At 28.7% G+C, this 57,671-nt stretch carries 55 protein-coding genes and 1 tRNA gene (1 of these 56 only partly in view); 24 read left to right on the plus strand and 32 right to left on the minus strand.

Annotated features, from left to right (window positions below; genetic code table 11):
- The first annotated feature begins 42 nt into the window (after positions 1-42).
- A complete protein-coding gene (locus LXD69_RS00255; protein ID WP_246916548.1) occupies positions 43-2,454 on the plus strand; it encodes an alpha/beta hydrolase family protein in 2,412 nt (803 codons plus the stop codon).
- A gap of 25 nt (positions 2,455-2,479) precedes the next feature.
- Here the strand turns inward: LXD69_RS00255 and LXD69_RS00260 are convergent, their stop codons facing one another.
- The 3 genes from LXD69_RS00260 to LXD69_RS00270 all read right to left on the minus strand — a co-directional run bounded on the left by LXD69_RS00260 (position 2,480) and on the right by LXD69_RS00270 (position 4,704).
- Positions 2,480-3,412: an ABC transporter ATP-binding protein gene (locus LXD69_RS00260; protein ID WP_246916550.1), complete on the minus strand. Its 933-nt coding sequence runs from the start codon at positions 3,410-3,412 to the stop codon at positions 2,480-2,482.
- Between the two features lie 105 nt (positions 3,413-3,517).
- Positions 3,518-4,213 (minus strand): OmpA family protein, encoded by a 696-nt coding sequence (locus LXD69_RS00265; RefSeq protein WP_045972584.1) that lies wholly within the window; start codon positions 4,211-4,213, stop codon positions 3,518-3,520.
- Positions 4,214-4,224: 11 nt separating this feature from the next.
- Positions 4,225-4,704, minus strand: a complete 480-nt coding sequence (locus LXD69_RS00270; protein ID WP_045972586.1) for a lipocalin family protein — start codon at positions 4,702-4,704, stop codon at positions 4,225-4,227.
- A 180-nt stretch (positions 4,705-4,884) separates the two neighbouring features.
- Here LXD69_RS00270 and htpG point away from each other — a divergent pair, with 180 nt between their 5' ends.
- Together htpG and LXD69_RS00280 are read left to right on the plus strand one after the other, a co-directional pair.
- Complete coding sequence (htpG, locus tag LXD69_RS00275) at positions 4,885-6,771, plus strand: molecular chaperone HtpG (RefSeq protein WP_246916552.1); 1,887 nt, start codon at positions 4,885-4,887, stop codon at positions 6,769-6,771.
- 263 nt (positions 6,772-7,034) lie between these two features.
- Positions 7,035-7,889, plus strand: coding sequence for a M12 family metallopeptidase (locus tag LXD69_RS00280; protein ID WP_246916554.1), 855 nt, complete (start codon positions 7,035-7,037; stop codon positions 7,887-7,889).
- 83 nt (positions 7,890-7,972) lie between these two features.
- Here the strand turns inward: LXD69_RS00280 and LXD69_RS00285 are convergent, their stop codons facing one another.
- Positions 7,973-10,105 carry an outer membrane beta-barrel family protein gene (locus LXD69_RS00285; protein WP_246916556.1) on the minus strand — a complete coding sequence of 711 codons (2,133 nt, stop codon included), beginning with the start codon at positions 10,103-10,105 and terminating at the stop codon, positions 7,973-7,975.
- 83 nt (positions 10,106-10,188) lie between these two features.
- On the opposite strand from LXD69_RS00285, the gene LXD69_RS00290 reads away from it, so the two are divergent.
- From LXD69_RS00290 to LXD69_RS00305, 4 genes are read left to right on the plus strand one after another with little or no spacing between them, the layout of a single operon-like run.
- Positions 10,189-11,001, plus strand: a complete 813-nt coding sequence (locus LXD69_RS00290) for an alpha/beta hydrolase (RefSeq protein ID WP_246916558.1) — start codon at positions 10,189-10,191, stop codon at positions 10,999-11,001.
- Between the two features lie 10 nt (positions 11,002-11,011).
- Positions 11,012-11,944: a TolB-like translocation protein gene (locus LXD69_RS00295; protein ID WP_246916560.1), complete on the plus strand. Its 933-nt coding sequence runs from the start codon at positions 11,012-11,014 to the stop codon at positions 11,942-11,944.
- Positions 11,945-12,439: a GNAT family N-acetyltransferase gene (locus LXD69_RS00300; protein WP_246916562.1), complete on the plus strand. Its 495-nt coding sequence runs from the start codon at positions 11,945-11,947 to the stop codon at positions 12,437-12,439.
- Positions 12,440-12,481: 42 nt separating this feature from the next.
- Positions 12,482-12,874: a DUF2721 domain-containing protein gene (locus tag LXD69_RS00305; RefSeq protein ID WP_045972598.1), complete on the plus strand. Its 393-nt coding sequence runs from the start codon at positions 12,482-12,484 to the stop codon at positions 12,872-12,874.
- Positions 12,875-12,876: 2 nt separating this feature from the next.
- Here LXD69_RS00305 and LXD69_RS00310 read toward each other — a convergent pair whose 3' ends face one another.
- Entirely contained in the window at positions 12,877-15,099 is a 2,223-nt protein-coding gene (locus LXD69_RS00310; RefSeq protein ID WP_246916564.1) for an ATP-binding protein, read from the minus strand.
- 139 nt (positions 15,100-15,238) lie between these two features.
- Positions 15,239-15,835: a murein L,D-transpeptidase catalytic domain-containing protein gene (locus LXD69_RS00315; protein ID WP_246916566.1), complete on the minus strand. Its 597-nt coding sequence runs from the start codon at positions 15,833-15,835 to the stop codon at positions 15,239-15,241.
- Positions 15,836-15,984: 149 nt separating this feature from the next.
- Here LXD69_RS00315 and LXD69_RS00320 point away from each other — a divergent pair, with 149 nt between their 5' ends.
- From LXD69_RS00320 to LXD69_RS00355, 8 genes are all read left to right on the plus strand, one after another.
- The gene (locus LXD69_RS00320; RefSeq protein WP_045972604.1) at positions 15,985-16,884 is read left to right on the plus strand and encodes a DMT family transporter; all 900 of its coding nucleotides are present in this window, start codon (positions 15,985-15,987) and stop codon (positions 16,882-16,884) included.
- 45 nt (positions 16,885-16,929) lie between these two features.
- Positions 16,930-17,286 (plus strand): DoxX family protein, encoded by a 357-nt coding sequence (locus LXD69_RS00325; RefSeq protein WP_045972606.1) that lies wholly within the window; start codon positions 16,930-16,932, stop codon positions 17,284-17,286.
- 25 nt (positions 17,287-17,311) lie between these two features.
- The gene (gene aqpZ / locus LXD69_RS00330) at positions 17,312-18,013 is read left to right on the plus strand and encodes an aquaporin Z (RefSeq protein ID WP_045972608.1); all 702 of its coding nucleotides are present in this window, start codon (positions 17,312-17,314) and stop codon (positions 18,011-18,013) included.
- 60 nt (positions 18,014-18,073) lie between these two features.
- Positions 18,074-18,676, plus strand: coding sequence for an alpha-ketoglutarate-dependent dioxygenase AlkB family protein (locus LXD69_RS00335; protein ID WP_246916568.1), 603 nt, complete (start codon positions 18,074-18,076; stop codon positions 18,674-18,676).
- 140 nt (positions 18,677-18,816) lie between these two features.
- Complete coding sequence (locus LXD69_RS00340; RefSeq protein WP_045972613.1) at positions 18,817-19,098, plus strand: DUF2805 domain-containing protein; 282 nt, start codon at positions 18,817-18,819, stop codon at positions 19,096-19,098.
- A 96-nt stretch (positions 19,099-19,194) separates the two neighbouring features.
- Positions 19,195-21,051, plus strand: a complete 1,857-nt coding sequence (locus tag LXD69_RS00345; protein WP_045972615.1) for a M61 family metallopeptidase — start codon at positions 19,195-19,197, stop codon at positions 21,049-21,051.
- 88 nt (positions 21,052-21,139) lie between these two features.
- Positions 21,140-22,441, plus strand: coding sequence for a DUF819 family protein (locus LXD69_RS00350; protein ID WP_246916570.1), 1,302 nt, complete (start codon positions 21,140-21,142; stop codon positions 22,439-22,441).
- Positions 22,442-22,464: 23 nt separating this feature from the next.
- Positions 22,465-23,181 (plus strand): DUF4369 domain-containing protein, encoded by a 717-nt coding sequence (locus LXD69_RS00355; protein WP_246916572.1) that lies wholly within the window; start codon positions 22,465-22,467, stop codon positions 23,179-23,181.
- Between the two features lie 285 nt (positions 23,182-23,466).
- Here the strand turns inward: LXD69_RS00355 and LXD69_RS00360 are convergent.
- The 6 genes from LXD69_RS00360 to idi all read right to left on the minus strand — a co-directional run bounded on the left by LXD69_RS00360 (position 23,467) and on the right by idi (position 26,360).
- A tRNA-Thr gene (locus LXD69_RS00360) sits at positions 23,467-23,540 on the minus strand.
- 75 nt (positions 23,541-23,615) lie between these two features.
- Positions 23,616-23,885 (minus strand): hypothetical protein, encoded by a 270-nt coding sequence (locus LXD69_RS00365; RefSeq protein WP_045972621.1) that lies wholly within the window; start codon positions 23,883-23,885, stop codon positions 23,616-23,618.
- A gap of 57 nt (positions 23,886-23,942) precedes the next feature.
- Entirely contained in the window at positions 23,943-24,908 is a 966-nt protein-coding gene (locus LXD69_RS00370) for a type I phosphomannose isomerase catalytic subunit (RefSeq protein WP_246916574.1), read from the minus strand.
- A gap of 35 nt (positions 24,909-24,943) precedes the next feature.
- Positions 24,944-25,396, minus strand: a complete 453-nt coding sequence (locus LXD69_RS00375; RefSeq protein WP_246916576.1) for a peroxiredoxin — start codon at positions 25,394-25,396, stop codon at positions 24,944-24,946.
- 1 nt (position 25,397) lies between these two features.
- Positions 25,398-25,808, minus strand: a complete 411-nt coding sequence (locus LXD69_RS00380; RefSeq protein WP_045972627.1) for a 6-pyruvoyl trahydropterin synthase family protein — start codon at positions 25,806-25,808, stop codon at positions 25,398-25,400.
- A gap of 24 nt (positions 25,809-25,832) precedes the next feature.
- Positions 25,833-26,360 carry an isopentenyl-diphosphate Delta-isomerase gene (idi, locus tag LXD69_RS00385; protein WP_045972831.1) on the minus strand — a complete coding sequence of 176 codons (528 nt, stop codon included), beginning with the start codon at positions 26,358-26,360 and terminating at the stop codon, positions 25,833-25,835.
- A gap of 318 nt (positions 26,361-26,678) precedes the next feature.
- Here idi and LXD69_RS00390 point away from each other — a divergent pair, with 318 nt between their 5' ends.
- On the plus strand, positions 26,679-27,125 hold the full coding sequence (locus LXD69_RS00390; protein ID WP_045972629.1) for a cold-shock protein: 447 nt from the start codon (positions 26,679-26,681) through the stop codon (positions 27,123-27,125).
- Positions 27,126-27,178: 53 nt separating this feature from the next.
- Here LXD69_RS00390 and LXD69_RS00395 read toward each other — a convergent pair whose 3' ends face one another.
- Both LXD69_RS00395 and LXD69_RS00400 read right to left on the minus strand, forming a co-directional pair.
- The gene (locus tag LXD69_RS00395) at positions 27,179-28,735 is read right to left on the minus strand and encodes an NAD(P)/FAD-dependent oxidoreductase (RefSeq protein WP_246916578.1); all 1,557 of its coding nucleotides are present in this window, start codon (positions 28,733-28,735) and stop codon (positions 27,179-27,181) included.
- Between the two features lie 47 nt (positions 28,736-28,782).
- Positions 28,783-29,829 carry a DUF2891 domain-containing protein gene (locus LXD69_RS00400; RefSeq protein ID WP_246916580.1) on the minus strand — a complete coding sequence of 349 codons (1,047 nt, stop codon included), beginning with the start codon at positions 29,827-29,829 and terminating at the stop codon, positions 28,783-28,785.
- Between the two features lie 84 nt (positions 29,830-29,913).
- Between LXD69_RS00400 and LXD69_RS00405 the strand changes: the two genes are divergently transcribed.
- A complete protein-coding gene (locus LXD69_RS00405; RefSeq protein ID WP_246916582.1) occupies positions 29,914-30,150 on the plus strand; it encodes a hypothetical protein in 237 nt (78 codons plus the stop codon).
- Here the strand turns inward: LXD69_RS00405 and LXD69_RS00410 are convergent.
- On the minus strand, positions 30,147-31,013 hold the full coding sequence (locus tag LXD69_RS00410; RefSeq protein ID WP_246916584.1) for an AraC family transcriptional regulator: 867 nt from the start codon (positions 31,011-31,013) through the stop codon (positions 30,147-30,149). The two genes, LXD69_RS00405 and LXD69_RS00410, sit on opposite strands and share 4 nt — an antisense overlap.
- Positions 31,014-31,103: 90 nt before the next feature.
- Between LXD69_RS00410 and LXD69_RS00415 the strand changes: the two genes are divergently transcribed.
- Positions 31,104-31,466: a DUF983 domain-containing protein gene (locus LXD69_RS00415; RefSeq protein WP_045972639.1), complete on the plus strand. Its 363-nt coding sequence runs from the start codon at positions 31,104-31,106 to the stop codon at positions 31,464-31,466.
- Positions 31,467-31,524: 58 nt separating this feature from the next.
- On the opposite strand, the gene recQ is transcribed toward LXD69_RS00415, so the two are convergent.
- Entirely contained in the window at positions 31,525-33,720 is a 2,196-nt protein-coding gene (recQ, locus tag LXD69_RS00420) for a DNA helicase RecQ (protein WP_045972641.1), read from the minus strand.
- 86 nt (positions 33,721-33,806) lie between these two features.
- On the opposite strand from recQ, the gene LXD69_RS00425 reads away from it, so the two are divergent.
- The 4 genes from LXD69_RS00425 (at position 33,807) to lptB (ending at position 36,903) form a co-directional block, all read left to right on the plus strand.
- A complete protein-coding gene (locus LXD69_RS00425) occupies positions 33,807-34,772 on the plus strand; it encodes a KpsF/GutQ family sugar-phosphate isomerase (protein ID WP_045972835.1) in 966 nt (321 codons plus the stop codon).
- Positions 34,772-35,599 (plus strand): twin-arginine translocase subunit TatC, encoded by an 828-nt coding sequence (gene tatC, locus LXD69_RS00430; RefSeq protein WP_045972643.1) that lies wholly within the window; start codon positions 34,772-34,774, stop codon positions 35,597-35,599. Before LXD69_RS00425 ends, tatC begins: the two co-directional genes overlap by 1 nt.
- A gap of 3 nt (positions 35,600-35,602) precedes the next feature.
- Positions 35,603-35,953, plus strand: coding sequence for a carboxymuconolactone decarboxylase family protein (locus LXD69_RS00435; RefSeq protein ID WP_045972645.1), 351 nt, complete (start codon positions 35,603-35,605; stop codon positions 35,951-35,953).
- Between the two features lie 152 nt (positions 35,954-36,105).
- On the plus strand, positions 36,106-36,903 hold the full coding sequence (gene lptB, locus LXD69_RS00440) for an LPS export ABC transporter ATP-binding protein (protein ID WP_045972647.1): 798 nt from the start codon (positions 36,106-36,108) through the stop codon (positions 36,901-36,903).
- A gap of 450 nt (positions 36,904-37,353) precedes the next feature.
- On the opposite strand, the gene LXD69_RS00445 is transcribed toward lptB, so the two are convergent.
- From LXD69_RS00445 to LXD69_RS00500, 12 genes are all read right to left on the minus strand, one after another.
- On the minus strand, positions 37,354-38,262 hold the full coding sequence (locus LXD69_RS00445) for a T9SS type A sorting domain-containing protein (protein ID WP_246916586.1): 909 nt from the start codon (positions 38,260-38,262) through the stop codon (positions 37,354-37,356).
- 984 nt (positions 38,263-39,246) lie between these two features.
- Positions 39,247-40,260, minus strand: a complete 1,014-nt coding sequence (locus LXD69_RS00450; RefSeq protein ID WP_246916588.1) for an NAD-dependent epimerase/dehydratase family protein — start codon at positions 40,258-40,260, stop codon at positions 39,247-39,249.
- A 62-nt stretch (positions 40,261-40,322) separates the two neighbouring features.
- The gene (locus LXD69_RS00455) at positions 40,323-40,898 is read right to left on the minus strand and encodes a Crp/Fnr family transcriptional regulator (protein WP_246916590.1); all 576 of its coding nucleotides are present in this window, start codon (positions 40,896-40,898) and stop codon (positions 40,323-40,325) included.
- Between the two features lie 564 nt (positions 40,899-41,462).
- Positions 41,463-43,445 (minus strand): T9SS type A sorting domain-containing protein, encoded by a 1,983-nt coding sequence (locus tag LXD69_RS00460; RefSeq protein WP_246916592.1) that lies wholly within the window; start codon positions 43,443-43,445, stop codon positions 41,463-41,465.
- A gap of 51 nt (positions 43,446-43,496) precedes the next feature.
- Positions 43,497-44,618, minus strand: coding sequence for a hypothetical protein (locus tag LXD69_RS00465; RefSeq protein ID WP_246916594.1), 1,122 nt, complete (start codon positions 44,616-44,618; stop codon positions 43,497-43,499).
- 23 nt (positions 44,619-44,641) lie between these two features.
- Positions 44,642-45,172: a hypothetical protein gene (locus LXD69_RS00470; RefSeq protein WP_246916596.1), complete on the minus strand. Its 531-nt coding sequence runs from the start codon at positions 45,170-45,172 to the stop codon at positions 44,642-44,644.
- A 94-nt stretch (positions 45,173-45,266) separates the two neighbouring features.
- On the minus strand, positions 45,267-45,716 hold the full coding sequence (locus LXD69_RS00475; protein ID WP_045972653.1) for a sterol desaturase family protein: 450 nt from the start codon (positions 45,714-45,716) through the stop codon (positions 45,267-45,269).
- A complete protein-coding gene (locus tag LXD69_RS00480) occupies positions 45,716-46,555 on the minus strand; it encodes a phytoene/squalene synthase family protein (protein WP_246916598.1) in 840 nt (279 codons plus the stop codon). The genes LXD69_RS00475 and LXD69_RS00480 overlap by 1 nt, the downstream gene beginning before the upstream one ends.
- The gene (locus LXD69_RS00485) at positions 46,555-48,018 is read right to left on the minus strand and encodes a phytoene desaturase family protein (RefSeq protein WP_246916600.1); all 1,464 of its coding nucleotides are present in this window, start codon (positions 48,016-48,018) and stop codon (positions 46,555-46,557) included. Before LXD69_RS00485 ends, LXD69_RS00480 begins: the two co-directional genes overlap by 1 nt.
- 28 nt (positions 48,019-48,046) lie before the next feature.
- Positions 48,047-48,946, minus strand: a complete 900-nt coding sequence (locus tag LXD69_RS00490; RefSeq protein ID WP_246916602.1) for a MerR family transcriptional regulator — start codon at positions 48,944-48,946, stop codon at positions 48,047-48,049.
- Between the two features lie 44 nt (positions 48,947-48,990).
- Positions 48,991-49,857, minus strand: a complete 867-nt coding sequence (locus LXD69_RS00495) for a glycoside hydrolase family 25 protein (RefSeq protein WP_317236305.1) — start codon at positions 49,855-49,857, stop codon at positions 48,991-48,993.
- Between the two features lie 4 nt (positions 49,858-49,861).
- Entirely contained in the window at positions 49,862-50,599 is a 738-nt protein-coding gene (locus tag LXD69_RS00500; RefSeq protein WP_246916604.1) for a CDP-alcohol phosphatidyltransferase family protein, read from the minus strand.
- Between the two features lie 202 nt (positions 50,600-50,801).
- On the opposite strand from LXD69_RS00500, the gene LXD69_RS00505 reads away from it, so the two are divergent.
- Together LXD69_RS00505 and LXD69_RS00510 are read left to right on the plus strand one after the other, a co-directional pair.
- Positions 50,802-51,872: a putative type IX sorting system protein PorV2 gene (locus LXD69_RS00505; protein ID WP_246916605.1), complete on the plus strand. Its 1,071-nt coding sequence runs from the start codon at positions 50,802-50,804 to the stop codon at positions 51,870-51,872.
- Between the two features lie 6 nt (positions 51,873-51,878).
- Positions 51,879-52,991 (plus strand): lipoprotein N-acyltransferase Lnb domain-containing protein, encoded by a 1,113-nt coding sequence (locus LXD69_RS00510; RefSeq protein ID WP_246916607.1) that lies wholly within the window; start codon positions 51,879-51,881, stop codon positions 52,989-52,991.
- A gap of 4 nt (positions 52,992-52,995) precedes the next feature.
- Here LXD69_RS00510 and LXD69_RS00515 read toward each other — a convergent pair whose 3' ends face one another.
- The 4 genes from LXD69_RS00515 to LXD69_RS00530 all read right to left on the minus strand — a co-directional run.
- Positions 52,996-54,381 (minus strand): sugar transferase, encoded by a 1,386-nt coding sequence (locus LXD69_RS00515; protein WP_045972664.1) that lies wholly within the window; start codon positions 54,379-54,381, stop codon positions 52,996-52,998.
- Positions 54,382-54,450: 69 nt separating this feature from the next.
- Entirely contained in the window at positions 54,451-55,464 is a 1,014-nt protein-coding gene (locus LXD69_RS00520) for a glycosyltransferase family 4 protein (protein WP_246916609.1), read from the minus strand.
- Positions 55,433-56,797 (minus strand): O-antigen ligase family protein, encoded by a 1,365-nt coding sequence (locus LXD69_RS00525; protein ID WP_246916611.1) that lies wholly within the window; start codon positions 56,795-56,797, stop codon positions 55,433-55,435. The genes LXD69_RS00520 and LXD69_RS00525 overlap by 32 nt, the downstream gene beginning before the upstream one ends.
- On the minus strand, positions 56,788-57,671 hold the 3' portion of the coding sequence (locus LXD69_RS00530; protein ID WP_246916613.1) for a glycosyltransferase. The gene runs 208 nt beyond the window's last position; only the last 884 of its 1,092 coding nucleotides appear in the window; its start codon lies off the right edge, out of view — the gene reads right to left on this strand; the stop codon is at positions 56,788-56,790. Before LXD69_RS00530 ends, LXD69_RS00525 begins: the two co-directional genes overlap by 10 nt.

Raw genomic sequence — 57,671 nt, forward strand, 5'->3', positions numbered from 1 at the left:
ATTCTATATTTTTGGTAACCAAATAATTTATTACGTCCAAAAATGAAAAAAATTTTTACTTGTCTGGCATTATTTTTTTTGAGTATTGGTTTACATGCTCAGGAAAATTTAGATTACCAAAAACCTCCTAAAGAAATTTTAGATTTAGCTGATTATGAAAGAGCTCCTAGTGTTTCTATGGATACCAAAAAGGAATACATGCTCTTAAGCTATAGAAATACTTACAAAAACCTTGATGATTTAAATCAGGAAGAAATGCGTTTAGGTGGTTTACGTATTAATCCTATCACTAATATTTCTAGTACTGTAACGTATTTAAATAACTTAAAGGTTAGAAAAATTAACGCTAAAAATGAGATTCAAGTTGCTGGATTACCCAAAAACCCTAAAATAAGTAATATTTCATGGTCTCCAAATGAACAGTATATTTCATTTACAAATACTACAAAATCTGGTGTTGAGTTATGGTATTTAGAGTTAGCAACTGCAAAAGCTACTAAATTAACTGATGATAACTTAAATGCAAATTTAGGCAATCCTGTTAGCTGGTTTAAAGATAGTCAGTCATTATTGATTAAAACATTACCTAGCAAAAGAGCTCCATTAATTGATGATAAAAAAGACATTCCTACTGGACCAACTGTTTCTGAAAGCGAAGGAAAAGTTTCTCAAAATAGAACCTATCAAGATCTATTAAAAAACAAAACTGATGAAGCTAATTTTGAATCTTTAGTAACGTCAGAGCTTTATACTGTTACCCTAAGCGGAAGTAAAAAAATATTCAAAGAAGCTGCTATATATGCAGGCGAAACTTTTTCTCCAGATGGTAATTATGTTATGATTACAACTCTTGAAAAACCGTTTTCATATATTGTGCCATTAAATCGTTTTCCACAATCAACTATTATATATGATGCTACTGGAAAAGAGGTTAAAAAAGTCAATGAGGTTCCATTAAACGAGATAATGCCAAAAGGGTTTATGTCTACAAGAACTGGTAAAAGAAATATGTCTTGGAGAAATGATGCACCTGCTACATTATATTTTGTAGAAGCGTTAGATGGTGGAGATCAAGCAAATGAAGTTCCGTTTAGAGATGAAGTTTTTTTATGGGAAGCACCTTTTAATTCATCACCAAAATCATTAGTAAAAACAAAACAACGTTTTGCTGGTATTCGTTGGGGAAATGCAACAACTGCCATTTTAATGGACAGATGGTATGATACTCGAAACATGAAAACGTATCTAATAGATCCATCAGTAGAAGGCGCTAATCCTAAAATAATTTGGGATAGAAACTATCAAGATCAATATAATGATCCAGGGAATTTTGAAATGAAGAAAAACGACTTAGGAAGTTATGTTTTAGCTATTGAAAAGGGTAAAATGTACTTATTAGGTGATGGTTTTACAAAAGAAGGTCAATTTCCTTTCATTGATGAATTAGACATTAAAACTTTAAAAACAAAACGTTTATATGAGTCTAAATTAGAAAATAAAAAAGAAGATTTATTGTCTATCGAAGACTTGAAAAAAGGAGAGGTTTTAGTTATGATTCAATCTAAAAATGAATATCCTAACTATTATTTTAGAAATTTAAAAACTAAAAAATTAACTGCAATAACTTCATTTGAAAATCCATTTGAAAATTTAAACAATGTTTACAAAGAAGTAATTACCTATAAAAGAAGTGATGGTGTTACTTTGTCTGGAACTTTATATTTACCTGTTGGTTATGATAGAGTGAAAAAAGATAAAAAATTACCTTTATTAATTTGGGCATATCCTAGAGAATTCAAAGACAAAAATAGTGCTGGCCAAACTACTCAAAACCCAAATGAATTTACTTTCCCTTATTATGGTTCATTCGTTTATTGGGTTACAAGAGGTTATGCTGTTTTAGATGATGCTTCATTCCCTATTATTGGTGAAGGTACTACGGAACCAAATGATACTTTTATTCCTCAATTAGTTGATAATGCTAAAGCAGCAATTGATGCTGTTGATAATTTAGGCTATATTAATAGAAGTAAAGTTGGTGTAGGTGGTCACTCTTATGGAGCGTTTATGACTGCTAATTTACTAACACATTCTAATTTATTTGCTTGTGGAATTGCAAGAAGTGGTGCTTACAATAGAACTTTAACTCCTTTTGGATTCCAAAGTGAACAAAGAAATTATTGGGATGTTCCTGAAATTTATAATACAATGTCTCCATTTATGAATGCTTCAAAAATGAAAACGCCATTATTATTAGTTCATGGAGAAGCTGATAATAACCCTGGTACATTTACATTACAAACAGAACGCTATTTCCAAGCTTTAAAAGGATTAGGTGCTCCTGTAAGAATGGTACTTTTACCAAAAGAAAGTCATGGTTATGTAGCAGAAGAAAACATTCTTCATCTATTATGGGAACAAGATCAATTCTTGGAAAAACATTTAAAGAACTAATTTTTTATATAAGAAAGACCTGTTATTACAGGTCTTTCTTTATTTTTATACCAACCTTATTTCGTGATTGTATAGCATGCTTACTTTCAAAAAAGATAATTTGATTATTAAAGCTGGCTTCTATTAAATAGTGACTTCCTCTAAAATAAGACTGTCTAACTTCAACTTTAAAATCTTCGTTATCAAAGACAACTTCTAATTGATAAGGATACAAAAAATGCACTTTATTTTCTATTTGAATCTGATTGACTTCTCCAAATAAAGAAGCAACATAAAAAGAATTTGGATTATTGTATATTGAATTTGTTTTTCCTTTTTCTAGAATTTGACCATTTTTCATTACTATTACCTCATCACTAAATGATAATACATCCTGAACGTCATGTGTTGCAACGATACATGTAATATTTTTTGCCTTTAAATACCTAAACATTCTTCTTCTTAAACTATTTTTTCTAAAATTGTCTATATGACTAAAGGGTTCATCTAGCAATAAAAGTTCTGGTTCTTTTGCTAAAACTTTTGCTATTGCTACACGTTGCATTTGTCCACCACTTAGAAAATTAGCTTTCACATTTGCAAATTCTGTCATTTCAACAACTTCTAATAGTTCTTGTATTCTCTGTTTTTTTTCTTCTGGAAAAAAGTTAGACAAATATTTCCCTACATTTTCAGTAACCGTTATATAAGGCATTAAATCAAAATCTTGTGCCAAGTATTTCATATACGGCATTCCTGGAACAAGATGGTGTTTTGGTCCTAAAACTTGATTATTATTCCATTGAATTTCTCCTTTATCTAAATCATACAATCCATATATTAGCTTTAAAAGTGTACTTTTTCCACAACCACTCTCTCCTATTAACGCTAAATTTTCACCTTTATTCAAAGTGAAATTTATTTCTTTTACCGTAATTGTTTTATCGTATGAGAAATTTATATTAGAAACTATAAGCATTATTCTAGATTAAAAAAATTAAACCAAATAGATACTATTTGGTTATTAAACGTTAAAAAAAAGACTGTATACTATACAGCCTTTTTCTATACAGAAAATACATTTTTATTTTCCTGCTTCTTTTTGAGCGTCTTCAATCATTTTTTCATTTGCTACAATTGCAAATTCAACGCGTCTGTTTTTACTTCTTCCTGCATCTGTTTCATTATCAGCTATTGGATCTGCTTCTCCCATTCCAACTGTAACAAAGCGACCTGATACAAGCCCTTTTCCTACTAAATATGACTTTACTGCTGCTGCTCTTTGATTTGATAAATTTAAATTAAACTCATCTGCTCCTTTGCTATCAGTATATCCATATATTTTAATATCTGTATCTGGATAATCGTTAAATACTGGAACTAGCTTATCTAAATTTTGTTTAGCTTTAGCTGTTAAAGTTGCTTTACTAAACTCAAAATTAACTGAGTTTTCACCTAAAACTAAGTGAATTCCTTCTCCTACTCTTTCTACTTCAGCACCTGGCAATGCTTCTTCAATCTGCCTTGCTTGTTTATCCATTTTATTTCCAATGGCTCCACCAGCAACTCCACCAACAACTCCACCGATAACTGCTCCTAATGCTCCATTACCACCTTTGCCTATATTATTTCCTAAAATTCCTCCAATTAATGCTCCTCCAACAGCTCCGATAGCTGCTCCTCTTTGTGTTTTATTAGTATTTTTTACTGCTTTACAACTACTTAAGGTTATCATTAGAAAAAAGGACATAACCATTAAACCTGAAATTATCTTTTTCATATTATTAAGTCTTAATTATTTCTTACAAATTGATACACTACTTTTGTGCTATTTCCTCCAACATTAACATAATCTACCAATTCGAAAGATGTTTCTGTTATATTGTTTACTGTTAACACATATCCTTGGTTCACATTTTTAGCTTTTGCGCCTTCTAAAAATTTCATGACAAGTTTTCCTTCTTTATTTATATACCATGTAATTGGACTACTATATCCACTACATCCATTTTTTGTCAATTTCATTTCTCCTTTATTATTATTAGAAATAAAATTCCATTCGCTTCCAACAAAACACTGAGAATCTTCAATATTAAACGAAGTTACTTTAATGTATTCTGAGCTTGGATATGTAACAGATGTTATTACCCAATTTCCTTTTAATGCTACTTCTTTTTTCATGTCTAGTTTTGTTCCCGTGACTGGAACTGATTTTGATTTACAACCAAAAATTACGAAGCTTAGAAATAATAAGATTATACTTTTTTTCATATCGTTTTTATTTTATTTTACAAAGTTACTGGATTTTGCAATTACTTTATTTCATAATATTGTGAATCTTTTATATAATTTAAAGGTGAATAAAAAACGTCAATTTGTCAGTTTTGAAACATTGGTACTTGTTTTGACATTAAGTAAAAAAATGTATAACCAAAAAAATAGTTTTAAAATATGTCAAGTGGAAAAATTAATGTATCAGTAGAAAACATCTTTCCTTTAATTAAAAAGTTTTTATACAGCGATCACGAAATTTTCCTTCGTGAGTTAATCTCAAACGCAACAGATGCTACCTTAAAACTAAAACATTTAACAAGCATAGGTGAAGCATCAGTAGAATATGGTAATCCTAAAATTGAAATAAAGATTGATAAAGAAGGTAAAAAACTTCATATCATTGATCAAGGATTAGGAATGACTAGTGATGAAGTAGAAAAATATATTAATCAAATTGCTTTTTCTGGAGCGGAAGAGTTTTTAGAAAAATATAAAGATTCTGCAAAAGATTCTGGAGTAATTGGTCATTTTGGTTTAGGCTTTTATTCTGCTTTTATGGTAGCTTCAAAAGTTGAAATTATTACTAAATCTTTCAAAGATGAACCAGCTGCTCATTGGACATGTGATGGAAGTCCTGAGTTTACTTTAGTTCCTCATGATAAAACAGAAAGAGGTACGGAAATTGTTTTACATATTGCTGAGGATTCTTTAGATTTCCTTGAAGAAAGTAAAATAAATGGTTTATTATCTAAGTATAATAAGTTTATGCCAATTCCAATTAAGTTTGGAACAAAACAAGAAGCGCTACCAAAGCCAGAAGATGCAGGTGATGACTACAAAACCGAATATAAAGAAGTAGACAATATTATTAATAATCCAAATCCGGCTTGGACAAAGCAACCAGCAGATTTAAAAGAAGAGGATTACAAAAGTTTCTATCGTGAATTGTATCCAATGCAATTTGAAGAGCCTTTATTTAATATTCATTTAAATGTAGATTACCCATTTAACTTAACAGGTATTTTATATTTCCCAAAATTAGCTTCTGATTTACAAATTCAAAAAGACAAAATACAACTTTATCAAAATCAAGTTTTTGTAACAGATAATGTAGAAGGTATTGTTCCTGAATTTTTAACCATGTTAAAAGGTGTTATTGATTCTCCAGATATTCCTTTAAATGTATCTCGTTCTTACTTACAAGCTGATGGAAATGTAAAGAAAATTTCTAACTACATTACACGTAAGGTTTCTGATAAATTAAAATCATTATTTAATGAAAGTCGTGAAGATTTTGAAAAAAAATGGAATGATATTAAGATTGTATTAGAATATGGAATGCTTTCTGAAGCTAAGTTTTATGAAAAAGCTGGAGATTTTGTATTATATCCAACTACGGAAGGTAAATATTACACTTTAGCTGAATTAAAAGAAGCGTTAGCTACAAATCAAACAGATAAAGATGGAAAATTAGTTGTCCTTTATGCTTCAAACAAAGATGCACAACATAGTTACATTGATATTGCAAAAGAAAAAGGATATGAAGTATTATTGTTAGACTCTCCTATTGTTTCTCATTTAATTCAAAAATTAGAATCGGATAATGAGAATTTAACTTTTGCTCGTGTAGATGCAGATCATATAGACAAATTAATATCGAAAGAAGAAACACAAATTTCAAAACTTTCTGATGAGGAAAAAGAAAAACTTAAAGGTGTTTTAGAAACGATTGTTCCTAAAGAAACATACACTGTACAATTAGAGGCAATGGATAGCAAATCAGCTCCATTTATGATTACGCAACCAGAATTCATGAGACGAATGAAAGAAATGAGTCAATCTGGTGGTGGTGGAATGTTTGGAATGGGTAACTTACCTGAAATGTACAACTTAGTTGTAAACACAAACTCTGAATTAGCTACTTCAATTTTAAATACTGAAGCCGAAGATGCAAAAGCAAGTTTAATAAAACAAGCTTTAGATCTTGCTAAGCTTTCACAAGGTTTATTAAAAGGTGAAGAATTAACATCATTTGTAAAACGTAATTTCGAAACCTTGAAATAAGAAGATAGTACAAAGAAAATAGAGAAAACCTGCAAATTTTCATTTGCAGGTTTTTTTTATAAAACAACGTTATAAAATCATATATATTCATAATAGAAAAATAATCTAAAAAAATAAATTAAATAAAAAAATATACTATAAAACATTATTTAATTACACTATTTTAGATAATTTAACATAAAATGAGGTTTTTCTGTAAATGAGTATTGTTTTTAAATTATATTTTTACAGCATCAAACAAATAACTATTTATTATGAAAAAAATGAATTTAAGAAAATTAGCACTACTTGTAATTTTCGCTTTAGGTTTCACAGCGTGTGAAAAAAATGAAGTTAATAATAACTCATTAAATGATAACAATGATTTTACAGATGAAATCTATAATGCAAAATCCACTGGGAATGTGATTGATGCTGTTTATAGAGGAAATCTGGTTCAATTACTAGAAATTGAAGATGATAAATATCTTTATGATGGTGATGTTGTATTAGAAAGAAGTGATTTTTTATTACCAAATGAAACAGCTACTGAAAAAGGAGTATATGGTGGTGGAACATGGCCAAACAGAACTGTAAGATGGAAATATGCTAGTGGTGTTTCTTCAAGTTTAAAAAGCAAATGGGTTTCTGCGAAAAACACGTGGACAAACGAATTAGGATTTACTTTTGTTGAAATTACAGGAACTTCTGGAGATTATATCTTAGTACAACAAAACAACAGTGGATCTGCTTATAGTACAAGTATTGGAAGAAGAGGCGGACAACAAATCATTAGTGTAGACCCTGCTTCTTTTAGTACAGGAAGTGTTATTCACGAAATAGGTCATGCTGTTGGTTTAATTCATGAGCAAAAAAGACCTGATAGAGACACTTATATCACTGTAAATTATTCAAATATTAGACCTAATTGGCGTTCACAATATGATAAATGTTCAGGTTGTACATCTAATGGTACGTTTGATTTTAATTCCATTATGTTATATGGGGCAAGAGCAAGTAGTTCGGTAGTATACAACACTAGTATTCCTGCAATGACAAAGAAAGATGGTTCAACTTGGACTTCACAACGTTCTTATTTATCTACAGGTGATAAAGCAGCAATTAATGCTAAATACTAACAAACAGTAAATACAAACAACACACAAATAAACAAACATGAGAAGAGTCGTTTAGAAGAAATTCTAAACGATTCTTTTTTATGTTAATTTAGAATAGTATCACTATCTTCTTTCTTGTTTTTATTCAACAGATTTGGATCTTCTTTTGCTAGTTTATTCTTAGTTGGGATTTTATAATTCAGTGTAAATCCAAATCTTCTTGTATCTGATTTACTCTGGAGTAATAAATCTGTTCCTGAAGAACCAAATCCTTGTTTATTTGTATTCAATATATCATCAAAATTCAACGAAACTGACAACTTATCATTTAAGAATTTCTTAGAAAATGTAATATCTAAACTATGACTAAAAGATTCTTCTGCTACAAAATAATAGTAATTTCCTCCTGTTGTACTATAATTGTAATTTGTAATAAATTTTACGTCTTTTGGTAAGACTATTTGGGACATCAAATTAATAATCCAAAAGCCTTTTGTATTCAAATTTGGTATTTGGTGCATTTGATACCCTGCATACGCATATAAAAAATTAATTTTATCTGGATTAAAATCAAACTTCATCGTTTCTTTTAGTCCTTTCGTAAACAACATATAAGGGATTGGTAAACCTATATTTATATTATGTATTTTTAATTCTGGAACATTTATAGAAGTATTTGAAACTACATTTCCATTTTCTAAAACTCTATTTATTACCTGATTTTTTGCTCTACTAATGCTGTAACCAATAAAAGCGTAATCGAATGCGCTAATTTTTACTTCATAATTATCAAAAATTGTGGGTTGTAATTGTGGGTTTCCTGAATAATTAATGTTTGGGTTTTGATAATTAGTATTATTTGGATTTAAAGAAGAAGTACTGGGTAATCTTATTTTTTTATTATAGTTTAAATTAAAATAAATTTGCGGTGCAAAGTTATACTGAACGCTTACATTTGGAAAGAAGCGAAATTGATTAAAAGGTGTCAAATCATTTGTATCTGTTTTCCCTTTTATTGCATAATCTTCTGCTCTTCCACCAAGAATAAAGTCGAAATTTTTATAGGATGATTGTAGTTCTAAATAGGTAGCTGCTGTTCTTCTTGTATAATTTAAATTGGTTATTCCTGCTTGCTTTGTTTCAAACAATAAATTATCATACAAAGTACCAATGCTTATTTTCCCTTCATCTAATAATTTAATTTCTTCTGAATAATCAGCTTTAAAATTAAAATAATCTTGCAATGATGAATTTCCCAACACATTTGTATTCATCAATCTTGAATCTAGATTAAAATCATTTTCATTTCTTATAAAATTAAATTTAAAATCTAGTTTTTTATCAATGGCATCAAATCTTTTTTGATAAGTAGCTACTGCATCTTGACGAATATTTTTATTCTTACTAAAATCATTTGTTTGAAAACCTAAACCAGAGCCTAATACATAAGAATCATTATTATTATAATTTACATCGTAGTTAAGTAATAATCTGTCCATTTTAAAATCGATAGTCATTGCCGATTTAGCAAAAGTACTTCTTCCTATTCTATCTGCTTCTGTGTCAGACAATATAATATTTTCATTATTTGTTCTATTCGTAATAGTAGACCAAAGTGCACTTTCTCTATAATTTTGCCCTATGTTTAATTGCCATCCAAAGTATTTGTTTTTTGAACTCAACAGTAAACTATTGTTAAATCGGGTTCTAAACTTGTTATAATTTGTAAAATTAGCTCCAGAAGAATAAGTTGCACTCAAATAACTTTTAGCTTTTCTACTTGTAACAATATTTATAATTGCACCTCCAGAAGTTGCAGGAAATTCGGCTCCAGGTTGAGTTATTACTTCTACTTTTTCAATACTATTTGCAGGCATTCCTTCTAAAAAAGCATTTAAATCGTTAGAAGAAATATTTAAAGGTCTCCCATCTAAAAAAACGTCTAATTGTTTTCCTTGATACATCATTCCTGCTACATCTGAAACGATTAATCCTGGTAACTTTTTTAATCCTTCTAACACAGAACCCGAGTTTAAATGAGCTTGCGATTCGAAATCAAAAATTGTTCTGTCTGGTTTTTGCTCAATGGCTTTTTTCTTTTTTACGAGGATGACTTCTTTTAAATCAACCTCTTTTTCTTTTATCTCTTCTTTTTGTTGAGCGAACATGATAGTTACACCATGAAGTAAAAGAACAAATAATAAAATTACGTTTCTCACAATTGTTAATCTTTTCATAATTAGTATGAAATTCTTACAAATCGTTACATTTCCTACTCAAATAATTTATTATATTTGAAATGAACATTATGAAGTTTAAAATGAAAAGAAAGACAATTTTTATTACATCACTTTTTCTATTTACAATATCATTATTTAGTCAAACAAAAGAATCCTTTTCAATAGGAGAACGCATTTCTCTTAATTCAAAAATACTTTCTCAAGACAGAATATTAAATGTTTTTTTACCCGAAGGATATGAAAAAAATGATTCAATACCATATCCTGTTATTTATCTTTTAGATGGTTCTTCTCACGAAGATTTTATTCATGTTTGTGGGTTAGTTCAGTTTTTCAATTTACAAATGCACATGCCCAAAACAATTGTTGTAGGTATTTCAAATATTGATAGAAAACATGATTTTACATTTCCTACAGAAATTAAAGACTTAAAAAAAGATTTTCCTACAACTGGTGGTTCAGAAAAATTTATCGCTTTTATTGAGAAAGAAGTGCAACCCTATATTGATACGAACTATAAGGTTTCAACTAAAAAATATCTTATTGGTCAATCCCTTGGAGGACTATTAGCTACTGAAATTTTGTTTAAAAAACCAGAATTATTTACGAACTACATCATCACAAGTCCGAGTTTATGGTGGGATGATCAATCCTTATTAAAAGAAGCGTCTACATATTTGAAAAACATAAAAGAAAAAGTTTATGTTTATGTGGCTGTTGGTGAAGAACACAAAATAATGATTAAAGATGCTAAAACATTAGCTGAAGAATTAAAGAAATTTCCAAAAAGCATCAGCATTGACTTTCAGTTTTTTCCAAAAGAAAATCATGCAACTATATTACATAATAGCTTATACTCTGCATTTTTATTAGAATTTCCATATAAAAACTAAAATACAAATAATGTATAAACAATTATTATTCATCAGTATTATAACGCTAAATAGTTTATTTGTTTCTTCTCAAAATGAAGTAAAACCTACTAATGCTTTTGATTTTTTATCAAAATATCAAAATGTAAGAGATATTTCTATTTCTAAAAATCACAATGAGGTTTATTTTACTATTCAAAGTAATGATGAACAAGTTTCGAAAATTGCATTTGTAACGAAGAAGAATAAAAAATGGAGCAAACCAAAATTAGTTTCATTTTCTAGTGCTCATAGAGATATTGAACCTTTTTTGTCTGACGATGGCTTGCGTTTATATTTTTCGTCAAACAGGCCTTTACATGACTCTATTTCGAAAAGTAAGGATTATGATATTTGGTATGTTGAACGAAAAAGCATAAAAGATAATTGGTCAAAAGCTATTAACATTGGAGCTCCTATTAATTCTGAAAAAGACGAATTTTATCCTTCTGTATCGATAAATAAAAACTTATATTTTACTGTTGAAAACTCAAAAACTATTGGAAAAGAAGATATTTTTGTTAGTAAATGGCAAGATAATACTTATTCTGAACCAGAAAACTTAGGCACTAACGTAAATAGTGATGGATATGAATTTAATGCTTTTATTTCTCCTAATGAAGATTTCTTAATCTATTCTTGTTATAAAAGAGATGATGGTTTTGGTAGTGGTGATTTATATATTAGTTATAGAAATGAATCAGGAAATTGGGAAAAAGCAAAAAATCTAGGTAATGAAATTAATTCTCCAGCATTAGATTATTGTCCGTTTTATGATTCTCAAAACAAAATGCTCTATTTTACTAGTAAGAAAAACATTAAATCATCTAATGTGCTATTTAATACAATTGAAGAATTTGAAGAAGAGATTACCAAAACAGAAAATGGAAATAGTAGAATCTACAAATATAATATTCAATTATAAATGAATTTACAACCAGTTCTTTCTAACGAATTAATTACAATCAGGCCTTTAAAAGAGAGCGATTTTAATGCTCTTTTTAGTATAGCTTCAGACAAACTTATTTGGGAACAACACCCGAATAATGATCGATACAAAAAAGATGTCTTTAAAGTTTTTTTTGAAAAAGCATTGGCATCTAATAGTGCTTTTGCTGTAATTGATACTGCTACAGAAAGAATAATTGGTTCATCTCGTTATTACGATTTAGATTCAAAATATAATAACATCTCTATTGGGTTTACTTTTATTTCAAGGGATTATTGGGGAACAAATTATAATAGTAATCTAAAAAAATTGATGATTGATTATGCTTTTCAATTTGTAAATAGTATTTATTTTCATGTAGGTGCAACAAATTTTAGGTCTCAAAAAGCTGTTTTAAAGTTAGGCGCAATAAAAGTTGAAGAACCAAATAATGAAACAAACTGGTTATATGAATTAAAAAAGATTAAATAAGGCTTAAAAGTTTATAACTTTGTACCATTCAAAAACTATAAGATGAATTTATCTATTGAAACTCCTGCTCTTCTTTTTTCTGCTACTTCTTTAATTTTATTAGCTTATACAAATCGTTTTTTAACAATTGCACAAATTATTAGAAGTTTAAAGAAAACATACGATGAGGAAGAAAACAAAACAACATTGCTTGAAATTAAAAACCTAAATCTTCGATTAACTTTGATTCGTTATATGCAATTGTCTGGTGTATTATGCTTGTTTCTATCTGTTTTTGCAATGCTTCTTCTTTTTTTAGGTCATTCATTAACTGGCATTTATCTTTTTGGATTATCACTTTTTTGCTTATTAGTTTCTCTTGGTTTGTCTTTTTGGGAAATAAGTATTTCAGTAAGGGCGCTTCGTTTGCATTTAAGTGATTTAAATGTAAAGTAAAATTATAACGAAATATTTCCTAATGTTTCTCTTAATCTATCAATTTCAAATGGTTTCCATAAAAAACCATTAAAATAATTGACTTCATAGTTTTGAGCGGTTAACATTGTATCGGCTGTGAGAGCTAAAATAGGAGTATTATTATTTAAATTAATTGTTGTTTTAATTAATCTTGTTACTTCAAAGCCATTCATTTCTGGTAAATGAATATCCATTAAGATAAAATCGAATTTTTTCTTCTTGACTTTCTTTAGTGCTTTCAAACCATTTTCAACATGATCTGATTCCATTTCCCATTTTGAAAGAATTTTAATTAATAGAGCTGCATTAATTAATGTATCCTCTACAATTAACACTTTTTTCCCTTTTAAATTTATCAAATTTTTAGGACTCATTTCGGAAACTTCATCTGCAAACGCAACTGTATCTGCTTTTAATTTAAAATAAAAAGTTGAGCCTTTACCCAAAGTACTCTTCACTTTTATCTTACTTCCATGAAGTTCTATTATTTTCTTTACAATTGCAAGCCCTAGACCTGTTCCACTATTATTTCTATTTAAAACAGATTTAACTTGGGAAAAACTTTCAAAAATATCTTTCAAATTATTTTTAGAAATTCCTTCTCCTGTGTCTTTAACTTCAAAAATTATTTTATCATGTTTTTTCTTAATCTTAAGTAGTTTTATTGAAAGTTCGATTGCACCTTCATTTGTAAACTTAATTGCATTACTAATTAAATTATTTAATATTTGAACAATTTTTGTTTCGTCTAAATAATATAATCCTCTTTCTTTAATATCGAAATGGAGTATTAATTGCAAGCCTTTATCTTGAGCTTGTTTTTCATAAACGCCTACTACTTTTTGTGCTAAATCAAATAGGTTAACAGGTGTTTTTTCTAGTTTTGATCTTTGTGAGTCTAATTTTGTAAAGTCTAATACATCATTTACAATTTTAATTAAATTTGATGAAGCAAATTGTAAACTTTGGAGTAACACTTCACCTTCTTCACTCATTTCATCTTTCAATAATGTAATTATAGATGTTATAGCATTTAAAGGTGTTCTTATTTCATGACTCATAATAGATAGAAATTCTTGACGCATTTTAACTTCTTGAATTTCAATATTATTCTTTTGCTCTAATATTTCTTCTTTTTCTTTTTGAAGTTTTACTTCATTTTTTAAAACTTCAATTCTAGACATCATTCCATAATTCTCAATAACTTTAAATGTTTGAGCATTCATTACCAAATCTTTCTCTTTTTGATAACGTTCTAAAAATTCTAAAGACAAAGAATATTCTTTTTTTGATTTATAAATTAGAGAGACGAGCTTGTTTAGTTTTATACTACACATTACTAAATTAAGTTCATTGGCAATTTTCAAACCTACAAAAGCATTTTCCAATGCTAATGCCAACTTTCCCATTTTGTAATATAGTTCTCCTAACTTAGTATAAGTCATGGCTAATCCTGTTTTTTCTCCCATCTCATTATGAATACTTAGCGCTTTAAAATAAAAAGACTCTGCATTCTCATACTCATTTAACCAAAAATAAACTTTTCCTTTTCCATATAAAGCATATGCCATTCCTCTTACATCATTAGTTTTCTCTTTCAATTGGATAGATTTATTAATAAATGCCATAGCAAATTTTAATTTCCCCTTTTTTACTAGAATTCCAGAAATGGCATTATACGCGTTAGATTCTAAATTAAAATCGCATACTTTTTTGGCATTTTTTACTGCACTATTATACAATCGTAATGCACTAATGTAATCACCAATATAATCGTAAATAGTACCTAATGATTTTTCTGTCCTAGATTGATTATAGTAATCATCATTTCTTTTATAAATTTTCAAAGCATCTATAAAAGTAATGAAGCCTAAGTGATATAAATTTGTTTTATAATAAACACCTGCCAAACTATATTTAGCATCTGCTATCCCTTTTTTATCATTTAAATCGGTGAAAATTCTTATGGCCTCATTAGAAAAAAAAGTAGCTTTTTCCATTTCGCCTATAACCATATTATATAATGCTAACTGGCTATAACTTTTTGCTTGCAAAGATTTATTATTTACAAGAATACTATTATTTAATGCATCCTGTGCTAATATAATACTTTGCGAAAGATTATTTATCCGAAGAGTATGTGCTTTCTCAAGCAATAAAAGTATTTTACTTTCTTTTTTGCTTCCTTTTATCAGGTTTAACATTCAAGTGAATTTGGGAGCATAAATATAAGAGAAAAATAATAAAAATATATTTTTCATGCATTATTTTCATTTATCTTACAAATAAAAGCAATAATAAATCAAATATTACAAACTTTATATCACATATCTCCAAAACTAATTATTCAATGATCCAAAGTAAAACAGGTTTATTACTTTTTTGTAATTGGACATCTAATTTTTTCATAAATTCATTAGATACTGCTGGACAACCCCAACTTAAAGGACTATATTTAGGATATATTTCTTCATTTTTAACTGCATCCCAAGAGTGTAAAACTACTACTCTTTTTTCTGCACTTTTATTTGATGGTTCTAAACCATGTAGCCAATACTTAACATTAATTCCCCAACTACTATAATCTCTCTTTCCTATCTTATACTTTCCTTTTGATGAACAATGGCTATTTTCTTTATCACTAAATACAACTTTTTTCCATTTATCAGGATTTTCTTGAAATTGATCACAACTTCCATGAGTAACTATATTTTTGTCTACGATTTTATTAGTTTTAAAGTCATAAATAAAAAAGCGATTTTTCCCTGAATGAACACTTAAATCCACTAAATAATAATAATCTTGATTAAATTTATTTTTTATAGAATAAGCAAGAGCTTCTTGATGATACTTTGTATAATCTCTAAAAACTTCTCTTTCTACATCTTTATTATTACAACATAAAAAACCAATAAACAATAGGCAAATAATATTTCTCATCTGAAAACTCTAAATTTATAAGCCATAATATTAAAACAAAATTTAATCTATTTGTGTTAAATAAACTTTAAATAAAGAATGATTTTAAAATAAACCACAAAAAAACAATTCATTTTCGCTTATCTTTGCGCCCCTTAAAAATGAAGTACATGTCAAAGAATGAAATAATTAAAGGAGTATTTTTAGTAGGTTTAGGAGCAACTAGTTATGGAATGCTTGCTACTTTTGTAAAACTTGCCTATTTAGATGTTGAAAAATTCACAACAGCAGAAGTAACTACTTCACAATTTATATATGGTATAACAGGTATGTTACTTATAAATTTATATCAAAAAATAAAAAATAAAGGAACAGTCGTAAAAGCAAGTAAAAAAAACATATTTAACTTAATGCTAGCAGGAACTTCCTTAGGAATGACTAGTGTTTTTTATTATTTATCAGTAAAATATATTGATGTATCTATAGCAATTGTATTATTAATGCAAACTGTATGGATGGGAGTTTTAATAGAATGGTTTTTAGACAAAAAAGCACCTTCAAAACAAAAAACGATAGCTGTAATAATTGTTTTAATTGGAACATTATTAGCTACTAACTTACTTTTCAGTGAAGTAGAACTAAACTGGATTGGTATTTTTTGGGGTATGCTAGCTGCTATGTCATTTACAACTACAATGTTTACAGCAAATAAAGTTGCTTTAGGAATTTCATCAGCTCAACGTAGTCTCTTTATGCTACTAGGTGGTGGTATTATTGTGTTTTTCTTTAGCATCTACACTCAAACAGAACCATTTAATTTTGCGATTTTTGGAAAATATGGTATTTTCTTAGCCTTATTTGGTACTATAATTCCTCCAATATTAATGACCGCTGGTTTTCCAAAAACAGGACTAGGATTAGGGAGTATTGTTTCCTCTTTAGAATTACCTGTTTCAGTATTAATGGCTTACTTTTTATTGAATGAAACAGTTATTTTCTCTCAATGGATTGGAATACTACTAATTATTCTTGCAATAGTAATCATGAACATAAATTTTAACAAAAAATAGTTCTTTTTATTTATTTTGATTAAATTCGTTATAAATCATAATATAATGGATTTACCTTGGCATCAATATTTAATGGGATTATTATATATTTTAGCTGGTTTAAACCACTTTAGACAGCCTAAATTATATATTAAAATAATCCCTCCATACTTCACAAATCCAAAATTATTAAACCAAATAAGTGGTTTAGCAGAAATTGTTTTAGGAATTGGTATTTGTATTCCTTTAATTTCAAAATATTCTGCCATAGGAATTATTCTACTATTACTTGCTGTTTTTCCAGCAAATCTATATATGTTTCATAATGAAAAAGCTGCTTTAGGTCTACCAAAATGGTTGCGTTTAGCAAGATTGCCTCTCCAAATACTGCTAATTTACTGGTCCTATTATTACATAAATTAGAATTATTAACAAATACTATATAATTATGAAAAAACTTTTAGCAGAATTTTTTGGAACTTATTGGTTGGTTTTTGGAGGTTGTGGTAGTGCATTATTTGCTGCCGGAATTCCTGATTTAGGGATTGGTTTTGCGGGTGTTGCACTCGCCTTTGGTTTAACTGTTTTAACTATGGCATATGCTGTTGGACACATTTCAGGAGGTCATTTTAATCCTGCAGTATCAATAGGACTTTGGGTTGGCGGACGATTTTCTGGCAAAGAATTATTACCCTATATTGTTTCTCAATGTATAGGCGCAATCCTAGCAGCCGGAACCTTATATTTAATACTATCCGGGAATGAAAATTTTGCTATAGATTCTAATCAGGCAGGTGCGTTCGCTTCAAATGGATTTGACTCATTCTCACCTCAAGGTTATTCAATGTTCTCTGCTTTTATTGCAGAATTTGTATTAACATTATTCTTCTTGTTAGTAATTTTAGGAGCAACGGATAAGTTAGCAAATGGAAAATTTGCAGGCCTTGCAATTGGTCTTGCATTAACACTAATTCACTTAATTAGTATTCCTATTACTAATACATCTGTAAACCCTGCTCGCTCATTATCGCAAGCTCTTTTTGTTGGAGGAACACCACTTAGTCAGGTTTGGTTATTTTGGGTTGCACCCATACTAGGAGCAATTGTTGGAGCAGCTATTTACAAAAATCTTTTACAAAAAAATAAATAAAAAAACATTCTAAATTTGAAGAGTAATTTAGTTAGATTACTCTTCAAATATTATCTCCGTATGCTAGATTTATTTCCAGATGAAAAAATCAAATTAGATTTACCTGATGCAACTTTTGAATACTACCCAGCTTTTTTTTCAAAAGAAGAAGCCGATATATTATTTCAAAAGCTACTTCAAAATACTCCTTGGAAACAAGACAATATAACCGTTTTTGGAAAAACACATTTACAGCCAAGATTAACTGCCCTATATGGAAATGAAGGAAAACCATATTCATATTCCAATATTATAATGCATCCTCATACTTGGAACTCTACATTAATATACATAAAGGATAAAATTGAGAACGTAACAAATATAAACTTTACAACTGTTCTGTTAAATTTATATAGAAACGAAAAAGATAGTAATGGTTGGCATTCCGACAACGAAAAAGAATTAGGTAAAAACCCAATAATTGCTTCTATTAGTTTAGGAGAAAATAGAATCTTTCAACTAAAACATATTGAGAAAAAAGATATAAAAATGAACCTCAATTTAAATCATGGTAGCTTATTATTAATGAAAGAAGGTAGTCAAATCTTTTATAAACATCAATTACCCAAAACAACTTCCTCCAAAAACAGTAGAATAAATTTAACTTTTAGAACCATTTTTTAACTATATCTCAAAAAAAAGACCAAATACTCATTAAAAATAAAATATCACAAAAAAAAGACAGATTTTTTAATTTCTAATTTTTTTTTAGTAATATTGAAGTGTATAACATTAACAAAATTATAAGATTAATTTTTCATCTAATGAAAAAAAGCAAGATTTCAGAATTTGACAATCAAACCATAGAAAGAATTGTCAGTATGGCGCAAGAAGAAAAAAAACCTTTTGAAGTGCTAAAAGAAGAATTTGGAATTTCAGAAAAAGATGTTACCGAATTGATGAAAACAAAATTATCGAAAGATAATTTTGAAATTTGGAAGAAAAAAGCAATTGCAAGTAAACCTAAACCTAAACCATTAAAATTCGACCCTTTAGAAGATGATGATTTAGACAGTAAATATTACTTCAAAAATAAATTTGACTAAAATCTACAAAAACCTCACTAGTGAGGTTTTTTTTATATAAAATATGTAACAAATAAAACTTAAACAAGACATATAAAATATCAATAAAAGATTAAAATGAAAAAAATAATTTTATCACTTGCAATAGCAAGTTTTATTTGGAGTTGTAAGACATCTCCTTCTACTTCAAAAAAAGAAGAAGTTGATGTGCTAATTGATTTGGTAAATGTACAAGATGACAAAGTAACTGTTACCATTTCAACACCTACTTTTACAACTGAAACTACAACTTTTAATATCCCAAAAACAGTTCCAGGAACTTATTCTGAAGACGATTATGGTAGATATATAGAAAATGTAAGAGCTTTTGATGCAAGTGGAAATGGTTTAAGAATTACAAAAATCACTGAAAATAGCTATAAAATTGACGAAGCAAACAAGCTTTCCAAAATAACATATTTAGTTAATGACACTTATGATACTGAGAAAGGTGGTGGTTTTGGAGAAAGTGAAGATGTATTTTCTCCAGCAGGAACAAATATTAAAGCAGGAGAGAATTTCATGCTAAACACTCATGGCTTTGTAGGTTATTTTGAAGGAAAAGAATCAATCCCTTACAAACTTACAATTACACATCCTGCAAACTTACAAGGTGTTTCAGCTATGGTTGACACAGATGACAGTCCTGAAAAAGATATTTTCATCTCAAAAAGATATGCAGATTTGGTAGATATGCCTTTAATGTATTCTAAACCAGACATCACTACTTTTATGGTAGATGACATGGAAATTATTATTAGTGTTTATTCGCCAACTGGTAAATATACTGCTGCTGACATTACTCCAAATATGGAAACCATGATGAAAGCTCAAAAACGTTTTCTTGGCCCTATAAACTCTACAAAGAAATACGCAATACTTTTATATCTTTCTGATGTACAATCAAATGATGCTAAAGGTTTTGGAGCTTTAGAACACACCACATCAACAACTGTAGTAATGCCTGAAATGATGGAATTAGAAGCATTACAAGAACAATTAAAAGACGTGGTTTCTCATGAATTTTTTCATATTGTAACACCTTTAAGTGTTCACTCTAATGAAATTCATTATTTTGATTTTATTAATCCTAAAATGTCAGAACATTTATGGATGTATGAAGGTGTAACAGAGTATTTTGCAAACTTATTCCAAGTTAACCAAGGCCTAATAACCGAGAATGAATTCTACGAAAGAATGTCTCAAAAAATAGACCAAGCGAAACGTATGGATGATAAAATGAGTTTTACTAAAATGAGTAAAAACGTTTTAAAAGCACCATATAAAGATCAATACATTAATGTGTATCAAAAAGGAGCATTAATTGCTATGTGTATGGATATCCTTATTAGAGAAAATAGTAATGGACAAAAAGGAATTTTAAACTTAATGCAAGATTTATCACATGAATATGGTAGTAAAAAACCTTTCAAAGATGAAGAATTATTTGGAAAAATAACAGCATTAACATATCCAGCGGTTGGAGAATTCCTTACTAAATATGTAGCTGGTGAAACTCCTATTCCTTACAATGAATTCTTTAACAAAATGGGGGTTACTGAAACAACAATTGAAGTAGCTGGAAATCCATTCTTAAAAGGTCAAATGCCATATATAACAATAGATCAATCTACTAAAGAAATTATTATTATTCCTAGTATAGAACTAAATGATTTCATGAACTCACTAGGCCTAAAAGGAAATGATAGAATTTTAGCTGTAAACGGAGTTAATTACAATCTTGATAATATTTATGACTTAGTTGTTGGTAGTATGAACTGGAAAGATGACGAACCAATAACGGTAAAAATAAAAAGAGACGGAAAAGAACAAGAAATAAAAGGCACTATAAAAATGCCAAAGGAAAAACGTGACGGATACCAATCTACTGATAACAGTAAAAAAGCAGTTAAAGAAGCTTGGTTAAAAGGATAATATTAAAGTATACCTTTAAAAATATAAACCTCAAAGTACTATGTATTTTGAGGTTTTTTTTTATTATTTTGCAGATAAATAATAAACTATGCACAATCCACCCTTTTTTACAGATGACACTATTGTTTTTGGCTTATTAATGCTACTTATAGGTATTGTTTTTTATACTTCATCAAAAGAAACTGGTTTTTGGAAAAATTTCTACACTGTAATTCCAGCACTTTTAATGTGCTATCTATTACCTGCTATATTCAGTTCTCTACATATTATATCTCCTGAATGGACGGAGTTAAACAAAACAGGAGAAGTTATAGAAAAAAAATCACAAGTTTATTTTGTATCAAGTCGATATCTTTTACCTGCTGCTTTAGTTTTAATGACATTAAGTATTGATTTAAAAGCATTATTAAATTTAGGTCCAAAAGCACTAATTGTGTTTATAGCAGGAACCGTCGGAATTATATTAGGTGGACCAATTGCTATTCTAATTGTTTCTATTTTTTCTCCAGAAACAGTTGGAGGAAATGATTTTGACGCTGTTTGGAGAGGCTTATCTACAATTGCAGGAAGTTGGATCGGTGGTGGAGCAAATCAGGCAGCTATGCTAGAAATTTTTAAATACAATCAAGAAAAATATGGAGCTATGGTATTAGTTGATATTGTAGTTGCTAATATTGGTATGGCTGCACTTCTATATGGAATTGGTAAAAAAGAAACCATTAATAAGTGGCTAAAAGCAGATAATTCTTCTATACAAGAACTTCAAGATAAAGTTTCAAATTATCAAGAAAGTGTAAAAAGAAATCCTACATTATCTGATTACATGGTTATTTTAGCAATTGCCTTTACTTCTGTAGGGTTATCACATTGGGGTTCACAAGTAGCTGCTGACTTCTTTAAAAACACTTTTGAATCAGTAAATGATCCTAAAAGTTTTGCATCAACATTTGGAGGAACTTTCTTCTGGATGATTACCATTGCAACAGCTTTAGGAATTATCTTATCCAATACTAAACTAAAAACGTATGAAGGAGCTGGAGCTAGTAAAATAGGTAGTATTTTTATTTATATACTTGTTGCATCTATAGGAATGAAAATGGATCTAAGGTCAGTATTAGATAATCCAGGATTAATTCTAGTAGGAATAATTTGGATGATAATCCATTTTATCATCATATTTGCTGTTGCAAAATTAATAAAAGCACCTTACTTCTTCATTGCAGTTGGAAGTCAAGCAAATGTAGGTGGAGCTGCATCTGCACCTGTTGTAGCCTCAGCGTTTCATCCATCATTAGCTAGTGTAGGAGTTCTTTTGGCAATTTTCGGATATATAGCAGGAACATACGGAGCCATAATGTGTACTTTTTTAATGGAAAAAGTATCACCATAATAAACTAATTAACAAAATAGAAAATGAAAAAATTATTACTTTTAGGAGTAGGATTGTTTGCTTTAGTAGCATGTGAGAAAAAAGAAACTCCAAAAGGAAGCCTACATTTAACAGGAAACATTAAAGGATTAAGTCAAGGAAAATTATACCTTAAAAAAATAGAAGACACTACTTTCGTTACATTAGACAGTATTATTATTAAAGGTAATTCAAACTTTGAAAGTACAGTTAAATTAAAAAGTCCTGAAGTTTTATATTTATTTTTAGATAGAGGGCAAACAAACTCTATAGACAATAGCCTTCCTTTTTTTGCTGAACCTGGTGAAATGAATATTGATGCTAATCTTAAAGAATTTTATGCTTCAGCAAAAGTCACAGGTTCTAAAAATCATGAATTATTAACAGAATTCAATAGTTACAGAACAAAATTTAATGAGCAAAGTTTAAAATTGGTAGAAAAGAAAATCAAAGAAGGGTTTAATTTAAGTGAAAAAACAGCCGATAGTATTAACGATGCATACCAAAAAATTTTAACTAGAAAATATCGATATACTGCAAATTTTGCTGCTACTCATAGTGATTTTGAAATTGCTCCATATTTAGCTTTAACAGAAATAGGAGATATAAATATTGCTTATTTAGATACCATTGCAAAACATTTAACTCCTAAAATTACCAATTCAAAATATGGAAAACTCTTAACAAAACATATTAAAGACAGAAAACAAAACGAAAAATAGATTTATTTTATTTAACAAAACAACAAAGAGCAAATTAAACATTTGCTCTTTGTTGTTTTAACTATATCTGTAAGCTATATGTACTACAAATGACACATTAATATTACAAGAAATATGATCTTCTATTTTTTATAATTTTAAAAAGGCGTCTTTATGAAAACTACAAGACTCTTTAAAAAGTCTAAAGTAAATTCTAATTGATTATTACTTTATAAAAACAACGTTTCTTGTTTTAAAAAGGGCTATAAATAAAAAGACCATCATTTCTGATGGTCTTAAAAATAGAGCCGATGGAGGGACTCGAACCCACGACCTGCTGATTACAAATCAGCTGCTCTAGCCAGCTGAGCTACACCGGCAACTCTATTGCGGTGCAAATATAATCCAGTTTTTTATATTTGCAAAAAAAAATCGCAATTTTTTATCTATTTTTTCTAGTTTAATCCGTTGATTTTTTCAACTATTTGATTAGCAGTAGCTTCGTAATCTTTACGAATTTGAGAAAAATGAGATTTTTTATTTTCAACATCTCTTTGGCTTATTCTTGTTACCAATGCATCATAATTATCATAGATTTCATCAACAATAGCATCTGTAGCTTCTGTTGGTTTTCCTCCATGAGTCATTTCCCATACATAAACGATGTTTACTAAATCTCCTAAAACGTAGTTGATTTCTTTTTTCAAGTTTTTAACGCTTGCCATTTTGTATTTATTTAAAATTTGATGCAAAATTAAGCAATATATTCTAATGATAATGAATTAAATAGAAATTTCTAAAATAGTAGCTTCTCCACTCATATCAACACCTTGAATACTTGCTGGTAATAAAACAGTATCTCCGTTTTTAAAATTATAGTTTTCTTCTTCATAAGAAAGAGTAAAATGGCCTTCTGTACACATTAAAACTGTAAAGGCATCTCTTTTTTTATTCCATGTAACTTCCCCTTTTAACGAAAGAATATTGGTCTTAAAATAATCACAATCTACAACTTTATTTAATTGATTATTATTTAATTCATAATTGACCTTAGCTTGGGTTGTATTATAATTTATAGCATCTAAAGCTAATTCGGTATGCAATTCTCTTTCATTCCCATTTGCATCTACTCTATCCCAATCGTATATTCTATATGTTATATCGCTCGTTTGTTGAATCTCTGCTATAACAATTCCAGCTCCTATTGCATGGATAGTTCCTGTTTCTAAAAAAAACACATCCCCTTTTTTAACAGGCATTTCGTTTAAAATAGAAACAAGTGTTTTATTTTCTAAATGAGCTAAATATTCTTCTTTATTTGAATTTTCTTTAAAACCAACAACCAAACGGGCATTATCATCAGCTTGCATCACGTACCACATTTCTGTTTTTCCAAAAGAATTATGTCTTTTTTTAGCCAATTCGTCATTTGGATGCAATTGAATAGATAAATCTTGTTGCGCATCAATAAACTTAAAAAGTAAAGGAAATTGATTTCCAAATCGATCTAAAACAGATTTTCCTAAAAAGTCTTCAGGGTATAATGCTATAATATCATTTATATTTTTCCCTTCTAAAAAACCACTATTCACCACACTCACATCATTAGGAACTGTTGATATTTCCCAACTTTCACCTGTTATATCCGAATTAATTAATTTATTTAAATATGTTTGAAGTTTTGTTCCTCCCCATATTCTTTCTTTTAAAATAGGATTAAATGTAAGAGGATATAATTTTGTACTCATACTGCGAAAATTATTTAAAATTGGGTTTTCTACAACTATTCTGTCATTTTTTGAATAATCTCTTTTGCTTTTTGAACATGATTTTTAGCTGACATGCTATTAAAGATAAATTGAATAATTCCATTTTTATCCATTACATAAGTAACTCTACCTGGAATTAATCCGAAGAGATTTGAAGGCACTCCAAAAAGCTTTCTGATTTTTTTATCATTATCCGATAATAATAGAAAAGGTAATTTATATTTTTGAGCAAATTTTTCATGAGATTCATTAGAATCTCCACTTATTCCAATAACTTCTGCTCCTAATTCTTTAAACGTTTCATATTCATCCCTAAAACCACATGCCTGAGTAGTACAACCTGGTGTATCATCTTTAGGGTAGAAATAAATCACTAATGGCTTTCCTTTATACTTATCCCAATTAAAGACTGCATTATTATCCTCATTAAAAAAACAAGGTATTTTATCTCCAATTTTTAATGCCATTTTAATTTCCTTTATAGGTTACAAAGTTTCTTGGCGTTTCATATAAAACAATTTCCAAATCTTTATTTTCATCAATAAAAGGTCTTAATTTATTCCAAATTACAATGGCTATATTTTCAGCAGTTGGATTTAAATCTTGAAATTCTATAACATCTAAATTTAAATTTTTATGATCAAAAGTATGTTCTATATGTTCTTTGATTAAATCAGATAAAATTTTAACATCAATTACAAATCCTGTTTCTTGATCTACTTCACCTGTAACACTTACTATTAGTTCATAATTATGCCCATGAAAATTTGGATTATTACATTTACCGAAAATGGCATTGTTTTTCTCTTCAGACCAATCTTTTCTATATAATCTATGAGCAGAATTAAAATGTGCTTTCCTTGAAACAGTTACTCGCATTTTTTATTACTAATATTTTAAAAATTAAACTTTATGATTTTCTAAAAAATGATAAAACTCATCGAATATAATTTTAAACCAAACGGTGTAAACATCTGGATTTACAAGCATATCTTCTTTTACATCTTCAATTTTCATCCATTTCCAGCTTTCTACTTCTTCTTTGTTTATGTTAGGTTCTTCATTATAATGTCCAATCATTACATGATCTAATTCATGCTCCGTTAGACCATTATCAAAAGGCGCTTTATAAATAAAATGAAAAAGTTCTTTTAAGTCAGTAACAAAACCCATTTCTTCCATTAATCGCCTCTTTCCTGCCTGAATATTAGTTTCACTTGGACGTTGATGACTACAACAAGTATTAGTCCACAACAAAGGAGAATGGTATTTATGAGCTGCTCTTTGTTGAAGCATTATTTCGTTATTATCGTTTAAAACAAAAACCGAAAAAGCTCTATGTAACAATGCATGTTCATGAGCCTCAATTTTTTCCATTAACCCAATAGGTTCATCGTTTATATCTACTAAAATTACTTTTTCTTCTTTCATAATCTTATTATAATCTCTCAAAAGTACAAAAAAAGTTTGGCTTCTAATTGTCTTTCCTTTTTTGTATCCCGTTTCTTTAAAAGAAATAGTGGTTATTCCATTTTCATAACATCTTTTTTTCCTTTCAAACAAAATATTGAAAATCAATTTCTTAAATAAGTTATATAAGCTAAAATTATTATTGTATCTTTGCTAAACAGAAATTTAATAAATCCTTCCTTATTTACTCTTAATTACTTCTCGAAGTACTATCTCAACAGAGCAATAACTAGCCTTTTTAAATTTTTTATATTAATCACTTAAAATTAAATTCAGTTAATGGCAAGACCTCAAGAAACGTTTAACAAAAAAGAAAAAGAAAAACTTCGCTTAAAAAAGAAGCAAGAAAAACAACAAAAAAAAGAAGCAAGAAAAGCTAATCCAAAATTAGCTGGTGAAGATTTATATGTTTATGTTGATGAAAATGGACATTTAACAGATACTCCACCAGATCCTTCTAAGAAAATAGTTGTTGATGTTGAAAGCATCGAAATTGGTATACCAAAAAGAGAAGAATCAGAAGAAATAGATACTGAAAGAAAAGGTATTGTTGATTTTTATGACACTTCAAAAGGTTTTGGCTTTATAAAAGAAATTGATTCTGATAATAAGTTTTTCTTCCACGTTAAAGGTTTAATTGATGAAGTAAAAGAAGGCAACAAAGTTACTTATGAACTTGAAAAAGGAATGAAAGGGATGAATGCTGTAAGAGTTAAAAAAATCTAATTTAGATATATACATTATAAAACAAAAGGGATAGCAATGCTATCCCTTTTGTTTTATAATGCATCCTTCACTTTCAAAGCACATTTTTCTCCATCAATTGCAGCAGAAATAATTCCACCTGCATAACCAGCTCCTTCTCCACAAGGATACAATCCTTTAATTTGAAGGTGTTCTAATGTTACAGAATCTCTGGGAATCCTAACTGGTGATGACGTTCTACTTTCTGGAGCATGTAATATTGCATCATTTGTAAAATACCCATTCATAGATTTTCCAAATTGTACAAAACCCTCACGCATTGTTTGAGTTAAAAAACTAGGAAATACTTCTCCTAACTCAACAGCAGTTGTCCCTGGAACATAAGATGTTTTAGGAATATTTGATGATACTTTTTTCTGAGTAAAATCGACCATTTTTTGCGCAGGTACTTTTTGAGTTGAACCTGCTAATTGCCAAGCCTTTTGTTCTATTGCTTTTTGAAATTCCATTCCTGCTAAAGGTCCAAATTTTGCAAAAGGTTTAAAATCTTCTAATTTCAACTCTACAACAATTCCAGAATTTGCTGTTACTTGATCTCTTTTTGAAGGAGACCAACCATTTGTAACCACTTCTCCAGGACTTGTAGCACAAGGAGCTATAACTCCACCAGGACACATACAAAAAGAGTACATTCCTCTTCCAGATACCTGTTTTACAATAGAATATGGTGCTGGCGGTAAAAATTCACCTCTAAAATCACATGAATATTGAATTTTATCAATCAGTTCTTGTGGATGTTCTGCACGAACACCTAATGCAAAAGGTTTTGCCTCTATATGTATTTTCTTTTTATCTAATAATTCAAAAATATCGCGAGCAGAATGTCCTGTTGCTAAAATTAACTTATTTGCATGTATAACACTTCCATCTTGTAAAACAACACCATCAACTTCCTGATTTTTAATTAGGATATCTACTACTTTTGTATCAAATAAAACTTGACCTCCACAAGTTATAATCTTTTCTCTAATATCTTGTATAATTTGTGGCAGTTTGTTAGTTCCAATATGTGGATGTGCTTCAATTAAAATTTCATTCGAAGCTCCAAAACCAACTAATAATTGTAATATTCTATCTACATCACCTCTTTTCTTTGATCTTGTATACAATTTTCCATCAGAATAAGTTCCTGCACCACCTTCTCCAAAACAATAATTCGAATCCTCATTAACTATATGATCTACATTTATTGCTTTTAAATCGCGACGTCTACCTCTTACATCTTTCCCTCTTTCTAATACTATTGGTTTTAAACCTAATTCTATTAATTGTAATGCAGCAAATAAACCTGCTGGACCAGCTCCTACAACTAAAACTTCTTTAGCATTGGTTACAATAGGATAATCTGGTAATTCAATTTTTGATTCAACAAAAGGTTCTCCAACTAGAAAAACATTTGCTTTAATATTTATTTTAATGGCTTTTTGCCTTGCATCAATAGAACGTTTAACTATAACTACTTTTTGAATTTCTTTTGGAGAAACCTGAAATAATTTAGCAACATGATTGGCTAACAAAACTTCGTTAGCTGCTACTTCTGGTGATACTTGAAATTGAAATTCGCGAGGCATCTCTTTTTTTGATTTATTATTTTTGCAAAAGTAATCAATTGATTTTATTATTTTGACTCAAAAGCTCTCAATGCAAAAGAGGCCAACCAATGTTCCCCTTCATAATTTCCATCTACAACAGAAGGTAGTGAAAATTGTAAATGTTCGTCGGCTATTTTTTTTAAATGAAAGAATATTTTAGGATATTGATTACTTAATGTATACAAATTCCAGGCTCTACTAAAGTTTAACCCATCAAGATGTACTAAATGACCATCTGTCCTATCTGAAACTTTTGCCGTTTCCCATTGAAATTTCTTTTTAAACAAGCTTGGTGCAAATTTATTTAACCATGATAAAAATTCTTTTTCAGTCAAAATGCGTTGCATCAAACCTATTTCTTCCATACATGGCGATAAAAAATCAGTTCCACTTGGTTCCCATGTAAACGGACAATTTTCATCTTTCAAATACATTCTTAACGCATTCTCTTTAATTATTTTTTGAAAGTTTAGATTATTTGAATACACAGCATAATCCCATGCATTTGTTAATCCGAAAGCAGTATTTGAATGTGTTCCTACTCTAATTGGATATAATAATTTAGGTAAAAATTCTGAATATCTCTCAATTAATAAATTAGTTAACGGTTTTAAATTTTCGGCTAATGGTTTTGCAAAACTTTCTTCGCTTTGTTCTAATTCTAATTGAAGTTTTAATAACCAATTCCAACCATAAGTACGCTCGAAAGACTTTTCATGAGCTTTATTAAAATACTCCATTTCTTTTACGATATTATCTTCTGATAAATTCACTTCTAGTTTTTGAATTATTTCTTCTTTATTATCTAGACTCTTAAAATTATTAATCAAATAGACCAAACTCCAATGGCCATGAACAGAAGAATGCCAATCGAAACAACCATAAAAAGCAGGATGAAGCTCTTTTGGAGACTGTAACTCTGAATCATTAATTAATAATTGATTCAATTTATTCGGATATTCTTGTTGTAAACATTTTATAGGTAATGTTGCTAAATGATTAGCTTGTTCTAAGGTTAGTTCTTGGGAAAATAGTTGACCAACTATAAAAACAAAGAAGATTGAGTATTTCATTTGATAAAGTTTTTCTCAAATTTAATAAAAAGCTACCTTTGAATATCGGTTTTTTTGAAAAACGATTCAATAAAATTAACACAAATGCGTAAAATAAAATTAATTTGGGATTTTAGAGGTCAAGCTGCTGCTAAAACAGCCGAGCATCATGAAATTCATTTAAAAGAGTACATTGAAATTGAAAAACTTCCTTTAAATATCACTGGTTTTGATATTATTAATGAAATGCATGCTGTTGCATTTATAATAGTTGAAGAACAAAATATGATTGAAGTTAGAGATGCTTTAAAACCTCATCGTGGTGAAGTTTATACTTCCTAATTTGACATTTGCTTAATAAACTCTTTTGGTTTTATACCTTCATGTTTCTTAAATAGTTTTGTGAAATAATTTGGACTTGAAAACCCTAATTCATCTGCAATTTGATTAATTGTAAGTTTTCGTTCTACCATTAATCGCTTACTTTCAAGGATTACACGTTGTGTTATTAACTCTGTAACTGTTTTATTTACTGTTGCTTTTACAATTCTATTAAGATGCTTTAGAGTAATTGCCATTTTATCAGCATAAAAAGAAGGTGATTTTTCAGTTTTAAAATACTTTTCTAAAAGTTCATCAAACTGTTTTAATTTATAATTATAAATTGGTTTTTCCTGATTTGTTTCTGAAGAATATATTCTAGTTATTTCAATATGAATAACATCTAAAAGGTTTAACAACTTATCTCTTTTATATTGTTTATTATTTTTACTTTCATCAATCATTAAATCAAAATAAGGTTGTAAATGTCCTATTTCAGAATCAGATAAAAGAATTTCAGGATTATTTTTGAAAGATTGAAAAAAAGGATAATGTTCTATTCTTTTTTCTTTAAAATGAAGATTAAAAATTTCTTTCGAATAGAAAACAATATATCCATCAATATCAGGAGAAAGCTTCCATGAATGAATTTGCCCTGGTTGCATTAAAAACAAGCTTCCTTTAGTAATATCAAACGTATCAAAATCAATTGTATGCTTTCCTGTTCCATTAGTAAAAAGAACTAAAAGATAGAAATTGTGACGATGCAATTTTTCAATAAAGTGATGTTTTTTTAAATGCTCTGTAAAAGAGTTTACATATAAATTATTGTAAAAAATGTTTTGTTCAAAATTCTCTATTTCATAAACAGGATATTGTTTCATATAACAAATGTCTTTTTTGTACACTTTTTAGCGAATATACAAAACTTAGTAAAATGAATATTGATTTACTTTTGCATAAATTTATATACTATGAAAAATCTTATAATGAACCTTTTTAGCAATAAATGTCCAAATTGTAATAAAGGGAAAGTTTTTAAGAATGGTCTTATCAATTTTGGTTTTGGATTTCCTAAGATGAATGAAAATTGTCCGAATTGTAATTTAAAATTTGAAAAAGAGCCCGGTTTCTTTTTTGGAGCAATGTTTGTAAACTATGCTGTAGGTTGTGCAGAAGCTTTAATTACTTATTTTATTGCAGCTCCTTTTTTTGATAAAACATTTGATTTGCGAATTTTTCCAATAATTGGGATTGTAATTCTTTGTTTATCTATTACAAACATAAAACTATCGCGATTAATTTGGATCTATATTTTTAAAAATTATTCTAAATAAAAAAATTCCCCAATTATTATTTAATTGGGGAATTTTCTAATATGTAATCTTTCCTTATTTAATTAGCAACTTCAGATATAAATTTAATACGCATTAAACGTAGTTCTTCAATATCATATTCACCATCAAATTCTTTTAAGGCATCTTTTATATTATCTGATTCTGAATCCATATAATAATCATGAATTTCTTCTTGTTGATCTTCATCTAGGATATCATCAAGCCAATAGCTTATATTTAATTTAGTTCCTGAATAAACAATTTGTTCCATTTCTTTCAACAAACCATCCATATCTAAACCTTTTGCTTTTGCAATATCATCTAAAGCTAATTTTCTATCTACATTTTGAATAATATAAAGCTTTAATCCTGAATTTGCTCCGGTTGATTTTACTACTAAATCGTCAGGACGAATAATATCATTGTCCTCAACATATCTTGCGATTAATTCAACAAAATCTTTTCCGTATTTTTTCGCTTTTCCTTCACCAACACCGTGAATATTTCCTAATTCGTCAATAGATATGGGATATTTCAACGCCATATCTTCTAGTGATGGATCTTGAAAAACCACAAAAGGAGGAACACCTAATTTCTTAGCTACTTTTTTTCTAAGATCTTTTAGCATAGCCATCAAAGCTTCATCAGTTGTTGCAGATGATTTTGCTGCTGCAACAATGTTTTCGTCTTCTGCTTCACTATATTCATGATCTTCAGACATCATAAAACTTTCTGGCTTTTCAATAAAACCATGTCCTTTGTCTGTCAGCTTAATTATTCCGTATGTTTCAATATCCTTTTTAATGTATCCTGAAACTAAAACTTGTCTAATTAACGCCATCCAAAAACGATCATCAAAAGCTTTCCCTTTGCCAAATAATGGTTGGAGATCTATTTTATGCGCTTTTATTATGGCATTAACTTTACCATTCAATGCTAAAATAATTTCCTTTGCTTTAAACTGTTCTTTTGTATCCCTTATTACTTTTAATAATAGTTCTACTTGTTCTTGTGCCTCTACTTTTTTCTTAGGATTACGAACGTTATCGTCCATATCAGCACCTTCTCCTGTTTCTGAATCAAATTCTTCACCGAAATAGTGTAATAAGTACTTTCTTCTTGACATAGAAGTTTCTGCATAAGCCACCACTTCTTGTAATAAGGCAAAACCTATTTCTTGTTCGGCAACGGGTTTTCCAGACATAAATTTTTCTAGCTTCTCAATATCTTTATAAGAGTAATAAGCTAAACAATGTCCTTCTCCTCCATCTCTTCCGGCTCTTCCTGTTTCTTGATAATAACTTTCTAACGACTTAGGGATATCGTGATGTATTACAAAACGCACATCAGGTTTATCTATTCCCATTCCAAAGGCTATTGTTGCCACTACTACATCTACATCTTCCATCAAAAACATGTCTTGATGTCTCGCTCTTGTTTTAGCATCTAAACCAGCGTGATAAGGAACAGCACTAATACCATTTACTTGTAATAATTGTGCAATTTCTTCAACTTTTTTTCGACTTAAACAATAAATAACACCCGATTTTCCTTTGTGTTGTTTAATAAAACGAATAATATCAGACTCAATATTCTTCGTTTTAGGTTTAATTTCGTAATACAAGTTGGCTCTATTAAAAGAGGCTTTAAATGTGTTTGCATTTGGCATATCTAAGTTTTTTAGAATATCCTCTTGCACTTTTGGTGTAGCAGTTGCAGTTAGGCCAATAATTGGAATGTCACCCAGTTGTTTAATAATATTCCTCAAGTTTCTATACTCAGGTCTAAAATCATGCCCCCATTCAGAGATACAATGTGCTTCGTCAATAGCAACAAAAGATAGTTTTACTCCTTTTAAAAATTGAGTATATTCTTCTTTTGTTAGCGATTCAGGAGCTACATATAATAACTTGGTTAATCCTGAAGTAATATCACTTTTAACTTTGTTTATCTCCGTTTTAGTTAGCGAAGAATTTAGCACATGAGCAATTCCAGATTCTGAACTTAGTCCTCTAATAGCATCAACTTGGTTTTTCATAAGTGCAATTAGTGGAGAAACTACTATTGCTGTCCCTTCTAAAACTAGAGCAGGAAGCTGATAACATAATGATTTTCCACCGCCCGTAGGCATAATTACAAATGTATTATTTCCGTAAATGATACTGTTAACGACTTGTTCTTGAAGTCCTTTGAATTGGTTAAACCCGAAATATTTCTTTAATTCTTTGTGTAAATCAATTTCGTTTGGTTTCATTCTTTATTAATATGATTTTACCTAAATTTGCAATTATAAAGATACAATTTTCTTTAGAAATACAAAACATTAATATATTTTCTACTTTGGACACAACATCGACTATTTTAAACTCGGCAAAGAATACTATTTTAGCAGAAAGCAAAAGCATATCTGAACTTGTAAACTATTTAACTGATGATTTTGCTGAAGCCACAAAAATTATTTTTAATTCAAAAGGAAGATTGGTTGTAACTGGCATTGGTAAGAGTGCTATTATAGCTCAAAAAATTGTTGCAACACTAAATTCAACAGGAACTCCTTCTGTGTTTCTTCATGCTGCGGAAGCTGTTCATGGCGATTTAGGTATGGTATTACCCGAAGATGTTATTATTTGCATTTCAAAAAGTGGCAATAGTCCAGAAATAAAAGTTTTAGTTCCACTTTTAAAACGCTTTGGAAATACTTTAATAGGAATGACCGCAGATACTAATTCATTTTTAGGAAAAGAATCGCATTATATATTACATGCTTTTGTGGAAAACGAAGCTTGTCCTAATAATTTAGCTCCTACAAATAGTACAACAGCTCAATTAGTACTTGGTGATGCATTAGCTGTTGCCTTAATGGAATTACGCCATTTTAAAAGTGAAGATTTTGCAATTTATCATCCTGGTGGCGCTTTAGGCAAAAAACTTTTACTTAAAGTTAAGGATATGCTCGATACTACTCATACTCCGCAAGTTGCACCAGAAGCAAGTATCAAGAAAGTAATTATGGAAATTTCTGAAAAACGTCTTGGAGTAACTGCTGTTTTAGAAAATAAAGCTATAATTGGAATTATTACTGATGGTGATATTAGAAGAATGTTAAACAACAATGATACATTTACTCATTTGGTAGCTAAAGACATTATGACTAAAAATCCTAAACATATCAATTCAAATATTTTAGTCTCTGAGGCTTTAAATATTTTAGAAAACAATGCTATTACACAATTAGTTGTCTCAGATGATGGTATTTATAAAGGTATATTACATTTACATGATATTTTAAAAGAAGGAATTGTATAATGGGTAAGAAAAACATTAGTGAAATGTCATTTTTAGACCATCTTGAAGAACTAAGGTGGTTATTAATAAGAAGTACTCTTGCCATATTAGTTTGTGCTGTTGTTGCTTTTTTCTTTAGTAATTTCATATTTGATGAAATCATTTTTGGACCTAAAAGTCCCGATTTTATTACTTATCGTTTCTTTTGTGATTTATCACAAGATTTTGGATTAGATAAAAGTTTATGTATTACAGAAATTAATCTCCCGATTCAAAATAGAGAAATGGGTGGCCAGTTTTCAATACATTTATGGACTTCTATAACCGTTGGTTTTATATTTTCGTTTCCTTTTATATTGTGGGAAATATGGAAATTTATTAGCCCTGCTTTATATGAAACAGAAAAAAAATACGCTTCAGCATTTATCATAGTTTCTTCATTACTATTTTTTATAGGCGTATTGTTTGGATATTATGTTATTGCTCCATTATCTGTTCAGTTTTTTGCTAGTTACATTGTAAGTGCAGAAATTAATAATTCCATTGATATTACATCATACATTAGCTTGATGAAAACGTCAGCCGTTGCTAGTGGTTTATTATTTGAATTACCTATTATTATTTATTTCTTAACAAAATTAGGATTAGTTACACCTTCTTCTTTAAGAAAATACAGAAAATACACTCTTGTTATTGTTCTTGTTTTATCTGCAATTATTACACCTCCAGATGTAATTAGTCAAATTATTGTTGCAATACCAATAATGATTTTATATGAAATAAGTATTTTAATAAGTGCTGCTGTTATGAAAAAAGAAATTACAACAACCGATTTAAAAAAATATTAAAACATGTCTGATTTAGTAAAAGAATTCAATGATTATCGTGCTAAAATGAATGAAAAATTATTAGCTGATAATAACAAAGTGATTAAAAGAATCTTTAATGTAGACACAAATGCTTACATGGAAGGCGCATTAGACGTTAAAACGAAGGAACTTTTAGGTTTAGTTGCTTCTGCTGTTCTACGTTGTGATGATTGTGTTAAATACCATTTAGAAACATCATATAAGGAAGGCATTACAAAAGAAGAAATGATGGAAGCTATGGGAATTGCTACTCTTGTAGGTGGATCAATTGTAATTCCACATTTAAGAAGAGCCTATGAATTCTGGGAAGCTTTAGAAGAAACAAATAACTAATCGCTAAAAAACATATAAGGGATTCATATCTTCTTTTGAATTAAATCCTTTTCAGCCTAAACTAAATAATTGTTAATTCATTTATTTGTTTAATGGTTTATTTGTTTATTTGTCTAATAATATTAGAATTTATTTATTCTAACAATCTGAACATGAAATTAAGAGCAGAAAATTTAATAAAAACTTACAAAAAAAGAAGTGTTGTAAAAGGGATTTCTGTTGAAGTAAATCAAGGTGAAATCGTAGGTTTACTAGGACCAAATGGAGCTGGAAAAACAACTTCTTTCTACATGATTGTAGGTTTAGTGAAACCAAACAGCGGAAATATTTTTCTTGACGATATGAATATTACTAATTTCCCAATGTACAAACGTGCACAACATGGAATTGGTTATTTGGCTCAAGAAGCATCTGTTTTTAGAAAATTAAGTATTGAAGATAATATTTTAAGTGTTCTTCAATTAACCTCTCTTTCAAAAGCAGAACAAGAAGCAAAAATGGAAGCCTTAATTGATGAGTTTGCATTACAACACATTCGTACAAATAGAGGTGATTTACTTTCAGGAGGTGAAAGAAGACGTACTGAAATAGCAAGAGCGTTAGCTACTGATCCAAAATTCATTTTACTTGATGAGCCTTTTGCTGGTGTCGACCCAGTTGCTGTAGAAGATATTCAACGAATTGTAGCACAATTAAAGAATAAAAATATTGGTATTTTAATTACCGATCACAATGTACAAGAAACATTGGCCATTACTGATAAAACCTATTTAATGTTTGAAGGAGGAATTCTTAAAGCGGGAAAACCAGAAGAATTAGCAGAAGATGAAGTAGTAAGAAGAGTTTATCTAGGTCAGAATTTCGAATTAAGAAAAAAGAAAATCGATTTTGAAGCTCCAAAAACTACAATTATACATGGAAAAGGAGAAGTTTTGAAAAATGAAGAATAAAAAATTATTATAAAAGAGATTACTGAGAGGTAATCTTTTTTGTTTATACACCTTTTAAAGCACTTACTCATATTTAAGCCGAGAGCAATAATTTTCAATAGAAAATTCCACCCGATTTCCGCATTACACTATAACTTGTTACGATTAAAATTAAAATAGAACTTTAGTCTTTTTAAACATTAAACAAACAATGTTTAGACTTATATATCCTCATTCTAAAATTTACTACCTTTGCGTTTAATAAAAACATAACCTTAATACACACCAAAGTCAGGAAAATTTGAAGAGCGAGGAAAATTGTTATTGAACAACCTATTTATATTAGTATTCTCTGAATAATAATGCATTTTGTAGTAAAAAAACAACCTCGCTAAAAAGTCATTTAATAAGATTATTTTTAAAAAAATGAAGGCTGTGTAACAGCTACCAATCTTAGTATTTTTTTACTTTTCATTCTTTTAGAAATTTAATTATATTTCCATTATCTAATTTCAAGAAATACACTCCACCTGAAAAATTACTTATGTCAATTGCTTCATTTGTTCCAATAACCCCTTCTTTAATTTTTTCACCTAATAAATTATCAATACTAAAATTTTCATTCTTGTTTAACCCTGAAATTTTAATAAAATCACTACTAGGATTAGGGTATAATTTTATTTTATTTTGATTTATTGTAAATTCATCATTATTTAATAAATCACTGCCTCCTAACAGTCTTACATTGTCAATTAACCACGTATCTGAACCAGAACTGCTCCTAGCTGTTATTTTAATTTTTAATTGATTTATAGTCCCTGGAAATAATATTCCAACAGTACTGTATCCATTTTCTGTTGCCAACCCAGAATTTGTTGGCTGAAAAAGTACTTCATCAGTTGGTTGATAATCAACAATCGCAATTCCTGTTGCATCATAAGCCCAAAAACTATTATTATTTAAAGCACCCCTAATTCTTAATCTATTATAAAAAGTACTTCCATTATCGAGACTATATTCAACCAAAACATAATCTAGATTATCAGGTCCACCAGAAGAGCCATTTAAATTCATAGCAGCCAATTTAAATTCAAATAATATTTCATCATATACCGTAGGAATTGCTATGTTACTAAATTCTACTGTTAAACCAGCAGAAATTTGTGTTGTTTCCCAAGCTCTTGAATTATTAATCCCAATTGGACTATTTTCTGGTGCAGCCGAAGAGGCTGAAATACCACTATTATAATTTGGAGTACCTGTAAAAGTCCAAGTAGGTGTTGTTGGAGTAATTTCAAAATCTTGAATCGCTATTAATGTTTGAGAATGAATAGGAAGTATAAAAGACAAAAGAGCAATTAAAAAATAAAATTGTTTCATTTATAAAAAATTAAAAGTTATTTAGGCTTTAATGTTTTCTAACTTATTTATATGTCTCATAAAATCATACAAAACCAGCCTTTTTTAGATAATTGTATAACAAATACCACATTTATTAATTTTCAAATATAACTATAATTTGTTAATAAATTATCAAATATACTTCCCCTTTAAAAAGGTTTTGTGTCTTAAAAAATAAAAAATCCCTAAAACGAAAAATCATCTTAGGAATTAGCATTTAACTTAATATAGTAAAAAGAGCATTATAACAAGATACATCATTACTCAAAATGCTAAATATGAAAAACGAATGGTCAGAGTAAGAAGCAAAACAGTAGAACCTATATTAGGTACGTTGATTAATTTTCTGAATATGAAAAAAACACAGTCTAAATTATAGTTTTTTTTGCTCCTTTATGCATTGAAGTACAAAATCCTGTAATTATATCATTGTTTTTTTAAATCCAAATATTATCAGTTTGAATTAATTTTAGAACATTGTCTTTTGTTTTTTTTAAATTCTTTATTACTTGTTCCATAGTATTGTTGGTATAAGTGAGTTATTTCTATTACATTATCAATTTGCGTCTTTAGAATTTGATTTCCATTTTTAAATTCAGTAAAATTTTGTTTTCTATTTTGTAGAATGAACGATTTTTAATTTTATCCAGATTAATTTTATCTAATTGGAATAACTCCTTTATAAACTTTTCAGAGCCAAGAAATTGAAAATTATTTGGGTATTTTTTTAGGTTAGAGATTTTTGATATTTTTTCAAACTGATTTTTATCCCATTTCTTAGCGTATAAATAACATACTCTATTCGTAATTAAGCCTATTATCTGACATTTTCCATCTTTTAAGCGGATTTTATATGACTACTTTTCGGATTACAATATACTTTAATAAAATGAAAAACGGTTCAAGTTTGTACTTAAACCGCTATTGCATATACGCGTTGTTAGTAGCATACCCTTTTTGTCGTCAGTTGAAACGATTTTCATTCTCACTCAAATATTTCATAGCTTCTTTAACTGCTTTTTCAGAACTCTTTGGTTTGAAACCTAATTCTATCCGTGCTTTTGAAATGTCAAAGTCTTGTTGAAGTCCTGAAAACATTGCAATATCTTTGGTTGTGAGCAATGGTGCTTTGCCGCTTATTTTACTTCCTATTTCCATAAACCACGCAATTGTAAATAAAATTGCTTTTGGAACTGCCATAGGCATCTTAATTTTCAATTCTGGAAATAACTCCTGTGCAATTTTTGTCGTATTTTTTATTGATGTGCATTTTTCATTTGCTAAGATGTAACGTTCGCCATTTATACCTTTTGTTGCCGCTAAATAGCAACCTTCGGCAACGTCTTTCACGTCAATCCAATTTAGTGTGATATTGGTTTCAACAGGGATTTGTTTTTTCAGAATCAAGTAGATGATATTGTAAGAAACGTTTAGTGGTGCAAACGCTTCACTACCTATCATTGCTGAAGGCAACACGGCAACCAATTCAATGTTGTGTTTTTTTGCCAATTCAAATGCTAATTTTTCTCCGTCATTTTTTGAATTATAATACATATCTCTGCGGTCGGAATTATAACCGTAATTTTCTTTTGTGGGAATTTTGGAATAATCCAACGCTGCGATTGAGCTCACATATACAATTCGTTTTACGCCTGCTTCGGCTGCGGCTTCAATTTGCAGTTTTGTACCTTCAAGATTTACATCATAGATTTCTTTTTTCGGGTCTTTTGCCCAAAGTTTGAATGCTGCACCAACAGCATAAAAAACATCAACGTCTCGTAAAGCGTTTATCAAAGATTGTTTGTCTGTGATATCGGCTTGGACTACTTCGCAATTCAGTCCCGAAAAGAGTTCTTTGTTTTTAATGTTGCGAACTGAAGCTCGAACAGGAATGCCTTTTTCAATGAGCAATCTCACTAAGTTGTTACCAAGATGTCCATTTGCGCCTGTAACCAATGCTAAATTTTTCTGTGCCATATTTTAATGTTTAAATACGGAACAAAGTTCGAAATTGATTTTTCAAACACACTTCGCAAATGTTACTTAATAATTTCCTTTCGTATTCTACTCAAACTTTTTGGGTTCATTCCTAAAAACGAAGCAATATATTGCAACGGAACGTTGTGTAAAATGTGTGGATAGTTGTCAATGAGTTTTCGATAACGTTGTTCTGCCGTTAGTGATGCTAATTCTTTTGAACGATTGTCGTTATATGCAAGCGATTGTTGAAAAACCAAAATGCTGAAATCTTTAAACGCTTTACTTTGCTGTGTTAGCAAATCCAAATTGTCTTTGGTAATTCTAAGCAATTCACAATCCGTAATGCACTCTAAATTTTCGTTCGCCTTTGTTTGATTGATAAAGTTGAAATACGAAGTAATAAATCCAGGCGGACAATTTATGTGTGTTGTTACTTCATCTCCTTTGTCATTGTAATGAAACAACCGCACAAAACCCGAAACTATGAAGTAGAGATATTTTGGGATTTTTTTTTCTTCCTCAATAACTTTGTTTTTTGGTAAAAACACGGGTTCAAAATACTGTCTGCACCAGTCCGAGTCGTTGTCGGAAAGTGTTACATTTTGAGATATGAGTTTCAATAATTGTCTATGCATTTTGAAAAGTTTGAAAAATCTGTCTGCCAGTATCGGGTTCTACTAACTAGTTTATATGTATCATAAAATCATACAAAACCACTCTTTTTTAGATAGTTGTATAACAAATACCATATTTATTAATTGTCAAATATAACTATAATTCGCTATAAATCATCAAATATACTTCCCCTTTAAAGAGGTTTTATGTCTTAAAAAAAACAAGAAATCCCTAAAACGAAAAATCATTTTAGGGATTAGCATTTAAATAATATAGTGGCTTAAAGTAAACTACAAGTTCAATAACTATTATATTATTTACTCAGTTATTTTGTATTTAATATTTTTCTTTTTGGAAACCCCAGTTTCTAAGCTCTGCTTTATAAGAGTCTGGATAATTTGCTTTTATTTCATAATAAACTAAGTTTTTACTATTAAAATTTGTTAAAAATACACAATATAAATACATATATTTAAAAAGTAAAATAAAAATACTTACATATAAGTACATCTATTTTTAAAATATAAAAAATTATATATAATGTTTTTATGTTAGTAACTATAATAACCAAAAAACTATAGTCTTTATTCTACTGCTATTTGATGATTCTCTACTGCATCATCAATAAAAATTTTCAGCACATAAATACCTTTATTTAAGCCATTAACAGAAAATATAGCCTTATTATCTTTGATTTCAACTTTTGATTTTGAAATTCCCATTAAATCAAATAACTCACCATAAATTTTTGATGCTTTTTGAGTTTGATTATTTTTATCTCTTAATTCTATTGTAACTATATCTTTTGAAGGGTTTGGATAAATAGAAAAAGTGTTTATTGGAGAAGCATTTCTACTAATTTCCTCATCATCATTGTCTAACCAAAAATCCACCAGTTGTTCACTAGTCCCACAAGCATTAGTGGCAATTAATTTCATTGTAATTGTAAAAGGTGGACAAGCGGTAAATTGAGCAAAATCACCATTAGAATAAAAATTACTTGAAGAAGCTCCACCTGAACCACTTACATATTGCCAACTAAAAGTAGAATATGAATTTGTATTAGGATAATCTTTAGCTCTATAATTAAAATTACAAAATTCAACTCTATCAGCAGTATAGTGAGGCATTGATTTACCCACCCATATCGTTTTAGTCAAGGTTAAATTTCCACATCTTACATTATTATCACCTTTTAATAGTGAAATTGTTACTTGTCCTGAAGCATTAGGCAATGCCGTTAATGTTAAATTTTGAGTATTTATTCCAGTTGCCGTCACTAAATTTGATCCTTGGGTTATTGTCCAACTATTAAATGTTCCACCCTCAGGAGCCGTATAAGTTGCTGTTGTACAAAGTAAATTTAAACCTGATATTTGACTATCTGAGCACATATAAGTACAATCAAAAATATCACTATTTGTAGTTACATTATCTAATTCTGTTGCTAACCAGTTACCATTTCTAGTATTAAACGAAATGTGATTTTCATTAATACCGTTATTATTAAATGAAGTAGAAAAATTAACAAACGGACTATCTTTAGGTGCAGCAGTTGGTGTTAATGAATTGTATTTAACAAAATAATCATTATTGTTTAAAGCAACATTCCCTTTTCCTATATCTAAAGCACTAGGTGATGGAATAAAATTAAAATTAGGAGCAATTTGTGCGCTAATACCAAAACTAAAAAAAGCATTGCTAACGGATGAATTTTGAAAATTAAAAGGCACTGGATATTTACCACCAGGATAATAGTCATAAGATAATATTCCTGATGGATTATTATAACTTCTATCTGTTAGTGTAACATTAATATTGAATGCCCAAAATAATTTTTTTGTAAAAACTAACTTCCCTTTATATATTTGAGCAGTTGTACCTGCACTTGGTAATGCTTTTGCACTAAAATCCAAACTAAATTTACTATTTCCAGGTAATACTCCTAATAGCAAACCTGGCTCGTTAAATAAAATAGCCAAACCAATTGAAGCGATATCGTTTATCGCATTTAATGGTCCTAAAAGCTCTGTCAAGAAGCTAGTTAAAAAAGATGTTTTACCATAACCACTTAAAGAAAACAAGGTTGCATTAGGCAGAAATGACTGTGGATTTGCACAGTGACTACCATTACTAATTGCAATATTTCTAGTTTGCAATGGATACCCCAAGTTTCGTAACTCTGTTTGCCATGAATCAGTTAAGTTATTATCTTTTTCAAAGTTTGAAGCAATATTGTTTTTTAATAATTGCCTAGTACCTGGTGCATTTAATAAGGCCTGAATATCTTCAATAGTTACTGGGGCACCATCTTGTGGGTTAATATTCATGTCACCTAAAGGTGTTCCCACAAATTGATCTCCTAAATGTCTCGCAAAATACAATACACTTAAAGGAATGTTTGCTCCTTGGTGTGGTGCATCGTGACTAATATACAAACTAGTTTGATGATTCCAACTAGGAACTGAAGGATTATCTATTTGCTGGTTTTCCATATCACGCAAGGCATAACGTGCTATTACACCACCCATACTTTGTCCTAAAACTACATTAGGTGCAGTACCCACTTTTACACTATTTACCCATTTTATAATATCTTCTAATAGATAAGCATTGCGCTACAAATAATCTTTCCCCTGATTCCAATTGACGTAAATGATATCGTAAGTATTGATTTGTGAAGGTAATTCTAATCCACTATTTTGATTTACTTGTCTTAAAAAATCCGATAAAGCGTTTTCTCCCAATACATTTTCTATACCTAATAAACCACTATCAAAACCTTCTACTACAATTAAGGGTTTTGTAATGGTGCCGCAACCATTTGTATTTGCATAATCGATTTCTAGGGTCGCAGAATTGGCTTGCCCAAGATATTGACGAGTTCCATAAAATTCTACTTGGTCTATGCCAAATTGATTCACAGTACATGGCTGATTGATGGTTCTTTGTAAAGCAGTGTTAGAATTTGTAGGAGGTACTTCGGCATCTATTTGTATTTTGCTATGGCTATACAATACTTGATTGTTTGTTAACGTGAGTTTGTATTTCCATTCTTTAACTCCTGGTTGTGCATAGGACACTGTTTTTATTTGTCCAAAAGCAAGGGTTTGATAGCCTAAACCATCATTAAAATCTACAGCAATACTCTGCACACTGCTGCTTTGATTAGTGTACCACAAAGCGCTAGGTAGTTGCACTTCCATAGACAAACTATTGTATTTTAACAAGGGAGTTGTTACAGCAAATACTTGCTTTTCATCATAAGGATTTTGCCAAACCCCATTTACATATTTATCATACAATTTATTATTAGTAATGGTTACAAAGTTAGGAGAGGCATTACTTTTAAACTGATTGTATTTGTAATACAACCCACTTACTACTATTTTATTTTTTTGACGTAGATTGTCCCAATTCGTTTTAAAAGTTGTAGGATTTACTAAACCTGCAACGTTAGTTTGCACACGAGCCATTAAAAGAGTATTGTAAATTTCTGCATAAGTCCCTCTATGCACCAAATTATCAGTAGTTAACGTACCGTTATAAGCCGATAGTTCAGCAAATTCCATAGCATAATCTATTAATAATTTGTGAGGTATTTTGGTTTTATCAAGGTTTTGAAACGTATTGTTAATTTGTGTAGCATAATCGGTATTAACCGTTTGTGCGCTACTAAAATGGGTTACAAAAAGGCAAAGCAATAGAAACCCTTTACTAAAAAGGAAAAGTTTTTTCATAAATTATAGTTGTTTTAAATTTTTCAATTTGTGTATTGCACATCAAAACGACCGTCCCGTATTTGATGAAAAACACCTTGACTGTCAATTATATCAAACCAAAAAGTACCAGATATAATGTTATTAACTTGATCTAATTTGGTAATTTTTAGCTCACCAGTTTTATTAATAGATGTATAAGTAATAGATGTATTATAAAAAAAAGATCCATTTGCTTTTCCATCTTCTTGTTCTAAAAGAGGATAGATATTACCTTGAAATAATTCTAAATTTAAAGTACCTAAACCTATTGATATATAATTACTATTATCGTATCTCCTAGCTGCATCTAAACTAAAATAAAAACTACCATTAATTAATTGATATTGTGCATCAAGTGGATTACTTACATTTCCAGGTTTGAAAACAACTCCATCCAAAAGACAACCAAATGTATTTGCTCCTATTTGAGTAGCTTGTGGAAGTTGGTCTACTGGATTTGAAGGAGTGTCATCGTCTTTGTTACAACAACTTAAAGTGAAAGTAATAAGCAAAAGTAAAATTATTTTTTTCATGTTGTTTTTTTATAAATGTAAAGGATAATCTAAAAACAAAAAAAATCCTCAAAAGGATTTTTTGAATATTAAAATGATATGGAATACATGTATTTCACATCGAAAAATATTTAAAAGGTACATATAACATTCCAAAACATTCTCCATGTTCTTTTCCTAAATGTTTATGGTGTATTTTATGTGCTTTTCTTAATCCTACTAAATATTTATTTTTTGTATTCTTAAACCATTTAAATCGTTGGTGGATTAATACATCGTGAATTAAGAAATAGGCTATCCCATAACATAATATTCCTAATCCTATAAAAAACAAAATATTCAAAGTTGGATTTACTCCAAAATAGAATAAGGCAATACTTGGAATGGCAAAAATGATAAAAAAAGCATCGTTCTTTTCAAAAACACCATTATACTTTGGTTGATGATGGTCTTCATGTAAATACCATAAAAAACCATGCATTACAAATTTATGTGTAAGCCAAGTTACTGCTTCCATGAGTAAAAAAGTAACTAGAGTTGTTATAAAATAGAATAGAATAGTCATTAGGCAATAATATTTAATTGATAGCGAACGTATGATTTTCCCAAAATTAGTAATTTTAAAGGATTTGAAACGCGAATTCGTTTACTTAAAAACTCTTCTGGTTCGGTTTTATTTATTTTTTTCATTAAGCTTTTATAATATCTATACGCTGTATAAACTCCAAATTTTGCTTCTGTTGGTAATTTTAAAATTCCTTTAAAAGCTTCTTCAAAATCAGCGTTAATTTCGGCTACAATTTGTTTCTTATTTTCATTGGTTAACGAAGAAAAATTAACACCTGGAAAATAAATACGACCTAAATTTTCATAATCATGTTTTAAATCTCTCAAAAAATTTACTTTCTGAAAAGCAGATCCTAGTTTCATTGCACTGTGTTTTAATTCATTGTATTTGGTTTCATCACCTTTTACAAACACTTTTAAACACATCAAACCGACAACATCGGCAGATCCAAAAATATAGGTTTCAAATTCTTCTATTGAAGTATATTCTTTCTTTGTTAAATCCATTCGCATGCTATGCATAAATGGAGGAACTAAATCGTGCAAACCATATTGATGAACCACTTTTTGAAAAGCATTTAAAATGGGATTTAAACTTATTTTTCTATCCAATGCTTTTTGATATTCTTTTTCAAACTCATCTAATAAGGTTTCTTGTTCGTATCCTTCAAAAGAATCAACAATTTCATCTGCGCAACGAACAAATCCATAAATAGCATAAATTTCATCCTGAATATCAGGAGATAACATTTTTATGGCTAATGAAAAAGAAGTACTATACTTTTTCGTTATTTTTTTACTGCATTCTAAAGATGCTTGGTCAAATAATGCTTTCATTAGGAGAATTCTTTTATGATTTTTTGACTTACAATTTTTCCAGAGATTAATGAAGGTGGAACACCTGGTCCAGGAACTGTTAATTGTCCTGTAAAAAATAAATTTTGAACTTTTCTACTCTTTATTTTGGGTCTTAAAAATGCGGTTTGGGTTAATATATTTGCTAATCCATAGGCATTTCCTTTATAGGAGTTATAATCTTTTATAAAATCATTTATACAATATGATTCTACGAATATAATGTTTTCTTTAACTGATTGATTCGTTGTTTTTTCTAATCGATTTATAATTTTATCAAAATATTCATTTCTAATTTCTTGTGTATCTTTTAATCCTGGTGCAATCGGTATTAAAAATGTAGCTGCTTCTTTTCCTTCGGGAGCAAAAAAGGAATCTGTTATCGATGGAAAGCTAGCATAATATAATGGTTTTTTTGGCCATACTTTTGTGTCATAAATTTCTTTTGCATGTGCTTCAAATGGTGTATCAAAAAATAATGTGTGATGCGATACATTTTTTAATTTTTTATCAAATCCAACATAGAATAATAATGATGATGGTGCAAATATTTTTTTGTTCCAATATTTTTCAGAATACATTCTATCTTCTTCATTTAATAATTGTTCGGAATGATGATAATCGGCTCCGCTTAAAATGATATCAGCAAACTTGTTTTCATTATTAACACAAATTCCTTTTGCTTTCTTATTTTCAACTAAAATCTTAGTAACATTTGCATTCGTTACAATTTCAACACCTAATTCTTTTGCTAGTGTTTCTATTGCTTCTATCACGGCATACATTCCTTTTTTTGGATGCCAAGTTCCTAATCCAAAATCGGCAAAATTCATAAAACTATAGAACGAAGGTGTATTTGATGGTTTTGCTCCTAAAAATAAAACTGGAAATTCTAAAATTTTAATTATTTTTTCATTTTTAAATCGCTTTCTTACTTGTTGACTTATTGTAGAGAAGAATTGATTAACACGTACAATTGTTTCTGCATTTACTAATTCCAAAGGTGAATCGCCTGGTTTATATACCATTTTTTCTACTGCAATTTTGTAATTTTCTTGTGCTTCTTTAATAAAAGCACGTAGTTTTTCAGCACTTCCTTTTTCTATATTTTCAAAAGTGGATGCAATATCTTCTAAGTTATCTGAAATAGTAATTTTTTCATTCTCTTCGAAATATACTTCATAAGCTGGAGATAATTTTTCTAATTCATAATAATCGGATACTTTCTTCCCAAAATCATTGAAAAATTTCTCAAAGACATCTGGCATCCAATACCATGTTGGTCCAATATCAAAATGAAAGCCTTCTTTTGATAATCTTCTTGCTCTTCCTCCTACTGTTTCATTTTTTTCAAAAACAGTAACTTCATTTCCTGCTTTTGCTAAATAGCAAGCTGCCGAAAGTGATGCAAATCCTGAGCCAATTATTATGATTTTATTATTCATTAATTATCGGTTTTATACTTACTATTATTTAATTTTCTAAATCGAGTGTTAAATTTTGTATTCCAGAATATAATGTAATACCATTATATTTTTTAGTTACTTGTTGAACTTTTTTCCCTAAGACAAATAATTTATTTGGTGTTCCTTTTAAAATTCTCTCACTAAATTTTTCTAGGTAGTTGTCTACTTCTTCGTTTTCTGGTTGTACTGTGAAATAAGAAACAAAACAGACTTCTTCAAAATAGGTTTCCATATCTTCTAAATCTTCCATTGGAACGCTTTCTCCTAAAAAAATGGTATTATACCCTCTATTGAGTAATATGTAATTTATGAAAAGTAATCCTAATTCATGTATTTCATTGAATGGTAAATAGAGAACAAAAACTTTTTTCTTATTATTCTTTTCTTTTTTACTTACTTGTTCAATTTCAGTATATAGTTTTTGTCTTATTAAAGAGCTTATAAAATGTTCATGAATGGGCTTTAAGGTAGATATTTGCCACAAAACACCTATTTCATCAAGAAGTGGTGCAAATACTTCATAAAAAATAGTTTCAAATGTTTTAGTTTTAGCTAGTTTCTCATAATTTTCATGAAATAATGTATCATTAAAATTAAACATTGCATATTTTAATGAGGTAATAGCTAAGGAGGCATTGTTTTTATCTGAATAGATTTGTTTTACTAAATCATTTATTTCTTCAATGGATAATGATGATATTTTAGATATTTTATATCCAAAACTATTTAAAAAAGAGATGTTAAGCAGTTTTAAGAGATCGTCTGAGTTGTAAGACCTTATGTTATTTTCATCTCTACTAGGAGAAAAAATAGCATATCTTTTTTCCCAAATTCTAATAGTATGTGCTTTTATTCCTGATAAATTTTCAAGATCTTTTACACTAAAAACAGCTTTTAAATTGTTCATCGTTTTTAAATAATCGTTAAACAAATATAAAGCTATTTTTTGATTTAATGATTTAATGCACTAATAAATGTAACAAAATCACCATTAAACACATTTAGATCTACAAGTCCGTTTATACCTGAAACCTTTCCTTTTTCAGTAAATTGCCATAGCAACCATTCTTTATCTAGTTCTTTTCTCCAAAGATTGTAATTAGCAATCCAAAAGGTATATTCTGAAAATTCGTCTTTTAAAAAATCATTATAATAGCTTTCACCTGAATATATTATAGGTTTCATTTTATAATGGTTTTCTACTTTGATTAACCATCTTTTTAAACCTACTTTTAAACTATCTATAGATTGTGTTTTAGGTAATTTTTCTATATCTAAAACGGGTGGAAAATCTCCTTTTTCTAACTTAACCGTGTTAATAAAGTTATTAGCTTGTTGTATGGAGTTTTCATTAGGTCGGTAATAGTGATAAGCACCTCTTATTATTTCATTTTTTTTAGATTCTTGCCAATTTTTTTTAAACTTAAAATCGACTTTATCTTTTCCTGCTGTAGCTCTAATAAAGGCAAAAGAAAGTTTAAATGTATCTTCTACTTTTCCTAATTTATCCCATTGGATATTTCCCTGATATTCAGAAACATCAAACCCGAAAATAAAATCATTGTGCGAACTTAATACTTCATAAATTCTTATATCGGCAATTTTACGATCTTCTTTTGAAAGTTCGCTTACATTTTTATTCGTTTTGAATCCTAGATAGTATAGAAATCCATCTCTAAAATGATAAGCTGTAACACTTAAAGAGGTAAAAACGGCTATAGAGAACAGAATTAGAAATAGTTTACCTATAGAAAATGCTTTTTTCTTTGGTTTTGATTTTTTCCTGTTAACAGGTTTTGATCCTTTTCTAATTGTCACAAATTTACTTTTTAGAAAGCTTATTTAAGAAAACTGAAACAATGATGTAGCTAAATATGATAATAGGAATAGCTACAAAGTTTAGTATTGATAATAATAGTATTGAATATAATAAGAATACGATTTGAAGTTTTGCGTTTTCCCAATTAAATTTTTTAAATTTTAAAGAGAAAAGTGGAATTTCGGCATTTAACAAATAAGTACTCACTATTGTAACTGCTAGAAGAATGTAAGGATTATCTAACATTCCTGTTAACCATGGATAAGCATCTACGTATTCTATCATAGGAATGCTCATAATCAACAAAGCATTAGCTGGTGTTGGCAATCCTATAAATGAATCTGTTTGTCTTGTGTCAATATTAAAATTAGCTAATCTATAGCATGATGCTAAGGTGATTAAGAATCCTAAATAGGGTACAAATCCCATATAAAAGGTTTCTTCTGTTAGCATAAAATTTGGATTATTTAATTGTATGTTTTCAAATAGTTTAAAAACCATTAAACCAGGTACAACACCGCTTGTTACCATATCTGCTAATGAATCTAATTGTAATCCTAGTTCACTTGGTACATTCAATTTTCTTGCTAAGAATCCATCCCAAAAATCAAAAAATATACCTAAACATACAAACAAAAATGCATGGTCATAAAAACCGTTAAAAACACTAATTAAGGCTAATAAGCCACTTAATAAATTCAACAATGTTAAAGCGTTAGGAATAAATCTTTTAATATTCATACAATATTTACTTTTAAAAAATGTTCTTTTTTATAATAGTTATATATGCAAAAGTACTTCAGAAATACAATTATTATAGGTAAAAAAGAACGATATATTAGGTTTTATCTAAATTAAGAACAAATGTAATACAATAAGTTAATACATTTAGAGTTTAGTAATTAAGAATTTTATTTCATCTTTGTAAAAATTTATATTAGATTTGAAAAAGTCCCTATTAATAATTTCATGCTTATTCACATTATTATCGAATAGTCAAACGATTAGAAAGTATTCTAATGAGTTTTTGAGTATTGGTGTTGATGCTGCTGCTCTTGGAATGAGTAATGCAGTAACAGCACAAACAAGTGATGTTAATTCTGGCTATTGGAATCCAGCTGGTTTATTAAAACTTGAAGACAAGCAATTTTCGTTAATGCATGCTAATTATTTTGCAAATATAGCGCAATATGATTATGCTGGTTTTGCAATGCCTATTGATGATAGAAGTGCTTTAGGCGTTTCATTAATCCGTTTTGGTGTAGATGACATTCTAAATACCACACAGCTTATTGATAATCAAGGAAATATTGACTACAATAGAATTTCACTTTTTTCAACAGCCGATTATGCTTTAACGGTTTCTTATGCTAGGAAACTTCCTTTGGATGGTATTAATTATGGTGTTAACGCTAAAGTAATTCATAGAATAATTGGAGATTTTGCAAGTTCATGGGGTTTTGGTTTTGATATTGGTATTCAATATGAAAGTGATAATGAGTGGCTTTTTGGTTTAATGCTTAGAGATATTACTACAACATATAATACTTGGATAATTAACGAGGAAGAATATCAAAAAATTAAAGATGCTGTTCCTGGTGAGAATCAAGAATTACCTGAGACTAGTGAAGTGACATTACCAAAAGCGCAATTAGGAATTGCTAAAAAATATATTTTTAGATATGACTATAGTTTAACGGCTGCTGCTAATTTAAATATGCAGTTTGCCAGAACAAATGATATTATTTCAAGTGATATTGTAAGTATTGATCCTGCATTAGGTTTTGAATTTGGTTATGTAGATTTAGTATTTCTTCGTGCTGGTGTTGGTAATTTTCAAAAAATCACACAAATTGACGATTCAAATAAATTGAGTTTTCAACCGAATATTGGTTTAGGTTTTAAATATAAAGGAATACAAGTAGATTATGCTTTAACAGATTTAGGCGATCAAAGTGCGGCTTTATATTCTAATATTTTCTCGTTGAAAGTAGATTTTGATGTTTTTAGATAGAAAACTATGATTAAAAAAATACACTTCTTTTGTTTATTATTTATTTCTACTATTAGCTTTTGTCAGACTATTCAATTGTCTAATGAAGCAAAAGTAAGTATTCTAACTTGCGGAACTGGAAATGAATCTTATTCTCTTTATGGTCATACTGGTATTAGGATTAAAGATGAAATAAATAATATTGATGTCGTTTATAATTATGGTACTTTCGATTTTAACACTCCCAATTTCATTTTAAAGTTTGTAAAAGGCGACTTACAATATTTTGTTTCTACAAGTTACTATCCTGATTTTGAATATTCATATAGATATGAAAATAGGTCTATTTATCAACAAACATTAAGTCTTTCTCAAGAGAAAAAACAGTTTCTATTTGACAATTTAAATAATTCATTAAAAAGTGAAGAACGATTCTATATGTATAAATTTATAGATAAGAATTGTACGAATATGGTAGTGGATAAAATTAATTATGTTTTAAAAGATTCTGTGATTACTACTAAAAAACCTGTAGAAATTAGTTATAGAGAAATATTATTTCCTTATTCAAAGGATCATTTTTTTGAACAATTAGGCATTAATATTATTTTTGGAGCTAAGGTAGATAAGAAAGCGGATCGATTATTTCTTCCTTTTGAATTATTGGAAGTACTAAAAGAAACAAAACACAACAATCAATTACTTATTACAAATACTGAAACACTTTTTGAAGCAAAACCGTCTTCTTTTACACCTTCAATTTTAAATAGTATATATACTGTAATTGTTGTTCTACTTCTTATTGTTTTAGTCAATAAAAAATCGTTGAATTTAATTTATTTTACGAGTATTGGTTTAATAGGTTTATTCCTTTGCTCGGTAGGATTTTATTCTTTTCATGAGGAAGTTACATGGAATTATAATGCGTTATTATTTAATCCTTTATATTTAATTTTAAGTTATTATTTATTCAAAGAGAATAAGGCGAAAATAATTCTAATAGGGAAAGTAATCTTTGGTTTACATATTATTTATGTTCTTTATATGCTTAACAAGGTTCACTTGTACTTACTTCTTCCTTTTATAATTAGTCATTTATATTTAGTAGGTAGACTTCTTTTATCGAATAAAAAAAGGTAACATATTATTGACCTCTTGCAAAAAGGACAGTACTTAATGTTTTTATTACAATATTAATATCTAAAAATAAACTTCTATGTTTTATATAATATAAATCATATCTAAGTTTCATTAAACTGTCTTCAAGGTTTTCACCATAAGGATAATTTACTTGTGCCCAACCTGTTAATCCTGGTTTTATAACGTGTCTTATTTGATACAACGGAATATTTGCTGCTATTTCATCAACAAAAACTGGTCGCTCTGGTCTAGGTCCTATAATTGCCATTTCTCCTTTTAATACGTTTATAAACTGTGGAACCTCATCAATACGTAATCTTCTTAAAAATTTTCCAAAAGGGGTAATTCTTACATCATTTGTTGTAGCAAAAACAGCTCCTTTGCTTTCTGCATTAACAATCATGGTTCTTAGTTTATATATTTTAAAAGGAATATTGTTTTTACCTACTCTTTCTTGTGTATAAAATAAAGGTCCTTTGTTCCAAATTAAATTTAAAAGAGATAAAAAAGGAATTAATAACACTAAACATAGTAACCCAATAAATGAAAATAAAATATCTAAAAACCGATTATAATATATATATAATGCGTTTTGATTATTTCTACTAAATGGGAAAAATTTATATAACTCTTTATTATCATCAAACTGTATAGGAAGTCGGTTTGTACTATATTCATATAGTTCTGAATATTCTCTTATTACTACTCCTTTTTCAAGTAATTGTAATAAATGAGTATATAACTCTGAATAAACTGATTTAGATAAATCACTAGTAACAATTATTTCAGAAACATGATTTTTTGAAACCTCATCTGCTAATGATTCAAGGTCAATTTGCTTTATATTTCCTTTAGTCTTTTTATCATCAATAGAGACATGACCTACTATTTTATAATGTGGATTTACTTTCGTTAGTTCCTCTATTAATTTTTCTATTTTTTTACTACTTCCTACAAAAATGACTCTTTTTATAAATCTATTAGTTGCTAAAAAAACAATATAAGCATTTCTCCAAATTAATAATGATACTAAAATAGCAAAGAAAAACAATAAAATTTGCAATCTATTTGAGGGTAATATAGGAGTATAAAAAGGTGTTAACAAATAGAGTAATGTAGTAACTGCTGTTGTTAGTATTATACTTTTTAAAATTTGAAATTTATTACTTGCAACTTGTAAATTATACATTTCAAATATTGTTCCTATTACATTAATATAACAAGCTAAGACAATTGTCCAGTAATAATTGCTTGAATTTATTTGAAAGTAATCAAAGTAAAAAAATTTGCCTATAAAGTAAAGTGTAAATAGTACAAAAAAGATATCAAAAACACGCAAAAGAATTTTCCTTTCTGATATCTCAAAATGCATCTTCTTTTTATTAGTCATAATTTGGGGAATTATTCTTGTGCAAATTAAGAAATAAAAATTCAGGAATTGAACAAAAAAAGGTATTTTCTATTCTAATAAAGATATCCAATAATTCTTTACTATTTCCCAATCTAAACTTTCAGCCAATTTTCTACCCTCTAAAGTTATTTCAATGGTTTTATTTGTATTCTTAATTACATTTTCAATCACATTTGTCATTTCATTCACATCATTATCGTTAACTAAAAAGGCATTTTTATTATCCGTTAATAAGTATGGAATTCCTCCTACATTTGTTGAAACGACAGGCAGTCCTAACGCCATGGCTTCTATTACACTAACAGGAGTATTATCAAAATGTGTTGTACTTATAAATATATCATGTTCTGCTGCTAACTGCCACCATGTTTCCTTATCTAGTTTTCCTGTAAAATTTACTATAATACCTAGCTCATTTGCTCTTGTTTTAGTTTCTAACAAACTTCCGTCTTTATCAGGTCCGACCATTGTTAAGGTTGCTTCAGGATATATTTTTTTAAGCTCATATAAAACTTCAACCGCCATTTTAGGATTATAAATAGATGCGAAAGCTCTAACCCATAACAAATTTGGTGTAAAAAACTCTCTTTTTTTAAATGTATAAGAATCTATATCAATTGTATTTGGAATATGTATAATATTATCGAATCCTGCTTTCTCAAATTCGTTTTTTAAATAATTAGATGGTGCAACATTCTTAAATGCATTCTTGAAAATTAACTTACATAAAACTGGGTTCTTCTTTAATCTTACTGGTAAATTACCACCGTGGAGAATAGGTATGTATTTAATTTTAAAAAATCTGGCTAGCTGACTCATTATTAAACAATACCAAAATGCTTTTGTGCTATAAGTATCTATTACAATATAATCTATTTTTCTATATACTTTAAAAAGTGTGAAGATCATATCTAGAATTCGCAAGAAAAAAATTTTCTTTTCTGATGCATAAAAGATGGAAAAACCTTCTTTTTCAAGAGATTTTCCTAATGTTTCGATAGTAGTTTTATTCAAACCATGTTTAGAAAGCTTATTCCCTATGTAGAGTAAGTTCTTCTTCATCCTTATTTATAATTTGGACTTTTAAAAGTGATAAAGCATATACAAAAGCAGGAGCTGCCAATCGCATAGCTGCGTGGTTTATTGTTAGTAGCCAAAAGAATAGAAAAGAAAAAAGAAAAATATTTTGTCTATTATTTAAATACAACACCACTGGTGTAATTAATAAGATAAGTAAAGCAAATAGTCCTAATGAGCCATGTTCTGCAAGCATTCTAGAAATTTCATTATGAGATGCAGCTTCTATTCCTGTAGTTTCTTCCCTATATTCTTTATTTTTACCAACACCTACACCAAAAATAGGATTATCTAAAAACATTGTAAACTCGGATTCAATTAATTTTTCTCTTCCTGTTAATTTACTTTCTTTAACTCTTCCTCTTGCATCTTGATTTGCATATCTTTTATCAATAAGTCCTCCTGTTTGAATTGAACTATAAAACCAAATGCCTATTAAGAAAAAAGAGGAAAGTAAAAATGATGTTAGTAATTTAAATTTCGCATTTGTTTTTAATGACATAAAAATTATCCCAAAAAATAAGATAACCATAATAAAACCAGTAATTATTCCTCCTCTTGAAAAGGTTACTATTCCTCTAAAGGTTATAGTAATTAACAAAATCATGTTTATTATAAAATCGGTTTTATTTTTTTTACTAAAAACGAGTTTAACAAAAAACAAGAAAATCCCTAATCCTAATATCGTTGAAACTTGATTTGGTCCAAAACCACCAGAGGTTTGAAAATTAGATTCAGTACTTGTAACCACATCTCTTATACTTGGTGTATAAAGAAACATATATGACAACATTGCTATTAATGGATAAGCCAATACATCTATAACTGTTTTAACCTGATTAAATGTAATTTTTCTCTGGTAACAATATATTGCTGAAACCATTAATGTGATAGGTCCAATAATATTAAATGTAATAGCTTTTCGAATATCAGTATCAAAATTTAGTGTAAAAAAAGAAATAAGAATTCCTGGTACTAATAATAACCCATACATCCAATAGATTAATCCACTTTTTGAAAAGCTTTTAAAATAAATCCCAATAAAAAGAACGCTAATGACTCCATATTTAGCATATTGTTCAAAAAAATTTCCATGAGTCATCCGTAAAAAAACTTCAGCGCCTACTATGTATGCTGCAACAAAAAGAGCTTCTTCATTTGCATTTTTTCTTAAAATAACATAGCGAAAACCAAAAAATATAATTGCTATTGCATAAATTTTAGATAAGAATGGCATTACATATACTAAGCCACCTAATACTAAGTGGAATAATACATATTTAAGATAAAGATTTGTTGATTTTTTTTCTAAAGCCATTTTTGGTAATAATTTAACAATTGCTCTACTACTTTGACTGCTGTATAATTTTGATGTACAAATGTATTCAAATTAGTAGCCATTTCTTTATTTTTAGACTCAGAATTTGGTAAAGCTTTAAAAAGACTCATTAAGGCATTATCTTCATTTGGATTAAATAAATAACCATTTACATTAGGTATAATAACTTTAGAACAGAATCCTACAGAGGTACTTAAAACAGTTAAATTTGCAAAACCATATTCTAATAATGTAACAGGAAACCCTTCATAGGTAGAAGCTAATACTCCGTATTTTGCTTGAGATAAAATGTGACCTACATCTAAACAACTTCCATATAAATAAACAGAATCTTCAATCTTATTATTTTCTATATAAAGTTTTAATATTTCTGAATATTCATCCCTAAAATCTTTTCCGATAAAATGTAAAGTCCATCCTTTATTAGATAAATCGCTAGCTAAAAAACTTTTCAATATGTATAAATGATTTTTAGGTGTTTTTAAATTAGCTAAGCAAACAATTCTCTTGTCTTTTTCACCTTCCAAAAAAGTTTGATTTACTTCATTTTGTTTTGTATTGTAAAAATTAGATAAAAAAGAAATATTTGAAGTTTTTAAATTTTGAATAGCCCATTTTTCAAGTTCTTCATTAACTACTAAGACACCACTAAAAAATAATGAAAAAAATCGAAGAAACCAATTTGATTCTTTTTGAGACACTCTATTTCCAAGATGATCATGCCAAATAATTTTAACACTTGGTAATATGAATTTAGTTAAAACTGCAAAAAAATAAGAACTTCCATGTGCATGAATGCAGTTTACATTATTGACAATAATATAATTTCTAAATTTAAAAAGTGCTTTTATAT

Origin of the sequence: Flavobacterium sediminilitoris, from assembly GCF_023008245.1 — a bacterium.
GTDB lineage: Bacteria > Bacteroidota > Bacteroidia > Flavobacteriales > Flavobacteriaceae > Flavobacterium > Flavobacterium sediminilitoris.

Coding starts and splice junctions, on each gene's coding strand:
- LXD69_RS00255 (WP_246916548.1), top strand. CDS start 43: ATGAAAAAAATTTTTACTTGTCTGGCATTATTTTTTTTGAGTATTGGT.
- LXD69_RS00260 (WP_246916550.1), bottom strand. CDS start 3,412: ATGCTTATAGTTTCTAATATAAATTTCTCATACGATAAAACAATTACG.
- LXD69_RS00265 (WP_045972584.1), bottom strand. CDS start 4,213: ATGAAAAAGATAATTTCAGGTTTAATGGTTATGTCCTTTTTTCTAATG.
- LXD69_RS00270 (WP_045972586.1), bottom strand. CDS start 4,704: ATGAAAAAAAGTATAATCTTATTATTTCTAAGCTTCGTAATTTTTGGT.
- htpG (WP_246916552.1), top strand. CDS start 4,885: ATGTCAAGTGGAAAAATTAATGTATCAGTAGAAAACATCTTTCCTTTA.
- LXD69_RS00280 (WP_246916554.1), top strand. CDS start 7,035: ATGAATTTAAGAAAATTAGCACTACTTGTAATTTTCGCTTTAGGTTTC.
- LXD69_RS00285 (WP_246916556.1), bottom strand. CDS start 10,105: ATGAAAAGATTAACAATTGTGAGAAACGTAATTTTATTATTTGTTCTT.
- LXD69_RS00290 (WP_246916558.1), top strand. CDS start 10,189: ATGAAAAGAAAGACAATTTTTATTACATCACTTTTTCTATTTACAATA.
- LXD69_RS00295 (WP_246916560.1), top strand. CDS start 11,012: ATGTATAAACAATTATTATTCATCAGTATTATAACGCTAAATAGTTTA.
- LXD69_RS00300 (WP_246916562.1), top strand. CDS start 11,945: ATGAATTTACAACCAGTTCTTTCTAACGAATTAATTACAATCAGGCCT.
- LXD69_RS00305 (WP_045972598.1), top strand. CDS start 12,482: ATGAATTTATCTATTGAAACTCCTGCTCTTCTTTTTTCTGCTACTTCT.
- LXD69_RS00310 (WP_246916564.1), bottom strand. CDS start 15,099: ATGTTAAACCTGATAAAAGGAAGCAAAAAAGAAAGTAAAATACTTTTA.
- LXD69_RS00315 (WP_246916566.1), bottom strand. CDS start 15,835: ATGAGAAATATTATTTGCCTATTGTTTATTGGTTTTTTATGTTGTAAT.
- LXD69_RS00320 (WP_045972604.1), top strand. CDS start 15,985: ATGTCAAAGAATGAAATAATTAAAGGAGTATTTTTAGTAGGTTTAGGA.
- LXD69_RS00325 (WP_045972606.1), top strand. CDS start 16,930: ATGGATTTACCTTGGCATCAATATTTAATGGGATTATTATATATTTTA.
- aqpZ (WP_045972608.1), top strand. CDS start 17,312: ATGAAAAAACTTTTAGCAGAATTTTTTGGAACTTATTGGTTGGTTTTT.
- LXD69_RS00335 (WP_246916568.1), top strand. CDS start 18,074: ATGCTAGATTTATTTCCAGATGAAAAAATCAAATTAGATTTACCTGAT.
- LXD69_RS00340 (WP_045972613.1), top strand. CDS start 18,817: ATGAAAAAAAGCAAGATTTCAGAATTTGACAATCAAACCATAGAAAGA.
- LXD69_RS00345 (WP_045972615.1), top strand. CDS start 19,195: ATGAAAAAAATAATTTTATCACTTGCAATAGCAAGTTTTATTTGGAGT.
- LXD69_RS00350 (WP_246916570.1), top strand. CDS start 21,140: ATGCACAATCCACCCTTTTTTACAGATGACACTATTGTTTTTGGCTTA.
- LXD69_RS00355 (WP_246916572.1), top strand. CDS start 22,465: ATGAAAAAATTATTACTTTTAGGAGTAGGATTGTTTGCTTTAGTAGCA.
- LXD69_RS00365 (WP_045972621.1), bottom strand. CDS start 23,885: ATGGCAAGCGTTAAAAACTTGAAAAAAGAAATCAACTACGTTTTAGGA.
- LXD69_RS00370 (WP_246916574.1), bottom strand. CDS start 24,908: ATGAGTACAAAATTATATCCTCTTACATTTAATCCTATTTTAAAAGAA.
- LXD69_RS00375 (WP_246916576.1), bottom strand. CDS start 25,396: ATGGCATTAAAAATTGGAGATAAAATACCTTGTTTTTTTAATGAGGAT.
- LXD69_RS00380 (WP_045972627.1), bottom strand. CDS start 25,808: ATGCGAGTAACTGTTTCAAGGAAAGCACATTTTAATTCTGCTCATAGA.
- idi (WP_045972831.1), bottom strand. CDS start 26,360: ATGAAAGAAGAAAAAGTAATTTTAGTAGATATAAACGATGAACCTATT.
- LXD69_RS00390 (WP_045972629.1), top strand. CDS start 26,679: ATGGCAAGACCTCAAGAAACGTTTAACAAAAAAGAAAAAGAAAAACTT.
- LXD69_RS00395 (WP_246916578.1), bottom strand. CDS start 28,735: ATGCCTCGCGAATTTCAATTTCAAGTATCACCAGAAGTAGCAGCTAAC.
- LXD69_RS00400 (WP_246916580.1), bottom strand. CDS start 29,829: ATGAAATACTCAATCTTCTTTGTTTTTATAGTTGGTCAACTATTTTCC.
- LXD69_RS00405 (WP_246916582.1), top strand. CDS start 29,914: ATGCGTAAAATAAAATTAATTTGGGATTTTAGAGGTCAAGCTGCTGCT.
- LXD69_RS00410 (WP_246916584.1), bottom strand. CDS start 31,013: ATGAAACAATATCCTGTTTATGAAATAGAGAATTTTGAACAAAACATT.
- LXD69_RS00415 (WP_045972639.1), top strand. CDS start 31,104: ATGAAAAATCTTATAATGAACCTTTTTAGCAATAAATGTCCAAATTGT.
- recQ (WP_045972641.1), bottom strand. CDS start 33,720: ATGAAACCAAACGAAATTGATTTACACAAAGAATTAAAGAAATATTTC.
- tatC (WP_045972643.1), top strand. CDS start 34,772: ATGGGTAAGAAAAACATTAGTGAAATGTCATTTTTAGACCATCTTGAA.
- LXD69_RS00435 (WP_045972645.1), top strand. CDS start 35,603: ATGTCTGATTTAGTAAAAGAATTCAATGATTATCGTGCTAAAATGAAT.
- lptB (WP_045972647.1), top strand. CDS start 36,106: ATGAAATTAAGAGCAGAAAATTTAATAAAAACTTACAAAAAAAGAAGT.
- LXD69_RS00445 (WP_246916586.1), bottom strand. CDS start 38,262: ATGAAACAATTTTATTTTTTAATTGCTCTTTTGTCTTTTATACTTCCT.
- LXD69_RS00450 (WP_246916588.1), bottom strand. CDS start 40,260: ATGGCACAGAAAAATTTAGCATTGGTTACAGGCGCAAATGGACATCTT.
- LXD69_RS00455 (WP_246916590.1), bottom strand. CDS start 40,898: ATGCATAGACAATTATTGAAACTCATATCTCAAAATGTAACACTTTCC.
- LXD69_RS00465 (WP_246916594.1), bottom strand. CDS start 44,618: ATGAAAAAACTTTTCCTTTTTAGTAAAGGGTTTCTATTGCTTTGCCTT.
- LXD69_RS00470 (WP_246916596.1), bottom strand. CDS start 45,172: ATGAAAAAAATAATTTTACTTTTGCTTATTACTTTCACTTTAAGTTGT.
- LXD69_RS00475 (WP_045972653.1), bottom strand. CDS start 45,716: ATGACTATTCTATTCTATTTTATAACAACTCTAGTTACTTTTTTACTC.
- LXD69_RS00480 (WP_246916598.1), bottom strand. CDS start 46,555: ATGAAAGCATTATTTGACCAAGCATCTTTAGAATGCAGTAAAAAAATA.
- LXD69_RS00485 (WP_246916600.1), bottom strand. CDS start 48,018: ATGAATAATAAAATCATAATAATTGGCTCAGGATTTGCATCACTTTCG.
- LXD69_RS00490 (WP_246916602.1), bottom strand. CDS start 48,946: ATGAACAATTTAAAAGCTGTTTTTAGTGTAAAAGATCTTGAAAATTTA.
- LXD69_RS00500 (WP_246916604.1), bottom strand. CDS start 50,599: ATGAATATTAAAAGATTTATTCCTAACGCTTTAACATTGTTGAATTTA.
- LXD69_RS00510 (WP_246916607.1), top strand. CDS start 51,879: ATGATTAAAAAAATACACTTCTTTTGTTTATTATTTATTTCTACTATT.
- LXD69_RS00515 (WP_045972664.1), bottom strand. CDS start 54,381: ATGACTAATAAAAAGAAGATGCATTTTGAGATATCAGAAAGGAAAATT.
- LXD69_RS00520 (WP_246916609.1), bottom strand. CDS start 55,464: ATGAAGAAGAACTTACTCTACATAGGGAATAAGCTTTCTAAACATGGT.
- LXD69_RS00525 (WP_246916611.1), bottom strand. CDS start 56,797: ATGGCTTTAGAAAAAAAATCAACAAATCTTTATCTTAAATATGTATTA.